The 57,671-nt window shown below is 32.6% G+C and carries 61 protein-coding genes (2 of these 61 running past the window's edge); 25 read left to right on the top strand and 36 right to left on the bottom strand.

The window, feature by feature from the left end; translation table 11 throughout:
- The 4 genes from BM246_RS16250 to BM246_RS16235 all read left to right on the top strand — a co-directional run.
- Positions 1-1,559 carry the 3' portion of a bifunctional aldolase/short-chain dehydrogenase gene (locus tag BM246_RS16250; RefSeq protein WP_074939335.1) on the top strand. It extends 547 nt beyond the left edge of the window, so only the last 1,559 of its 2,106 coding nucleotides appear in the window; its start codon lies off the left edge, out of view; it ends in the stop codon at positions 1,557-1,559.
- A 158-nt stretch (positions 1,560-1,717) separates the two neighbouring features.
- Positions 1,718-2,998, top strand: a complete 1,281-nt coding sequence (locus tag BM246_RS16245; RefSeq protein WP_074939332.1) for a sugar isomerase — start codon at positions 1,718-1,720, stop codon at positions 2,996-2,998.
- An 11-nt stretch (positions 2,999-3,009) separates the two neighbouring features.
- Positions 3,010-4,380, top strand: a complete 1,371-nt coding sequence (locus tag BM246_RS16240) for an FGGY-family carbohydrate kinase (RefSeq protein WP_074939329.1) — start codon at positions 3,010-3,012, stop codon at positions 4,378-4,380.
- Between the two features lie 50 nt (positions 4,381-4,430).
- Entirely contained in the window at positions 4,431-5,846 is a 1,416-nt protein-coding gene (locus BM246_RS16235) for a purine-cytosine permease family protein (RefSeq protein WP_074939327.1), read from the top strand.
- Between the two features lie 86 nt (positions 5,847-5,932).
- On the opposite strand, the gene BM246_RS16230 is transcribed toward BM246_RS16235, so the two are convergent.
- The 4 genes from BM246_RS16230 to pdxH all read right to left on the bottom strand — a co-directional run bounded on the left by BM246_RS16230 (position 5,933) and on the right by pdxH (position 9,667).
- Positions 5,933-6,448 carry a hypothetical protein gene (locus BM246_RS16230; protein ID WP_074939325.1) on the bottom strand — a complete coding sequence of 172 codons (516 nt, stop codon included), beginning with the start codon at positions 6,446-6,448 and terminating at the stop codon, positions 5,933-5,935.
- A gap of 165 nt (positions 6,449-6,613) precedes the next feature.
- Positions 6,614-7,849: a glycoside hydrolase family 88 protein gene (locus BM246_RS16225; protein ID WP_074939323.1), complete on the bottom strand. Its 1,236-nt coding sequence runs from the start codon at positions 7,847-7,849 to the stop codon at positions 6,614-6,616.
- Between the two features lie 501 nt (positions 7,850-8,350).
- Complete coding sequence (locus BM246_RS16220; RefSeq protein WP_042498346.1) at positions 8,351-8,845, bottom strand: CAP domain-containing protein; 495 nt, start codon at positions 8,843-8,845, stop codon at positions 8,351-8,353.
- 174 nt (positions 8,846-9,019) lie between these two features.
- Positions 9,020-9,667 carry a pyridoxamine 5'-phosphate oxidase gene (pdxH, locus tag BM246_RS16215; RefSeq protein ID WP_074939320.1) on the bottom strand — a complete coding sequence of 216 codons (648 nt, stop codon included), beginning with the start codon at positions 9,665-9,667 and terminating at the stop codon, positions 9,020-9,022.
- An 85-nt stretch (positions 9,668-9,752) separates the two neighbouring features.
- Between pdxH and BM246_RS16210 the strand changes: the two genes are divergently transcribed.
- The gene (locus BM246_RS16210; RefSeq protein ID WP_042502787.1) at positions 9,753-10,169 is read left to right on the top strand and encodes a hypothetical protein; all 417 of its coding nucleotides are present in this window, start codon (positions 9,753-9,755) and stop codon (positions 10,167-10,169) included.
- 18 nt (positions 10,170-10,187) lie between these two features.
- Here BM246_RS16210 and BM246_RS16205 read toward each other — a convergent pair whose 3' ends face one another.
- From BM246_RS16205 to BM246_RS16175, 7 genes are all read right to left on the bottom strand, one after another.
- On the bottom strand, positions 10,188-11,096 hold the full coding sequence (locus BM246_RS16205; RefSeq protein ID WP_074939307.1) for a ribonuclease Z: 909 nt from the start codon (positions 11,094-11,096) through the stop codon (positions 10,188-10,190).
- A 5-nt stretch (positions 11,097-11,101) separates the two neighbouring features.
- Positions 11,102-11,572 (bottom strand): DUF3291 domain-containing protein, encoded by a 471-nt coding sequence (locus BM246_RS16200; RefSeq protein ID WP_074939306.1) that lies wholly within the window; start codon positions 11,570-11,572, stop codon positions 11,102-11,104.
- Between the two features lies 1 nt (position 11,573).
- Positions 11,574-11,906 carry a hypothetical protein gene (locus tag BM246_RS16195; RefSeq protein WP_042498338.1) on the bottom strand — a complete coding sequence of 111 codons (333 nt, stop codon included), beginning with the start codon at positions 11,904-11,906 and terminating at the stop codon, positions 11,574-11,576.
- A gap of 2 nt (positions 11,907-11,908) precedes the next feature.
- Positions 11,909-12,838, bottom strand: coding sequence for an aspartate carbamoyltransferase catalytic subunit (locus tag BM246_RS16190; RefSeq protein WP_042502793.1), 930 nt, complete (start codon positions 12,836-12,838; stop codon positions 11,909-11,911).
- Positions 12,839-12,917: 79 nt separating this feature from the next.
- Positions 12,918-13,457 carry a bifunctional pyr operon transcriptional regulator/uracil phosphoribosyltransferase PyrR gene (gene pyrR / locus BM246_RS16185; RefSeq protein WP_042498335.1) on the bottom strand — a complete coding sequence of 180 codons (540 nt, stop codon included), beginning with the start codon at positions 13,455-13,457 and terminating at the stop codon, positions 12,918-12,920.
- Between the two features lie 243 nt (positions 13,458-13,700).
- Positions 13,701-14,237: a hypothetical protein gene (locus BM246_RS16180; RefSeq protein WP_074939304.1), complete on the bottom strand. Its 537-nt coding sequence runs from the start codon at positions 14,235-14,237 to the stop codon at positions 13,701-13,703.
- A 156-nt stretch (positions 14,238-14,393) separates the two neighbouring features.
- The gene (locus tag BM246_RS16175; RefSeq protein ID WP_074939302.1) at positions 14,394-15,278 is read right to left on the bottom strand and encodes a chromosome partitioning protein ParA; all 885 of its coding nucleotides are present in this window, start codon (positions 15,276-15,278) and stop codon (positions 14,394-14,396) included.
- A gap of 157 nt (positions 15,279-15,435) precedes the next feature.
- Between BM246_RS16175 and BM246_RS16170 the strand changes: the two genes are divergently transcribed.
- Together BM246_RS16170 and BM246_RS16165 are read left to right on the top strand one after the other, a co-directional pair.
- Positions 15,436-15,900 carry a GNAT family N-acetyltransferase gene (locus tag BM246_RS16170; protein WP_042498330.1) on the top strand — a complete coding sequence of 155 codons (465 nt, stop codon included), beginning with the start codon at positions 15,436-15,438 and terminating at the stop codon, positions 15,898-15,900.
- Between the two features lie 54 nt (positions 15,901-15,954).
- The gene (locus BM246_RS16165; protein WP_074939300.1) at positions 15,955-16,479 is read left to right on the top strand and encodes a thioredoxin family protein; all 525 of its coding nucleotides are present in this window, start codon (positions 15,955-15,957) and stop codon (positions 16,477-16,479) included.
- Between the two features lie 85 nt (positions 16,480-16,564).
- Here the strand turns inward: BM246_RS16165 and BM246_RS16160 are convergent, their stop codons facing one another.
- Together BM246_RS16160 and BM246_RS16155 are read right to left on the bottom strand one after the other, a co-directional pair.
- Positions 16,565-16,942, bottom strand: coding sequence for a hypothetical protein (locus tag BM246_RS16160; RefSeq protein WP_042498326.1), 378 nt, complete (start codon positions 16,940-16,942; stop codon positions 16,565-16,567).
- A gap of 383 nt (positions 16,943-17,325) precedes the next feature.
- On the bottom strand, positions 17,326-19,221 hold the full coding sequence (locus tag BM246_RS16155; RefSeq protein ID WP_074939298.1) for a M61 family metallopeptidase: 1,896 nt from the start codon (positions 19,219-19,221) through the stop codon (positions 17,326-17,328).
- Between the two features lie 192 nt (positions 19,222-19,413).
- On the opposite strand from BM246_RS16155, the gene BM246_RS16150 reads away from it, so the two are divergent.
- The 6 genes from BM246_RS16150 to BM246_RS16125 all read left to right on the top strand — a co-directional run bounded on the left by BM246_RS16150 (position 19,414) and on the right by BM246_RS16125 (position 25,717).
- Positions 19,414-20,433, top strand: a complete 1,020-nt coding sequence (locus BM246_RS16150) for a glycosyltransferase family 2 protein (protein ID WP_074939296.1) — start codon at positions 19,414-19,416, stop codon at positions 20,431-20,433.
- 90 nt (positions 20,434-20,523) lie between these two features.
- Positions 20,524-22,449 carry a BatA domain-containing protein gene (locus BM246_RS16145; RefSeq protein WP_074939294.1) on the top strand — a complete coding sequence of 642 codons (1,926 nt, stop codon included), beginning with the start codon at positions 20,524-20,526 and terminating at the stop codon, positions 22,447-22,449.
- A complete protein-coding gene (locus BM246_RS16140; protein ID WP_074939292.1) occupies positions 22,446-23,702 on the top strand; it encodes a dihydroorotase in 1,257 nt (418 codons plus the stop codon). Before BM246_RS16145 ends, BM246_RS16140 begins: the two co-directional genes overlap by 4 nt.
- A gap of 5 nt (positions 23,703-23,707) precedes the next feature.
- Complete coding sequence (locus BM246_RS16135; protein WP_042498314.1) at positions 23,708-24,040, top strand: hypothetical protein; 333 nt, start codon at positions 23,708-23,710, stop codon at positions 24,038-24,040.
- 82 nt (positions 24,041-24,122) lie between these two features.
- Complete coding sequence (locus BM246_RS16130) at positions 24,123-24,776, top strand: alpha/beta hydrolase (RefSeq protein ID WP_074939290.1); 654 nt, start codon at positions 24,123-24,125, stop codon at positions 24,774-24,776.
- Between the two features lie 272 nt (positions 24,777-25,048).
- A complete protein-coding gene (locus BM246_RS16125; protein ID WP_139221909.1) occupies positions 25,049-25,717 on the top strand; it encodes a hypothetical protein in 669 nt (222 codons plus the stop codon).
- 229 nt (positions 25,718-25,946) lie between these two features.
- Here BM246_RS16125 and BM246_RS16120 read toward each other — a convergent pair whose 3' ends face one another.
- The 13 genes from BM246_RS16120 to BM246_RS16060 all read right to left on the bottom strand — a co-directional run bounded on the left by BM246_RS16120 (position 25,947) and on the right by BM246_RS16060 (position 38,482).
- On the bottom strand, positions 25,947-26,651 hold the full coding sequence (locus BM246_RS16120) for a response regulator transcription factor (RefSeq protein WP_042502810.1): 705 nt from the start codon (positions 26,649-26,651) through the stop codon (positions 25,947-25,949).
- A 3-nt stretch (positions 26,652-26,654) separates the two neighbouring features.
- Complete coding sequence (locus BM246_RS16115; RefSeq protein WP_083415833.1) at positions 26,655-28,184, bottom strand: sensor histidine kinase; 1,530 nt, start codon at positions 28,182-28,184, stop codon at positions 26,655-26,657.
- A 106-nt stretch (positions 28,185-28,290) separates the two neighbouring features.
- The gene (coaE, locus tag BM246_RS16110; RefSeq protein WP_042502814.1) at positions 28,291-28,884 is read right to left on the bottom strand and encodes a dephospho-CoA kinase; all 594 of its coding nucleotides are present in this window, start codon (positions 28,882-28,884) and stop codon (positions 28,291-28,293) included.
- Complete coding sequence (locus BM246_RS16105) at positions 28,881-29,837, bottom strand: CdaR family protein (protein WP_227805916.1); 957 nt, start codon at positions 29,835-29,837, stop codon at positions 28,881-28,883. Before BM246_RS16105 ends, coaE begins: the two co-directional genes overlap by 4 nt.
- Positions 29,834-30,841 carry a glycosyltransferase family 2 protein gene (locus BM246_RS16100; RefSeq protein WP_074939284.1) on the bottom strand — a complete coding sequence of 336 codons (1,008 nt, stop codon included), beginning with the start codon at positions 30,839-30,841 and terminating at the stop codon, positions 29,834-29,836. The genes BM246_RS16105 and BM246_RS16100 overlap by 4 nt, the downstream gene beginning before the upstream one ends.
- Before the next feature lie 65 nt (positions 30,842-30,906).
- Positions 30,907-31,728: an enoyl-ACP reductase FabI gene (locus BM246_RS16095; protein ID WP_074939282.1), complete on the bottom strand. Its 822-nt coding sequence runs from the start codon at positions 31,726-31,728 to the stop codon at positions 30,907-30,909.
- A gap of 167 nt (positions 31,729-31,895) precedes the next feature.
- Positions 31,896-33,548: a DNA repair protein RecN gene (recN, locus tag BM246_RS16090; RefSeq protein ID WP_074939280.1), complete on the bottom strand. Its 1,653-nt coding sequence runs from the start codon at positions 33,546-33,548 to the stop codon at positions 31,896-31,898.
- A 57-nt stretch (positions 33,549-33,605) separates the two neighbouring features.
- Positions 33,606-34,493 (bottom strand): type IX secretion system protein PorD, encoded by an 888-nt coding sequence (gene porD, locus BM246_RS16085; RefSeq protein WP_042502820.1) that lies wholly within the window; start codon positions 34,491-34,493, stop codon positions 33,606-33,608.
- Positions 34,486-35,697, bottom strand: a complete 1,212-nt coding sequence (gene coaBC / locus BM246_RS16080) for a bifunctional phosphopantothenoylcysteine decarboxylase/phosphopantothenate--cysteine ligase CoaBC (RefSeq protein WP_074939278.1) — start codon at positions 35,695-35,697, stop codon at positions 34,486-34,488. The genes porD and coaBC overlap by 8 nt, the downstream gene beginning before the upstream one ends.
- Positions 35,698-35,801: 104 nt before the next feature.
- Positions 35,802-36,131 carry a DNA-directed RNA polymerase subunit omega gene (locus BM246_RS16075; RefSeq protein ID WP_042498299.1) on the bottom strand — a complete coding sequence of 110 codons (330 nt, stop codon included), beginning with the start codon at positions 36,129-36,131 and terminating at the stop codon, positions 35,802-35,804.
- Between the two features lie 14 nt (positions 36,132-36,145).
- The gene (locus BM246_RS16070) at positions 36,146-36,946 is read right to left on the bottom strand and encodes an outer membrane protein assembly factor BamD (RefSeq protein ID WP_074939276.1); all 801 of its coding nucleotides are present in this window, start codon (positions 36,944-36,946) and stop codon (positions 36,146-36,148) included.
- 137 nt (positions 36,947-37,083) lie between these two features.
- Positions 37,084-37,962: a 4-hydroxy-tetrahydrodipicolinate synthase gene (gene dapA, locus BM246_RS16065; RefSeq protein ID WP_074939274.1), complete on the bottom strand. Its 879-nt coding sequence runs from the start codon at positions 37,960-37,962 to the stop codon at positions 37,084-37,086.
- A gap of 1 nt (position 37,963) precedes the next feature.
- Positions 37,964-38,482 (bottom strand): DUF6913 domain-containing protein, encoded by a 519-nt coding sequence (locus BM246_RS16060; protein ID WP_042498293.1) that lies wholly within the window; start codon positions 38,480-38,482, stop codon positions 37,964-37,966.
- A 58-nt stretch (positions 38,483-38,540) separates the two neighbouring features.
- Here BM246_RS16060 and BM246_RS16055 point away from each other — a divergent pair, with 58 nt between their 5' ends.
- From BM246_RS16055 to BM246_RS16045, 3 genes are read left to right on the top strand one after another with little or no spacing between them, the layout of a single operon-like run.
- Positions 38,541-39,299 carry a 5'-nucleotidase C-terminal domain-containing protein gene (locus tag BM246_RS16055; RefSeq protein ID WP_042502822.1) on the top strand — a complete coding sequence of 253 codons (759 nt, stop codon included), beginning with the start codon at positions 38,541-38,543 and terminating at the stop codon, positions 39,297-39,299.
- 1 nt (position 39,300) lies between these two features.
- Positions 39,301-40,218 carry a bifunctional metallophosphatase/5'-nucleotidase gene (locus BM246_RS16050; protein WP_074939272.1) on the top strand — a complete coding sequence of 306 codons (918 nt, stop codon included), beginning with the start codon at positions 39,301-39,303 and terminating at the stop codon, positions 40,216-40,218.
- Positions 40,219-40,271: 53 nt separating this feature from the next.
- Positions 40,272-41,015, top strand: coding sequence for a YoaK family protein (locus tag BM246_RS16045; protein ID WP_074939270.1), 744 nt, complete (start codon positions 40,272-40,274; stop codon positions 41,013-41,015).
- Here the strand turns inward: BM246_RS16045 and BM246_RS16040 are convergent.
- The 4 genes from BM246_RS16040 to BM246_RS16025 form a co-directional block, all read right to left on the bottom strand.
- Entirely contained in the window at positions 41,012-41,755 is a 744-nt protein-coding gene (locus BM246_RS16040; RefSeq protein WP_139221908.1) for a hypothetical protein, read from the bottom strand. The two genes, BM246_RS16045 and BM246_RS16040, sit on opposite strands and share 4 nt — an antisense overlap.
- Positions 41,756-41,832: 77 nt before the next feature.
- Positions 41,833-43,836 carry an NAD-dependent DNA ligase LigA gene (gene ligA, locus BM246_RS16035; protein WP_042502831.1) on the bottom strand — a complete coding sequence of 668 codons (2,004 nt, stop codon included), beginning with the start codon at positions 43,834-43,836 and terminating at the stop codon, positions 41,833-41,835.
- A gap of 160 nt (positions 43,837-43,996) precedes the next feature.
- Positions 43,997-44,866: a peptide chain release factor N(5)-glutamine methyltransferase gene (prmC, locus tag BM246_RS16030; RefSeq protein WP_074939265.1), complete on the bottom strand. Its 870-nt coding sequence runs from the start codon at positions 44,864-44,866 to the stop codon at positions 43,997-43,999.
- A gap of 63 nt (positions 44,867-44,929) precedes the next feature.
- Entirely contained in the window at positions 44,930-45,421 is a 492-nt protein-coding gene (locus tag BM246_RS16025) for a GNAT family N-acetyltransferase (protein WP_074939263.1), read from the bottom strand.
- 54 nt (positions 45,422-45,475) lie between these two features.
- Here BM246_RS16025 and BM246_RS16020 point away from each other — a divergent pair, with 54 nt between their 5' ends.
- Genes BM246_RS16020 through BM246_RS16005 form a run of 4 tightly spaced genes read left to right on the top strand, consistent with a single transcriptional unit; the run spans position 45,476 to position 48,179 of the window.
- On the top strand, positions 45,476-45,931 hold the full coding sequence (locus tag BM246_RS16020) for an LEA type 2 family protein (protein WP_074939261.1): 456 nt from the start codon (positions 45,476-45,478) through the stop codon (positions 45,929-45,931).
- Between the two features lie 2 nt (positions 45,932-45,933).
- Entirely contained in the window at positions 45,934-46,965 is a 1,032-nt protein-coding gene (gene ribD, locus BM246_RS16015) for a bifunctional diaminohydroxyphosphoribosylaminopyrimidine deaminase/5-amino-6-(5-phosphoribosylamino)uracil reductase RibD (protein ID WP_074939259.1), read from the top strand.
- On the top strand, positions 46,958-47,569 hold the full coding sequence (locus BM246_RS16010) for an HAD family hydrolase (RefSeq protein WP_042498269.1): 612 nt from the start codon (positions 46,958-46,960) through the stop codon (positions 47,567-47,569). The genes ribD and BM246_RS16010 overlap by 8 nt, the downstream gene beginning before the upstream one ends.
- Position 47,570: 1 nt before the next feature.
- Positions 47,571-48,179 carry an IMPACT family protein gene (locus BM246_RS16005; RefSeq protein ID WP_074939257.1) on the top strand — a complete coding sequence of 203 codons (609 nt, stop codon included), beginning with the start codon at positions 47,571-47,573 and terminating at the stop codon, positions 48,177-48,179.
- Between the two features lie 26 nt (positions 48,180-48,205).
- On the opposite strand, the gene BM246_RS16000 is transcribed toward BM246_RS16005, so the two are convergent.
- The gene (locus tag BM246_RS16000) at positions 48,206-48,610 is read right to left on the bottom strand and encodes an acyl-CoA thioesterase (protein ID WP_042498266.1); all 405 of its coding nucleotides are present in this window, start codon (positions 48,608-48,610) and stop codon (positions 48,206-48,208) included.
- A gap of 181 nt (positions 48,611-48,791) precedes the next feature.
- Between BM246_RS16000 and dnaA the strand changes: the two genes are divergently transcribed.
- From dnaA to BM246_RS15985, 3 genes are read left to right on the top strand one after another with little or no spacing between them, the layout of a single operon-like run.
- Positions 48,792-50,219, top strand: coding sequence for a chromosomal replication initiator protein DnaA (dnaA, locus tag BM246_RS15995; RefSeq protein ID WP_042502842.1), 1,428 nt, complete (start codon positions 48,792-48,794; stop codon positions 50,217-50,219).
- Positions 50,220-50,231: 12 nt separating this feature from the next.
- The gene (locus tag BM246_RS15990; protein ID WP_074939255.1) at positions 50,232-50,687 is read left to right on the top strand and encodes a low molecular weight protein-tyrosine-phosphatase; all 456 of its coding nucleotides are present in this window, start codon (positions 50,232-50,234) and stop codon (positions 50,685-50,687) included.
- Between the two features lies 1 nt (position 50,688).
- On the top strand, positions 50,689-51,405 hold the full coding sequence (locus BM246_RS15985; RefSeq protein ID WP_074939253.1) for an SAM-dependent methyltransferase: 717 nt from the start codon (positions 50,689-50,691) through the stop codon (positions 51,403-51,405).
- A gap of 12 nt (positions 51,406-51,417) precedes the next feature.
- Here the strand turns inward: BM246_RS15985 and BM246_RS15980 are convergent, their stop codons facing one another.
- The 5 genes from BM246_RS15980 to dapF form a co-directional block, all read right to left on the bottom strand.
- On the bottom strand, positions 51,418-52,080 hold the full coding sequence (locus BM246_RS15980) for a hypothetical protein (protein ID WP_042502847.1): 663 nt from the start codon (positions 52,078-52,080) through the stop codon (positions 51,418-51,420).
- 110 nt (positions 52,081-52,190) lie between these two features.
- Positions 52,191-53,099, bottom strand: coding sequence for a DUF2279 domain-containing protein (locus BM246_RS15975; protein ID WP_074939251.1), 909 nt, complete (start codon positions 53,097-53,099; stop codon positions 52,191-52,193).
- A gap of 2 nt (positions 53,100-53,101) precedes the next feature.
- Positions 53,102-54,145 (bottom strand): endolytic transglycosylase MltG, encoded by a 1,044-nt coding sequence (gene mltG / locus BM246_RS15970; protein WP_074939248.1) that lies wholly within the window; start codon positions 54,143-54,145, stop codon positions 53,102-53,104.
- A complete protein-coding gene (locus BM246_RS15965; RefSeq protein ID WP_074939246.1) occupies positions 54,146-54,670 on the bottom strand; it encodes a GNAT family N-acetyltransferase in 525 nt (174 codons plus the stop codon).
- Entirely contained in the window at positions 54,667-55,440 is a 774-nt protein-coding gene (gene dapF / locus BM246_RS15960; protein ID WP_074939244.1) for a diaminopimelate epimerase, read from the bottom strand. The genes BM246_RS15965 and dapF overlap by 4 nt, the downstream gene beginning before the upstream one ends.
- Positions 55,441-55,761: 321 nt before the next feature.
- Between dapF and BM246_RS15955 the strand changes: the two genes are divergently transcribed.
- A complete protein-coding gene (locus tag BM246_RS15955; protein ID WP_074939241.1) occupies positions 55,762-57,171 on the top strand; it encodes a trypsin-like peptidase domain-containing protein in 1,410 nt (469 codons plus the stop codon).
- Positions 57,172-57,377: 206 nt separating this feature from the next.
- Positions 57,378-57,671: the beginning of a glyceraldehyde-3-phosphate dehydrogenase gene (locus BM246_RS15950; protein WP_074939239.1), read on the top strand. It continues 1,155 nt past the right edge of the window; 294 of the gene's 1,449 nt are visible here — the first part of the coding sequence; its start codon is at positions 57,378-57,380; its stop codon lies off the right edge, out of view.

Genomic DNA, 57,671 nt, shown 5'->3' with positions numbered 1-57,671 from the left:
TAGGGTTACAGTTAGAAAAATGCTTGGCCGATAATCCTGGAATTAGAGGTATTGTTTTAGGTTCTCATGGTTTATTTACTTGGGGCGACACATCATACGAATCTTACATCAATAGTTTAGAAGTGATTGAAATGGCTTCGGAATATATTGAAAAGAAAATGGAAGAAAAAGGTTCTGTTTTTGGAGGTCAAAAAGTAGAAAGCTTACCAAAAGAAGAACGTTTTGAAAAAGCAGTGCAAATCATGCCTTTATTAAGAGGTTTATGCGCTTCGGAAAATAGAATGATTGGTCATTTCTCTGATAACGATGTGGTTATGGAGTACATAAACAGTAACGATTTGGAACGCTTGGCGCCTATGGGAACCTCTTGTCCAGATCACTTTTTAAGAACCAAAATTCAACCTTTAGTATTAACATTAGATAAAAATGAAGATTTATCTGATGCTGATGCCATTTTAAAGAAATTAGAACCTGCTTTTGAAGCTTACAGACAAGAATATGCAGATTACTATAATACTTGTAAAAAAGATAATAGCCCTGCCATTCGTGATGCAAACCCAGTAATTATCATCTATCCTGGTGTTGGTATGTTTAGTTTTGCAAAAAATAAGCAAACTACACGAGTTGCTAGTGAGTTTTATATAAACGCCATTAACGTAATGCGTGGTGCAGAAGCTATTACAGCTTATACATCTTTACCAAGGCAAGAAGCTTTCGATATTGAATATTGGTTGCTAGAAGAAGCCAAATTACAACGTATGCCAAAAGAGCAACCTTTATCTAGAAAAGTAGCTTTAATTACTGGTGCTGGTGGTGGTATTGGAAAAGCTATTGCAGATAAATTAGCTGCAGAAGGAGCCAATGTTGTACTTACAGATATTAACGAAGAAAGCTTAATTACAGCGCATGCTACTTACAAAAGAGATGTATCTACTTATGCTATTTGCGATGTAACAAATACAGAATCTATTGCATCTGCTTACAAAAAAGCAGTTATTGAATTTGGTGGTGTAGATATCGTGGTGCATAGTGCTGGTTTAGCAATTTCTAAAGCTTTAGAAGATACAACAGATAAAGACTGGAACATTCTACAAAGCATTTTGGTAAAAGGTCAATTCGATTTAGCTAAACAAGCTACCGCAATAATGCGTAAACAAGCCCTTGGTGGAGATTACATTGCTATTGCAAGTAAAAACGGTTTAGTGGCTGGCCCAAATAATGTCGCTTATGGCACTGCTAAAGCCGCACAACAACATATGGTGCGTTTATTAGCTGCCGAATTAGGAAAAGATAAAATTAGAGTAAACACAGTAAACCCAGATGGTGTTATTGTGGGTAGTAAAATTTGGGAAGGTGCTTGGGCCGCTGGTCGTGCTAAAGCTAACGGTATAACCGTAGAAGAGCTTCCTGCTTTTTATGCAAAAAGAAATTTATTAAATGAAATAATAACTCCTGCAGATATTGCTAATGGTGTGTTCTCTTTAGTTGCCATACTCGATAAATCTACAGGAAATATTATTAATGTTGATGGTGGTATGGCCAATGCCTTTGTGAGATAAAAACTACGTGAGTTAGTTTTAGTGTAAGCTTCCATAGCATATTAAATTATATATGGAAGTTTTTTTTAACAGAACACGTTTAAACGTTACGTTATTCTTTTGCTAACCAAATAATTAATGCTTCAAATACCTTCAACTAAACTAAACAAATAAGAATTATGAAAATAGAACAAAATCATATTCAAGACACCAATAAAAAAGACTTAACATCGCACCAAGAGCATTTCGATTTTTTATCGAATAGCTTAACAAAAAAAGGTGTAGATGTCAATAAAATTATATCAAAACTACAAGACTTTCAGGTTGCTATTCCTAGTTGGGCATTAGGAGCTGGAGGAACTCGTTTCGGACGTTTTTCATTCTATGGAGAACCTTCTAGCTTAGAACAAAAAATTCAAGATGTAGGTGTTTTACATGCACTTACACAAACTGCTGGAGCGGTATCATTACATATTCCTTGGGATATTCCTCAAGATTATAATGCGATAAAAGAAATAGCTTCAGGATTAGATATTAAATTCGATGCTGTTAATTCTAATACCTTTCAAGATCAAGCAAACGCCAAAGAAAGTTACAAATACGGCTCTCTAAGTAACGTTAGCCAAGCTGTAAGGCAACAAGCTATTCAACATAACTTAGATGTTATAAATATAGGAAATAAATTAGGCTCAAAAAGTTTAACCGTATGGTTGGCGGACGGCTCTTGCTTTCCAGGACAAACCAACTTTCAAACAGCGCTTCAAAATACAGAAAGCAGTTTAAAAGAAATTTACAAAGGCCTTCCTACAGATTGGAGTATGCTTATTGAATATAAGCCTTACGAACCTAACTTTTACAGTACGGTAATTCAGGATTGGGGAACCTCATTCATGCTTGCTAATGCCTGTGGAGAAAAAGCCTTTTCACTTGTCGATTTAGGCCATCACCTACCTAACAGTAATATCGAGCAAATTGTATCGATCTTAATGTCGAAAGCAAAACTAGGTGGTTTCCATTTTAATGACAGCAAATATGGAGATGATGATTTAACCGTTGGAAGCATTAAACCTTATGCCCTATTCTTAATTTTTAATGAATTGGTTTATGGTATGGAAAACAATCCTGCAAATCCAGATTTAGCTTGGATGATTGATGCTAGCCACAATGTAAAAGACCCGTTAGAAGATTTAATTCAATCTCTAGAAGCTATACAAGAGGCTTACGCCAAAGCGCTTTTAATAGATCAAAATAAATTAAAACAAGCACAACTAAATCACGATGTGGTAAAATGCCAAGAAATTCTACAAAACGCTTATAGAACAGATGTTCGTCCGTTACTAGAAAAAGCTAGACTAGAACGTGGCGGAGCATTAAGCCCTATAAATACTTACCGTGCTTTAGATGTTAGAAATGAACTTATAAAAGAACGTGGTAGAAATACAGTTGCTACAGGACTATAATTTATTTTAAAATGATAAATGTAACTGCCGTATTCGACATAGGAAAAACCAATAAAAAATTCTTTCTTTTTGATAGTGATTACAAAGAAGTTTATAAGGAATACATAAGCTTTGATGAAATTCAAGATGAAGATGGACATCCTACCGAGAACCTAAAAGCGCTTCAAGAATGGCTGAAAAAAGTGTTTCAAAACATTCTTGAAGCTTCAGAATATAATATTCAAGCTATAAATTTTTCAACTTATGGTGCCAGCTTTGTACACTTAGATGAAAACGGAGAAGTACTTACGCCTCTGTATAATTACACCAAGCAAATTGACAAATGTATTGTTAACGAATTTGTTGAAAAATATGGTCCTAGAGAAGATTTTTTAAAAACAACTGGTTGTTTTGATCTAAGTCTTTTAAATTCTGGTTTACAGCTATATTGGATAAAACATACCAAACCCGAAATATTCAAAAAAATAAAATACTCGCTGCATTTACCGCAGTATCTCAGTTTTATTTTTACAGGAATAGCCTTAAGCGAATATACTAGTATTGGCTGCCACACTGGGCTTTGGGATTACACAAAAAAAGATTATCACAGTTGGGTTTACAAAGAAGAACTTCATAAAATTTTACCAACTATTGTTTCTACAGAAACGAGTATTAACATGAACTACAACGGGAAACGCATTAAAATTGGTGTGGGTATTCACGATAGTTCGTCGGCTTTATTGCCTTATGTGCGTAGTGTAAAAAAGAAGTTTGTATTAGTATCGACAGGAACTTGGAGCATTACTTTAAACCCATTTACAGATCATCCTATTGTTGAAGATAGCGATGCTGAAGACTCTATTAATTATATGAGAATTAATGGAAAACCTGTAAAAGCGACACGTTTATTTTTAGGTAACGAGTATAAAATTCAAATAGATAAACTAAGTAAACTCTTTGATGTGGATGAAGATTATCATCGTCATGTAAAGTTTGATTATGATATCTATTCTGAAATATTACACGATTTTAAACACATGTTTACATGGGAAGGGTTAATTGATCAAGATATGCAAAAAGAAACTCATATAAGCTATGATAATTTTGAATATGCCTATCATCAATTAATGACGGAACTTGTTCTTCTTCAAATAAAAAGTATAAAAGATGTTATTGGTGACGATGATGTTAAACGCCTTTATATTGATGGAGGTTTTAGTGATAACGACCTTTTTGTAAAATTACTATCACATTATTGTAGAAACATGAAATTACGTACTACCGATTCTTCATTAGGATCAGCATTGGGTGCGGCCATTTCTATTTCAGATAAAAAATTAAACTCTAAATTTTTGCGTAAAAATTACTCACTAAAAAAACACGTCCCCTTTATAATCAAATAACACATACTAAATTACTAGACAGAACTAACCATTCCATAAAACTAAACTAAATGAGCCAAGTAAGTATAGAACAAGATGTAATTGAAGATATTGCAGGAGGAGAATTTGAAAGAACCCCAGTACCAAAATCCAAATTAAAAGGATGGAAGAGTTTTATTGGCATGTATGCCGGAGAACATGCTGCAGGAACTGAGTTTATGATTGGCCCCTTGTTTTTAACAGCTGGTGTAAGTGCTTTCGATTTAATTATTGGTTTATTAATAGGAAATCTATTGGCCGTTTTAAGTTGGAGATTTTTAACTGCAGAAATAGCTATTAAAAACAGATTGACTTTATATTTTCAGTTAGAAAAAATATGTGGAAAAAAACTAGTTACAGGTTATAACTTAGCTAACGGTATTTTATTTTGCTTTTTAGCAGGGTCTATGATAACTGTTTCTGCAACAGCGGTAGGCATACCATTTAATATGCCTATGCCAAAGCTAACGGATACCATGCCTAACGGTGCAACTTGGATAATCATAGTTATTCTTATTGGAGCTGTTATATCTATAATTGCAGCACGTGGTTACGATATGGTTACCAAAGCTGCTAACCTAATGTCGCCAATAATTGTAATCGCTTTTTTAGCTTGTGGTATAGTAGCTCTTAACCAATTGGGTGTAACTAGTTTTAGTGATTTTTGGAATATTTGGGGAGAAGGTTCAGAGCCCTTTCCTGGCCAAATAAAATTCACGTTTTGGCATGTTGTAATTTGGTCTTGGTTTGCTAATGGTGCCATGCATATTGGTATGTCGGATTTATCAGTTTTTAGATTTGCAAAAAAAGCCAAAGCAGGCTGGGCAACAGCGGCAGGTATGTACGTAGGTCATTATATGGCATGGATTGCGGCTGCATTATTATATGCCGTTTACTTAAAATCTCCTGAAGCTTTAACTTTTTTAAGCAATGGTGATGCACCTCCCGTAGCACCAGGACCTCTAGCTTATAATGCTATAGGTGTTTTTGGTATTATAGCAGTTGTTTTAGCAGGTTGGACCACTGCAAATCCAACAATTTACAGAGCTGGTTTAGCTTTTCAAGCTATTTTACCAAAACTATCTACAGCAAAGGTTACCCTTTTAGCGGGAGCTATAGCAACTTTAGCAGGACTTTTTCCTGCTTTTGCAATGAAACTTTTAGGTTTTGTTGCGCTTTACGGCTTTATTTTAGCGCCTTTTGGAGCCATTATTGTATTTGAACACTTTTTCCATAAAAAAGTCGGCATCATAAAAAACTATGCTGAAGCGGCTAACTTATCGTTTAATAAATCGGTGTTTTGGGCTTGGGCTATTAGCTTTGGTGTTTTCTACTTTATTTCGGTACAGTTTGATGTATTTTTATCTTTTGTAACACTACCCGCTTGGATTTTATGCGGCGTACTCTTTTTAGTTTTTAGTAAAAAATTCCAAAAGCAGACGAAATAATTAATTATAAAAACATAAAAAAACGGGTTGAAAAGTTTATTACTTTTCAACCCGTTTTTATTTATAAATGATAATAAATACTAAGTTTATTCTATGTGTATTATTCTAATACCATTAAAACAATCGTCTGTACAATTATCCTGAGTATAACCACAAACTGATATTAATCCGTTATTCCCTGTTTCAAAGTAAGTTTTAGCGTTTTTTCTTTTAACCAACCATTCATTTTCAGCTTTATTGTAGATAGCATCTAAGGTTAAAGCTTGAGCTCCTGAGGTATGACTTCCAACTTCTACTTCATTTTCTATCCACTCTAGTTCCTCTTCAGATAAATTAACATCTAAACCTTCTGGTATAAAATATTTAAAATGTCTTTGAGTAACCTCTCCATTAAGTACTGTTATTGTCGTTTCATTAGACCATCCCACCCAAGATCCATTTTGCACAGTATATATGTATGAGTTATTAGTCTCTATTTTGAAAGTCTCTAAAGCTTCAAGACTATTTTCAAAACTACTTTGATAAGATATGTCGTCCGATTCGCAAGACAGACATAAACTTCCAATAAAAACGAAGGCAATAAGGTAAATTTTGTATTTCATAATCTTGAGCTTTTCCCGAAGATGCAACTATTAGCAATTGGTTGCGTTATATCGAAGGTAGTATTTTCAATAATGAAAAAAGAAAAGCCTTTTGTTTCAAGAAAATAATTGAAGAAATACAAAAGAGGTTATCATTTCTTATAAAATAATAACCTCTTTTGTAATTTATATTTTGTGCAAAGCTGCTAAAACAGGAATACCTTCGTTCAGTTTTTTAAGTCTTAATAAGGCTTCAACGTAATAGTAATCGGCATAAACAATTGAATAATCGATCTCTGACCCTGCCGGTGCATGACCTGTAGAATGCAATAAACATGCGGTATTTATATCTTTACTTTGGTAATTTTTAGAAAGTTCTACTAACATACCTTCACCTTTGTTTCTATATTCTTTAGCTAAATTTTCATCTTTAGTAAGTGTTGATAGTTCTAGCAACGCAGAAGCTACTACAGCAGCCGCAGAAGCGTCTCTAGTGGTGTTTGGAATATCTGGAGCATCAAAGTCCCAATACGGTATTAAATCTTCTGGTAAACGATCTAAATATACCTGAGTTACTTTTTGTGCAAAATCTAAATATTTTGGATCTTTAGTTTCTCTATAAACCATGGTATAACCATAAATAGCCCACGATTGTCCACGTGCCCACATACTACTATCACTATACCCTTGGTGTGTTACACCTTTAATTTTCTCTCCTGTATCTTTATCATATATAACAACGTGGTATGATGTATAATCCGGTCTAAAATGATTTTCCATAGTAACATCGGCATGGCTAACAGCCACATCATACAATGCTTTATTATCCCCATTTTTAGATGCCCAAAACAACAACTCTAAATTGATCATGTTGTCCATAATAGTGTTATGCTGTGGCCATTCCATGTTTGGCACATCTCTAGGCCAAGATAAAATAGTACCAACATTAGGATTAAATAATGTAGCTAAAGTATCGGCTGTTTTTAAAATAACATCTTTATAATCTGGATTTTTAGTTAAGCGGTAACCATTTCCAAAACTATTGTAGACCTGAAAACCTAAATCGTGATCTAAAGCAGGTGTTACAGACAATGGTCTAAGATATTCTGTAAATTTATCAGCAGATACTTCCCATTCTTTTTCATTATTAAACTCATATAAATACCAAAGTTCACCTGGCCAAAATCCGCTAGTCCAATCTTTATAATCTACATAACGCCATTCTTTGCTGTCTGGAGCTATATTTCTAGGTATATTTCCTTCGGCTGGTACTAGTTTTAAAGCCTTAGAAGTTTGCTCAACGCAATACGCTAATTGTGCATCAACATCAAAACTTGCTTCTACTGCAACTTCACTTTTCTTTTTACCACAGTTTACCATTAGGAGTGTTACAAAAAATGCGCCTAAAATTTGTAATTTCATATGCCTCATATTTAATATCTATAATCTTTTCTTATTCTATTTCTTAGGTTTGAGCAATTGAATTATGAGTATAAATTCATAATTACAAATCGCTCTCTTATTGAATTCAATATTAGTAAGAATTAAGATTTAACATCATAAATTATAGCGCAATTAGTATAAATTATAGTCATATTTTGACCGAAAGTGCCGTAAAGCCTACAAATTTTAAAATATTCATTAAAAAAACTATTATTTTTTAGCACCCCTTGTTAAGTCGCAATTAAAAAAAATAGAATGAATAGACTGGAAGGTTTTAGAGCTGTAAATTCATGAAGACATATTCAATTTTAATAGGCATAGTTTGAATTTTATATACAAAAAAATCCTCTGATTTTCATCAGAGGATTTTTATACTTTAAACTAGATAACAACACTTCAAATTGTTATTAACTTACCTGTTTAACTCATTATGGCTATTAATTAGTAAATAAATAGGTATGCTCTAGTAACGTAGTTACTTTATTTTTTAATAAAGATATTAGTGTAATACCATCTACCTTCTGCATTTTGTTCTGCCGAGATATCAAAGTTTGTAAAATCACCTTCAATATTTTTACGGTGTCCCTCACTTGCTAACCAAGCTTTCACTAAAGTTTGAGCAGAGCTATAACCATATGCTACATTTTCTGAAACTCTTGCAGCTCCCGTATGAGATTTTAAATACTCACTTCTCTTAAAAAAGTTATCGTGAGAGATTTCATTATTTTCTAGCATGTAATCTGTATGGCTATAAGCTACAGACTTTACAATATTCATATCACCTAAAGCATTTAAACCTTGAGATACCCTATAATCGTTAATTAATTCTAAAGTTTCTACCTCAATACTTTTGGCTTGAATAGTAGTTTCTTCGATTTGGATTTGTTCTCCACTATCATCCATACTTTCTGTGGAACAAGAAAAAGAAAACATAGCTATGAGAGCTATTAACGGAAATTTTAGAAGTGATTTCATAAGTAGGAATTTTTTGAATTATTGCTTTGGGTTTAACAAAGATATTCGCCTACTTAAAAGAAAGTGTTAAAGAAATGTTAAAATCGACAAACAACGTGTATTTCATCGATTTTATTTGCTTTTAATCGTTGAAATACATGTTTTTCAAACTAGAAAATGTATTTCAACGTTATTTTATGAAGATAAACGGTTTATTAACCAACTGTAATCTTCCTGAAGTTGATATCTAATTCTATCATGTAATCTATTAGGACGACCTTGCCAAAACTCGATTTCTACCGGCTTTACAATATAGCCTCCCCAATATTTTGGTCTTAAAATAGGTTTAGCCTCATATTCTTTTTCTAATTCCGAAAGTTTAGTCTCAAGATAAGCACGATTTGGAATCACCTCACTTTGGTTAGAAACTAATGCACCCAACTGACTACCAACAGGTCGTGACTCAAAATAACCATCACTCATATTCTCAGCAATTTTTTCTGCTCGTCCTTTTATAATAATTTGTCGTTCTGCACCATGCCAAAAAAATGATAAGCAAACATTAGGGTTCGCTGCTATAGCTTTTCCTTTTTCACTCTCATAATTAGTATAAAAAATAAATCCTTCGTAAGTGTAGCGCTTTAAAAGTACCACTCTGTTTTTTGGAAAACCATCTAAGCCTAAAGTTGAAACCGTCATCGCATTTGTTTCATCTTCAGCAAAGTGTAAATCTACCTCGTGAAACCATTTTTGAAATAATTCTAACGGATTTTCTGGTACTTCTTCTAAAAGCAATTCACCTTTATCGTAAGATTTTCTGTAGTTACTTAAGTCCTTTTCCATAGATACAAATTAACGAAAAAAAAAGATTCTTTAAATTTTTATTGTGTGAGAATTTTCATATTTTTAAAGAGTTAAATTTGGAAATATGCAATTTAAAAAAACAAAATACTTTAATAGCATGACACATAAGGAAATAGAACTTCCCTTCGGAACATACTATTTCTGCAACAATATTGTAATTTCAGAATTGAATGAAGGCGTACATTTTGATTGGGATAAATGCTCCATGATGATTAATAAAATTTTAGAATTTTATGGTGAAGATTGTAAAATTGGTTTTATCTCCAACAGAATTAACAATTATTCCGTAGATCCAAATAATTGGGTAAGAGCTCATAGCGAATATAACTTTATGATTGCAAGTGCAATAATAATTTACCAAAACTCTAGCTATAAAGTAGCTACCCTAGAAAAATACTTTTCACAAAAAAAATTAAAACGCTGCTTATCCTTAGAAGAAGGTATTACTTGGCTACAAAAATTTAAAAAGCTAAAAGTATAGCCTTAAAAATAACCTCTCTTAACTAAAATCGAACACCTTACCATCTCCACTTAGCTTTACATTATCAAAAACCTCCTCGGCTTCCGTTTTAAAGCCATCCAAACCACCATAGCGTGTAGAAAAATGCCCCAACACTAAAGTGCCCACATTGGCTTGCTTAGCAATGCTAGCAGCTTCTTTAGCTGTGGAATGTTTAGTTTTTGGTCCTAAATGTGCATGTTTTTCTAAAAATGTCGATTCATGGTATAATACATCTACATCTTTTATAATGGGTACAATATCTTCCTTATAGACGGTATCACTGCAAAATGCGTAACTTTTAGGTTTTTCAGCATCACTTGTAACGCTTTCATTTCTTATTAAAACGCCATCTTCGTTCTCAACATCAAAACCTTGTTTTAACTTTCTGTAGTAAGCTACATTTATATTAGCTTCTTCTGCTAAATCTACATTTAATTTACGTTCACCTTCTTTTTCTTTAAATAAATAGCCGTTAGTGTATATACGATGTTCTAACGGAATGGTGTGTACCTCAACCACATCGTCTTGGTAAACTAATTGAGATTCTTTGGAAGATAACTCATGGAAATACAAGTTGTAATTTGTCCAAGAATCGGCCAATTTCATTTGTAGTGTTACAATTTCTTTGATGCCTTTTGGACCATAAACATGCAAATCAGCTTCTCTTTTCAATAATCTAAAGGTTGAAATTAAACCTACTAACCCAAAAAAGTGATCGCCATGCAAATGTGAAATAAACACGTGCTTAATTCTATTGAATTTAATTTTATGTTTACGTAAATGTACCTGTGTACCCTCACCACAATCTATTAGAAACATATGGTTATTAATTTCTAAAACCTGAGATGTAGTATTGGTTAAAGCTCTTGGAGTTGCGCTGTAACAGCCTAAAATAGTGAGCTTCATAAATTTTAATTTAAAGTTTTATATTGCAAGGCATCGGCTGCCGTAAACTTGCTTTTAAAAGAAAAAGCATAAGGCGTTTCGCCGTGTGCATTTAAATAATCTAATCTATCTTTAGCATCCTGAAACGTTGGTATATAGCCTTCTGGCACGTACCAAAACGCGAGATGCATCATTTTAATTTTGCTAAACCATTCTTTTTTACGCTTAAAAACTTCAATATGGTCGGAGTTGTAAGTGTAATTAAAAAGGGCTTCTCTGCTTTCCCAAACCGATATGTTAATAATTAAAGTATCATCTTTAAAAACTAAAACAGCAGCATCTTTATCCTCATCTTTTAAACGCCAAACAAACCCCTCACTACTATCAGCAATGGCATTCATTTTATCCACATTATTTATAAAACCTTGCATAATGGGATCGCTAAGTGGCGCCAAACATTTGGCAATATTTACTTGGGCTAAATAGAATTTACTCATTTTACAAACCTAAGTCGCGTTCCATAACCTCCATTTCAATAAGGTCGTGAGCTTCTTGTAAGGTAGGTACAATAGCTAAATCTTCTGGAGCTTCGTCTAAATCTATTTTACTAGATACAATAACGAAAGAATGCTTAGCAGCACGATGTGTTTTAGAAATTTGTAAAAACTCTGCAACCTCATCCGTACTTATAGCCTCTAAAGATGTTAAAGCAACAATAATATTATTGTTTTTAAACTTAGGATATAAGGCCTGTATTTTTTTTATCAATTCTATACTCGTAGCTTTCTCTTGAGTAATAATAGATGTATTTTCTTTTTGATCAATAATCATAACTATTGTTTTATTTTAGATGCCAATAAATAAATTACCGCCATACGTACGGCAACCCCATTCTGCACCTGATCTAGAATTATAGCCTGATCAGAATCGGCAACATCGCTCGTAATCTCAACGCCACGGTTTATTGGTCCGGGATGCATAATGGTAATTTCTTTATCTAGCGAATTTAGCAAATCTTTTGTAACTCCAAATTGTTGCGTATATTCTCGTGTTGATGGAAAATAACTAATATCCATACGTTCGTTTTGTACACGTAGCATATTAGCAACATCACACCAATTTAAAGCTTTCCTTAAATCGGTTTCTACCTTTACCCCTAATTTATCAATATATTTTGGCAATAAAGTTTTTGGTCCGCAAACCATAACCTCAGCACCTTGTAATTGCAATGCAAATATGTTAGACAGTGCTACTCTACTATGCAGAATATCGCCAACAATAACCACTTTTTTCCCTTTAACACCGCCTAATTTTTCTCTAATAGAATACGAATCTAACAAGGCTTGCGTAGGGTGTTCATGCGCGCCATCTCCAGCATTAATAATACTTGCGTTTACATGCTTAGATAAAAACACACCAGCACCAGGGTTTGGATGACGCATTACAACCATATCCACTTTCATGGATAAAATATTGTTTACCGTATCAATTAAAGTTTCCCCTTTTTTAACAGACGATTGTGCTGAAGAAAAATTTAACACATCGGCAGACAAACGTTTCTCTGCCAACTCGAACGATAATTTTGTTCTTGTAGAGTTTTCAAAAAATAAATTGGCAATGGTAATATCACGTAGCGAAGGCACCTTTTTAATCGGTCGGTTTATAACCTCTTTAAAATGATCGGCCGTTTCAAAAATAAGTTGAATATCCTGTTTGTTCAGGTATTTAATACCTAATAAGTGGTTTACACTTAATTCGCTCATGATTTTAATATTCAGTTGGCCCCAATAGTTGCCAGTTGTTCAAATTGTATATTACCTAGCTTCTTTTAAAACTAAAAAACTATTTTTCAATTAAATAAACCGCGTCTTCACCATCTTGCTCCGTCCAGTTTACTTTCACTTTTTCGTTGTTAATTACATCTACCTGGCGGCCACGGTAATCGGGCTGTATCGGTAAATGTCTACTAAAACGTCTATCAATAAGTGTTAAAAGTTCAATTTCTTTCGGTCGCCCAAAAGATTGTATAGCCGTTAAAGCCGAACGAATACTTCGCCCAGTGTATAACACATCGTCCACAAAAACGACATTTTTTTCTTCAACCAAAAAATTAATTTTAGTAGCATTGGCTTCCAACGGTTTATCGCTACGTCTAAAATCGTCACGATAAAAAGTAATATCCAATTGCCCTAATTTAATATCTTTAATTTTATAATCTTCGGTTAAAATTTTGGCCAATCGGCTCGCTAAAAACACACCACGTGGTTGCAAACCAATTAAAACGGTATTCGAAAAATCGTGATGTCGTTCAATAAGCTGGCAAGCCAATCTGTGAAGAATGATATTTATGGCTTTAGCGTTAAGTAAAACTTTTTGACTCATATGGTGTTCCAAACGTATTTGGTAAACAAAGGTAATGCAAAAAAAGATAAGTAGAAACCCTAGTCAATAACTTTATTTTGGGCGCAACCCTATCGGGTCGGGCTATACGTTGCAAGTCCTCGTAAGCCCGATTCTCATCGGACTTACTGTGGGCTTTACACTGCTATCCCTTGCGCATAGCTCGCAGCGGTAGTTCTATAAAGCAAAGTGCCATTTAAACCACTACAACTACTTGTAATAATATTATAATCCAAATATTTTAGCATCTACATAAAATGTAGAATTCACATCAATATTATGGTCTTCAGAAATTAACTCATCTGTTACAGCTTCTACTCTAAGTGTATAAGCATCACTTTTAATATACACCTTTAAATCTTCGCTAGTTGTTTCCAGCATAAGGCTCTTTTCTGCATTTTCCGGTACCTCTTCCATCCAAGCAATTAACATTTCCTCTTCATCTTCCGCAGAAATATAAATATTAATAGAATTCAAAAAATTAAAATTGCCCTCTTCTGGTGAGATCAACTTCAATTCCATATCGGTAAGATTAATAGACTCTATTAAATCTTTCTTGGTATTGTTATTCTCAAAAGTAGATTCCGAGTTTGTAGTAACTTCTGGTGTTTCCATGAAAAAAGGCACATCTACCACAGTGGTCGATTGTATAACAACAGATTCGGTGTAATTAATTTCAAATTTGGTTAATTCATCTAGCGCATCGCAACCAACAATTAAGGTTAATAGAAATGCGCTTACAATTAATTTAATAGTTTTCATAGGTTATTTTTTGGGGTTTATTTTTAATTTAAGTTTTCAAATATAAGATAAAACGACCAATAAATCGGTTTAAACGCAAAAACAGTCGTTTTTTAAATAAAAAAAACTCAAGTTTAAAAAACTTGAGTTTCAGCTATTAAGTGTTAATTAATGAGTCTATTTAAGCCTAAACTCAGAGCTTGATACTAAATCTTTATCGTTATAAACATTAACCACGTAACGTCCTTTTTCAAACTTCTCTTTCCCTTCAGATGCAACAAACTCGCACACATTAAGACTTATGTTTTCATAGTTAAATTTACTAATCATACTATAGTTTACAATAGTTTCATCGAACTGTACTTGCTCGTTTAAGCCTAACGTACGGTTTAATGGGTCTACAACTTGTACATACAATTCTTGATCTCCACTTTGTACTAACGCATTTTTAGGAACCGTAAAGCAAACTCTAATTTTATCTGTACGGCTAGCACGTTCTGTTGGAATTAATTTTCCAGAAGCACGCTCTATAACGCCAAAACCTTTTAAACCTACAGCACCTAAAACAGAGGCATTGTTAACTACTTCGGCTAATGCCGTATTTTGTATCAATAAAGAATCTGTAAAAATAGTACGCTCTTCTAAACGCACTCTTGTGCTATCTAAAGATGTTGCTAAATACGAGTTCTCTACGCGTAAAGAATCATTTTGTGCTAATAACACATCCATTTCTTTTTGTAACGATGCGTATTTTTGTTTGTATCTCCACAAACTTTTTACGTTAGTTTCAGAAATTTGTAAAGAATCTATTAATCCTTGAATTCTACCTCGAGCATCAATTAAATTTTTGTTCGAAATTTGATTTTCACTAATTGCCTCATCATATTGTTTAGCCATTGTGTTAAGATCGTTCATTACCAAACGTTTTTGTTCGGTTAACTCCTGCTCTACCTCGTTACTTTTCTTATTAAGGTTCATGGCGTAAAAACCAGTTGCCAAAAATAAAACCAATGCAATCCCTAAAGCCACTTTTAGCCCTGTACTGTTGTTAGAATTTTCCATATATTTTATAAATTTAAATTTTAGTTTTAATACTAAATGTACTGTCGACATTTGTTCTATATACGCACCACTTATTATTTTGGATCGAATACCCTTGTTAAAAATAAATATAACGTAATTTAGTTCTCTCTTTTTTAAAAAGAACTAACAAACAATTATGACGGTAGAAATAATACCTTTCGAGCAAAAATACACAACAGATTTTTATAACCTAAATATAGAGTGGTTAAAATCGCTTTTTTATGTAGAACCTTACGATGAAATGATACTTAAAAATTGTGAAACCCATATTATAGACCAAGGTGGCCATATATTTTTCGCAAAATTGAATAATGATATTGTTGGCACCGTAGCTTTAATGAAAATGGAAGGCACTAATAATTTTGAATTAACCAAAATGGCAGTTTCTCCGGCTCATCGCGGATTTAAAATTGGGCAAAAACTTATGCATAATGTTATTCACTTTGCTAAAACCAAACAGATCCCTAAACTTATTATTTATTCTAACCGGAAATTAGAAAACGCCATTTACGTCTATAAAAAGTATGGTTTTGTTGAAATCCCTTTGGAAGAAAACAACCATTACGAACGCGCCGATATTAAAATGGAATTAGCCTTTTAATAGAAGTAACTCTAATTATTTTTTTACATTTGATAATACCTTAAAAACTTATTCATGAAAATTAAAATTTTAATCCTTTTTGTTACCAGTTTACTTGCTTTTAACAACTCTATTTTGGCTCAAGAAAGCACCTCTAGCTTATTAGATAAAGCGCAGACCGAAGCTAAAAAAGAAGGCAAAGCTATATTTATAAAGTTTGAAGCTTCTTGGTGTGGTTGGTGCAAAAAAATGACAAAAGACATGAAAGCCGATGAAACTAAAGCCTTTTTTGAAGCAAACTATGTTACGGTGCCTATTGTTGTAAAAGAATCTAAAGGAAAGGAACATTTAGAGAATCCGGGATCTAACGATTTACTAAAAAAATATAACGGCGAAAAAGCAGGTTTACCGTTTTGGGTAATTCTAGATGCCGATTTAAATGTAATTACAAATGCTTACAATGCTAAAGGCCAGAATTTAGGCGCTCCAGGAACTAAAGAAGAGGCAGATGTTTTTATTGAAAAAATAAAGAAATCGGCTAAAAAAATAACAGAAGAAGATATTGCGAGTATTAAAAAGCAGTTTGTACTAAAAAGTTAGATTACATATTATAAAAACAAAAAAAGCTCAAGATTTCGGTCTTGAGCTTTTTTGTTTTGTATAAACTAGTAAACACCACAGTTATTTATGATTCTAATGGTACATCTGGTAATTTATTTTTAAAACTTGGCGCATTCTCTCTGTACGATACCTTTTTCTTTTTAGAAACAACAAGTAATAAATCTTCCTTTAAGGTAAACAAGGTTCCGCCTCTAAACGAATTGGTTAGTAATTCTTCTATTTCGGCAATAGCCTCGGGCAAAGAAAATTGCTTGTACACCTCCTCTTCTGTGTGGCGGTATTTAAATTGAAAGATTGTTTTTCCCTCAACTACAAACAAACGCATATATACATTTACTAAACCTTCGCTTTTTCTTAAAGGTCTGCTTAAGGTTAGTTTTACAAACTCATCATCGATTACACTTTGTTGTAATCTTTCAAAAAAATCTTTAAATTCACTCATGCTGCAAAGATAGAAAATGCCTCTATAAAGCCATAGTTTTTAATACAATTATACAGGTGTGTTTTTGGCCTTCTATTTTAAGTAAATAATTCTAAAACTTAAATTTATTACAAAATGAAACTTGTGTTTAGGTTTTAGCACATTCTCCATAAACAGACCCGCGTTAGGGATTGATGCGGCATCCTTTTTACAAATTGGCTAAGCCTATAAACTAAGGATGAAACAAGTTTTAATTGAAGTGCTATTACAAACAGAACACTCCAAACCTTTGTAAAAAGATACAGCGGAAAGCCCGACCCTTTTCGGGTAACGCCATAAAAAAAAACGATTGACAAACTTTACAGTTCATCAATCGTTTTAATTTAGTTTTTATGTAATTACGTTTAGCCTTTTAACCAAGCTTCGCGTAATGTTTTTTGAGCTTCGGTAACATCTTTCTTTTCGAATACTCCGTTACCCATAGTGTACGATTTTGTGGTTTTGGTATTGATTTCAATATCTTTTCCTTCGCGGTTTAGGGTTACGTTTATATCGGTTCCTGGAGTCCAAGCAAACATTTTTTGTAACAAATCGTTTGCATTTTGCATTGTAAACGGCTCGCCAGATACGGCTTTTAAAACATCGTTTGGTTGCACACCTTGCTCGTTCCAGAAGCTGTTTTTAGATACTTCTTCCGTAAAGAAAACTTCTCCTTTTTCTGGATTTGCTCCAAATAATAAGGTTCCTGCATTGTGTACGTAGCCTGTTTCTACTTTACCTTCGGTAATTTCTAAACCTACTTTACCTAAAAATTGGTTGTAGTTAATTGGAATATCGCCAATAACATGGTTATCGAAAAAATCGCGTAGTGACGGATACGTCATGGCTACAATTTCGTCAATAAGTTTATCATCTTCAAACGGTTTGTTTTTTCCGTATTTATTAGATAGTTCTTTCATTAAAGATAAAATACCACGTTGACCGTTACTTTCTTCGCGTAGCATAATATCAATACACATACCTATTAAGGCTCCTTTTTGGTACACGTTTGTATATTGATCTTTGTAAGGTGCTTTTAGTACATTTTCACTCATTATGGTAAAGCTCATAGCATCGTTCATGTTTTGAGATTCTTGTACTTTTTCCATGATTTTATTAAAAAACTCATCTTCTGACACTAAATCTTCACTTACCTGAAAAAGGGTTGCAAAGTACTCGGTTACACCTTCGTACATCCATAAATGCTTAGAGAATGTTGGGTTGTTGTAATCGAAATAGTGAACATCTTCTGAGTGCACGCTTAATGGCGTTACAATATGGAAAAACTCATGAGATACTACATCTGTCATGCTGCTAGCTAGCGTAGCTTCGTCCATATCTTCTGGTAAAACGACTACCGTAGATGTGTGGTGCTCTAGTGCGCCAAAACCTTTTGGAGACTCTTCTGTCCCTTCAGACAAATACAAATAAATATCGTATCGAGGTGTTGAGTTAATATCGCCTAAAAATACTTTTTGAGCTTGCATCATTTTAAAAACAACATCTTTTAGAGAGGCTGCAGAATGCACGTTGTTTGGCGAGTAAACGCTTAATACAATTTTAATATCGCCAACCATAAACTCTTCTACATCGAGTTTACCATACATCATTGGGTTATCGGTAATATCGAAATAACGGGTTGCAAAATAACTTGTAGTTACACTTTTACCGTCTTCACTAGTTTTAGAATTTACAGTTTGTAATGCTGATGTACGAACAAAATCGGCTGAACCTGTAACATCTAATTTATATTGGTTGTTTTTTAAAGTATCGAAATACCCAATAAAACCATGTAAGTTAAGCACATAGTTTTCTGGCTCAATATTAGTTCCCGATGGGGAAAATGGCTCTTCGCCACCAATACCTCCTTTGGTTTCAATATCGAAAGTATCATTTACTAAATAAGTTATTTTATCTAGTTCCTTTGCATTGGCAATCGTCCATGTGTTTTCGTCTACCTTTACTACTGGCATACTTTCACCTTTGTAGTTAATGGCTTTAAAATCGTCTACATACTTACCAAAATCGCTAACAGAATACGTTCCTTGTACCACTCTTGGTAATCTATAAGTTACGCTAGATACTGTAAAACGCCCTGGATTGATAACTACAGGAGCTTTATCATCGGTAACGTTATCTAAATTAATAGATGTTTCTATTGGTGTACTTACAGCTAAATCGTTTTTTGCGTTTTTTGTTGAATTACAACTTGCTAATAAAAGCCCCATCATGACAGATGCGGAAAGGAACTTGGTATTCATATTTTACTTTTAATTTAATTACGGCTGTGCATGAATTTGGTCTGGCACAACCTAGATTTATAATCACTCTATTTTAACTAAACGCATAGAATTTTTAGCAGATTCATGCAGACTACTTAGATATAAATAATTGACATCGAAATTACCATTCTGTTACATATTATTCTCCTAAGGTTTTGTTAAATTCGCAACATGCAAAAACCATTAGTCAGTATTCTCATTCCGTTTAAAAACACCGGAGCGTATTTAAAACCGTGCCTAACATCTATTATAAATCAAAGTTATTCCAACTGGGAATTACTTATTATAGACGACGGTTCTACTGACGATAGTTTTGATATTGTAAACTCTTTCGCGCTTAAAGATGCAAGAATACAACTTTATAAGAATATAGGAAACGGAATTATTGATGCATTGCAACTCGCATTTTCTAAAAGTAGTGGCAAACTTATTACCCGCATGGATAGCGATGATATTATGCTACCCAACAAAATTGAAGTATTAGCACATAACTTAATAACACACGGCACGCAACATGTTGCCGTTGGGTTGGTTAATTATTTTGCTGAAGATGGCATAAAAGATGGCATAAAAGATGGCTATAAAAGCTATGAAGTTTGGTTGAATGGTTTAACTGAAAAAGGAATTAATTTTTCTGAAATTTATAAAGAATGTGTTATTCCATCGCCTTGCTGGATGGTTTACCGCAGCGATTTTATTGCCTGCAATGCCTTTAATCCAAACTTATATCCTGAAGATTACGACTTAGCTTTTCGGTTTTACAAACATGGCTTTAAGTGTATACCTTGTAATGAAGTTTTGCACAATTGGCGCGATTATAATACCCGTACTTCGCGCACACATATCCATTATGCTGAAAATCATTTTATTGATATTAAGCTGAAATATTTTCTAGAACTCGATTACAATCTCGACAAAACCTTAGTGATTTGGGGAGCCGGAAAAAAAGGAAAAACCATTGCTAAAAAATTGATTGAAAAAAAAATACCTTTTGAATGGATTTGCGATAACCCTAACAAAATTGGTCGCGATATCTATGGCGTAATTCTTAAACCCTTTAATTATTTAGCTGAAACTGGCCACGCACAAAGCATTATTACTGTAGCAAATAAAACCGAACAGAAAGATATTTTAGAATATATGAAAGGACTTAACTTAAAACCAATTGAAGATTATGTATTTTTCTGTTAATTGTATTTTTTGAGTTTATTGTTAGAAAAATATTCGTGAATTGATGGCATTATTTTTTTCATTCTCTATATTTGTGTAATTATAAAAACCATGCAGTTTAAACACCCCGAACTTCTTTACGCCTTATTTTTACTGCTTATCCCTATAATTGTTCACTTATTTCAATTACGTAAATTTGAAAAAGTAGATTTTACCAACGTTGCTTTTTTAAAAGAAGCAAAACTACAAGCTCGAAAAAGTTCGCAAATTAAAAAATGGCTTATTCTCTGCATGCGCTTATTATTATTAGCCTGCCTTGTATTAGCCTTTGCTCAACCTTTTACAGCAAAAACTAACGCTTTTAAATCGAAAAAAGAAACGGTAATTTATTTAGATAATTCGTTTAGCATGCAAGCTAAAGGTAACAAAGGCGAGCTTTTAAAAAGAGCCATACAAGATATTATAGCGCATGTTCCTGAAAACGAAAACATAACACTTTTAACCAATAACAACGTCTATAAAAACGTAACTATTAAAAGTATTAAAAACGATTTATTACAACTGGGGTATGCCGCTACTCCACTAACGTCTCAAGCGGCCTATTTAAAAAGTAACACCTTTTTTAGCAACCAAAAAAGTAGCTTAAAAAACTTAATTTACATCTCAGATTTTCAGGATAGTAATCAAGGTTTTTCAATTGATAAAGATTCTTTGAAAACAAATTATTTTGTTCAACTCCAACCTGTAAACAACGAAAACATAGCTATTGATAGTGCTTTTATTTCAAGCAAAACAGCCTCTGAAATTCAATTAAGTGTTCTATTGAAAAACACGGGAAAACCTTTGGAGAATCTACCCGTTTCACTTTTTAATAACGACACTTTAATTGCAAAAACATCGGTAAGTATAGATAAAGAAGCGAGCACGACCTTTACACTACCAACAAATAAAATAATAAACGGTAAAATAAGCATAGATGATGCGAGTTTACAGTTTGATAACAGCTTGTTTTTCAATATTAATAACACCGAAAAAGTTAATGTATTAGCGATAAACGAAGCCAATGATGATTTTTTAAAACGTATTTATACGGTTAGTGAGTTTAACTACACATCATTTGCTTTAAACCAGTTAAACTATAACATTTTAGAAGCACAAAACCTGGTTGTTTTAAATGAAATAAACACTATACCAAATGCTTTAATTGCTGCGCTAAAACAATTTACTAGCCAAGGTGGTTCGCTTGTTGTTATACCTTCTAGCAATATTACTATAGACACTTACAACAATTTGCTACAAATTTTTCAATCTACTTTTATACACTTCAATAAAACCGAAAAACGCATTACGACTATCAATTACTCTCATCCTTTATTTAACAATGGGGTGTTTGAGAAACAGGTTAGTAATTTTCAATATCCAAAAGTTAACGGATTTTATAATATAAATTCAGCAAGTCTGTCGTCAATTCTTAAATATGAAGATGGCGCTCCTTTTTTGTTTCAGAATAAAAACACTTTTGTATTTACTTCGGCCTTGAATAAAGAACATTCCAACTTTAAAAATTCGCCGCTAATTGTACCTACGCTTTACAATATTGGGAAGTATAGTTTTAAAATCCCTGATCTATATTATACCATCGGGAAAAACAATAGCTTTGAAGTCAATACGCAATTGCAACAAGATGCCGTATTAACGCTGAGTAACCAAACGGAAAACATGATTCTGGAACAGCAACTTTTTAATAACAAAGTGCTCATTAAAACTTCCGAAACACCCAATACCGCGAATATTTACAGTATAACAAACAAAACGGACGTTATTAAAAACGTAAGTTATAATTACGATAGAACGGAAAGCAACCTACTTTACTCCAACTTATCTACCACAGAAAACATAAACCTGAACAACTCTGTTGCCCAAGTTTTCGATACCATAAAAAGTGACTCAAAAATTAATGCGCTATGGAAATGGTTTGTTATTTTTGCACTAGCGTTTTTACTTACTGAAATGTGCATATTAAAATATTTTAAATGAACATACTTATAAAATCGGCCACGATAATAGATTCTAAAAGCGAGTTTCATAACAGTACTCAGGATATATTAATTGAAAATGGCGTGATTACTTCCATTGCTAAATCCATTAAAAACACCAACAAATACCAAGAAATTCAACTTGATAATTTACACATTTCTCAAGGTTGGTTTGATAGTAGCGTGAGTTTTGGAGAACCTGGTTTTGAAGAACGTGATACCATAGAAAATGGGTTAAAAACTGCCGCTGCATCTGGTTTTACAGCAGTAGCAATGAATGCGAATAGCAACCCGGTAATAGACTCTAACTCTAATATTACATTTGTAAATGCCAAAGCGCAAAACCATGCCGTAAGTTTATTACCTATAGGCGCTTTAACCGTTGGAAGTAAAGGAGAAGATTTAGCCGAATTATACGATATGAAATCTGCCGGAGCTGTAGCTTTTTACGATTACAAAAAGCCAATTTCTAATCCTAACCTCATGAAAATTGCTTTGCAATACGCCAGTAATTTTGATGGATTAATTTGTGCTTTTCCTCAGGAAAATAAAATTGCAGGTCATGGTGTAATGAATGAAAACATTACAAGTACTACCCTTGGTTTAAAAGGTATTCCTGCTATGGCAGAAGAATTACAAATTGCACGCGATATATTTTTGCTAGAATACACCGGTGGAAAATTACATATTCCAACAATTTCTACTGCCAAATCAGTAGAATTAGTACGCGAAGCCAAACAGAAAAAACTAAATATTACTTGTAGCGTTGCTATACATAACTTATATTTCTCTGATGCAACATTAAGCGATTTTAACACGCATTTTAAAGTATTACCTCCCTTACGCATACAAAGTGATATTGATGCCTTAATTGAAGGTATTAAAGATGGCACCATCGATATGGTAACCAGTGACCACAACCCTATTGATGTGGAACATAAAAAAATTGAATTCGACCATGCTAAAAACGGTACTATTGGTTTAGAATCGGCCTTTGGAGCACTTCAATCCATATTCACTATTAAGAAAACTATTGATCTTTTAACCAAAGGAAAATCTAGATTTGGATTAGAAAACACACCGATAAATATTGGCAACAAAGCAGATTTATCATTATTTAATCCGGATACAAAATACACATTTTCTAAAAATGACATCATATCAAAATCTAAAAACGCCATTTTTGAGGGTGAAGCTTTAAAAGGTAAAGTTTACGGTATTATTTCTAACAATAAAGTTTCTATAAACTCATAATTTAAATGACAGTACAAGATATTGAAATAGGGCGTAAAAACGCTATAATTAGCTATTTAACCATATTTGGAACCATAATAGCATTCTATTTAAACAACGAAAAAAAGAGTGAATTTGCCACCTTCCACATCAGGCAAGCCTTAGGCCTTTGGTTAACCTTTTTTGCATTAGGTTATATTGTTGGTAGTTTTGATAGTTGGTTAGTATCTATGGGATTCTACATATTTTTTGCTGTACTTTTCGTTTTTGGATTTGGAAACGCTGTTGGTAAAAAAGCCCAACCTATACCTTTAGTCGGCGCTTTGTATCAAAGAATGTTTGCTAACCTTGGCAAATAAAAACAAGAGTTTTTAAATTTTAAAAATAAATGTAACTATTAAAAACAGCAAGAAACTTCTTGATGTTTAAACCCATACACAAATGAATAGAGATCTATCTTTAGAACATATAATTCGTAAATCATCTTTAACAGAAAATGCTCCATTATTAATTCTATTACATGGATATGGCAGTGATGAAAACGATTTGTTTTCGTTTGCAAATGAATTACCAAAAGAACTTTTTATTATTTCAGTAAAAGCACCTTACCCAATGCAACCGCATGGAAATGCTTGGTATGCTATTAATTTTGATGCTGAAAAAGGAAAATGGAGTGATAATGAACAAGCTATTTTATCTCGAAATTTAATTGCTAAATTTATAGATGAAGCTATTGAAACCTACCCAGTAAATAAAGATAGTGTGTCACTTTTAGGCTTTAGCCAAGGTTGTATTTTAAGTTATGCTGTAGCCTTAACTTATCCTGAAAAAATAAAAAACATTGTGGCTTTAAGTGGCTATGTAAATCCAGATATTTTCTCGAAACCTATTCAAAAAGAAGATTATGCGCATTTAGATTTCTACTGCTCTCACGGTAGTGTAGATCAGGTTATCCCTGTAGATTGGGCAAGACAAAACGCGCCTTATTTAAGTAAATTAAATATAAAACATAAATATTCTGAATTTCCTGTTGGGCACGGTGTTGCTCCGCAAAACTTCTACGAATTAAAAGAATGGTTATCTGCTCGTATTTAAAAAAGTTCCATAACTCTACTCTCTAAAAACAAAAAACACTTCACTTTGAAGTGTTTTTTTGTTTCCCTAAAACCGACAGTGTAATTGTTAATTTATTGCTTTGTTTTTAAGTAAAAACATAAATTATTGAAGCATATATAATAATGTTTGATTTGCTATAATTTGAAAGAAAAAAACAACTTTAAGAAGAAAAACTTTACACAATAAAAAGTACATTTGTACATCATGTAAAAAGAAAAAAGCAAACACTTAACTCCTTAACCTTAATTGTTATGAAATTTAAATCACGTTTCTTTTCATTGTTTAAAAGTACCATCTTTACACTTTTACTAACTTTTATAGCTATTACTTCTTGTGAAGATGATGATGACACATTAGAAGATTGTTTTAAGCCTAATTTCACTACAGAACACCCCTCTGGAACATCTTATGTGTTTTCTCCTGAATTTGAAATACTAAATGGAACCCAAATTAAAGAAGGTTATAATTTAAAGTTTTTTGTAGATGGCGAATATAAATATCAAGCCTTAGGTGCTGCTTGGGATGATGGTGAATTTAGAACAACTTTAGAGCCTGGAACCCATGAGGTTTGTTTTGAGTTAACCACAAACGACTGTACAGAAACACGAACTAGCTGTGAAACTATAGAAGTCGCCGATTGCTTTATTCCTGATTTTAATATCTCTTTATTTTCTGAAGGATACTACCAAATACAACCCAATTTTGATGTAATAGATGGCACTAGTATTAAAGCTGGTTATGATTTAAAATATTATTTAGATGGGGAATATAAAAATACAGCTTGGGGAGATGGTTTTGATCAAGGAAACTTTTTTATATCCCTAGATCCAGGAACATACGAGGTTTGTTATGGCCTAATTACCGATGCTTGCCCAGAAGAACAATTTAGTTGTAAAACTGTAACGGTACCTGAGTTATAAAGCATCAAGTAAAGGTTATAAGGTATTAGATTAAATCTGTTTTCTAAGTTTAAATAATTTAAAAACACCCTCACTAAATATAATTTTTAGTGAGGGTGTTTCATTTTTAACTTCATGTAAAACTAAATAGAATAGGCATAAATCATCAATTCCCGAATAAATATATCATAAAAAAACCTGTCAGTTTATATAAACTGACAGGTTTTTAAATTTTATTTATGTTGAAATGTTAGCTATTTACAACTAATCTAAATCCTTCACCATGTATATTAAGTATTTCTACTTTTGGATCTAATTTTAAATACTTACGAAGCTTTGCAATGTAAACATCCATACTTCTTGACGTGAAATAATTATCGTCTCTCCATATTTTGGTCAGTGCTAATTCACGAGGCATTAAATCATTTTCATGTAGTGCTAATAAACGTAACAACTCATTTTCTTTTGGCGATAATTTTACAGGCTCTGCACCATTAAAGCTTAAAAAACGAAGTTTAGAATTTAAATCGAAGCCACCAATTTTAAATTCAAATTGCTTACTATCAGAAACTGTTTCCGTTGCTTTTCTTTGAATAATAGCTTTTATCTTCATTAGTAACACCTCACTATCAAACGGCTTGTTTAAATAATCGTCTGCTCCTACTTTATAACCTTTAAGTACATCTTCTTTCATGGTTTTAGCCGTTAGGAAAACAATAGGCACATCAGTGTTTTTTTCACGTATTTCTTTAGCTAAAGTAAAGCCATCTTTATACGGCATCATAACGTCTAAAATACATAAATCGAAATCATCCTTTTTGAATTTTTCAAAACCTTCCATACCATTTTTGGCATGCGTTACGTCATAATCATTCATCATTAAATAATCCTTAAGTACGGTTCCAAAATTTGGATCATCTTCTACTAATAAAATTCTTTTTTTATGCTCTTCCATAATTTACGATATTAACGGAAGCCTTACTGTAAAAGTACTTCCTTTGTCTTTTTCACTTTCTACTGTTATATAACCTTGATGGTCATCTACTATGCGTTTCACGTATGCTAAACCAAGTCCATGGCCTTTAACATTATGTATATTTCCAGTATGTTCTCTGTAAAATTTTTCGAACACACGTTTTACGGCAGCTTTACTCATTCCGCTACCTTGGTCTTTAATTTTCAATATAATATTAGTCCCAACATTTTCTGTATACACATCAATTTTTGGGGCTTCTGGCGAATATTTAATAGCATTATCCAAAATATTTACCACCACATTTGTAAAGTGCGTTTCATTTGCTAAAACCGATGTGCTTTCTGCATCCAAGTGCGTATGTATATAGCCTTGTCTGTCTTCCACAATCAATTCCACATGTGTAATAGCATCTTCTATTAACTCATGAAAATCAACACGTTCTTTACTAATATTTAGCTCATTTTTCTCTAATTTAGAAATACGTAACACATTTTCAACTTGGGCATGCATACGTTTATTCTCTTCTTTAATCATGTTTAGATAACGAATTACCTTTTCACGATCTCCAATAATTTTGGGATTCTTAATAGAATCCAGGGCTAAATTTATAGTCGCAATGGGCGTTTTAAACTCATGCGTCATATTATTGATAAAATCGGTTTTTATTTCCGAAATTTTACGTTGTTTCATTAACTGATAAAGCGCTCCTGTATACGCCATAATAATGATTAACGTAAATACGATAGACAGCAAAATCATGCCAATAATAGTCGATAAAATAAACTTACCATCTTCCGGAAAGTTTACCAATAATTTATACGGACTTCCCGTATTCATATTAGAAAAAATAGGCACAGAATAAGTTGAAGCCTTATCATAATCAAAGGAGTCACTCTGAATTTTTGTTGCCAAATCGTTACTATAAATGGCGAACTCGAAATTAATGTTAATCGAATCTTCTTTTAACTTTCGAGCTAGCATTTCTTCAATCGTTTCTCTCGAAACTCTTTGATGAATTGGTCGTCTTTGTGCAATATCCTTATAAAGGTCTTCAAATAAAATTTTATCGGTTGTAGACATCTTCTCTAAAACCAATAATTTATCATTAGAACTTATGTCTAAATCCGATTCCTTATTACTATACACTCTTGTTTGGCGTTCATTATAAATGCGTTTCACATTTATAGTATCTAAACCCATATCAAAAAGTGGTGAACTTAATTTATAATTTTCTTCTAAAATACCACTGCTGTAAACTACAATTTCTTTTGAATCGGAGTCTTCTTGAATAATATTTAAGTTTCTAATAGCAGCCGTATCTACCGATACACCTTGCAAAACCAAATTCTGAAGTTTGTAAACATACTCTGCCTCTTCCTTAGTTTCAATAGTGTTAGAAACATAGTAAAGTGCCGTTTTTACACTACTCCTAAAACGCTCTTTTTCGTTCTTTACAGAATTGTTAATATAGTAAGCTTGAATAGAAATTATCCCTATCAAAGATAAACTCATTAACAATATTAAAACGAAAATTATACGTTTGCTCATTATTCAAAATTAACATTTTAACATTTACTAAAATAGCTTTTAACCTTACATTAACAAAAATGTTAAAATTCTATGATTTCTGTATTTTTTTAAGAATCTGAGCGTGTACAGAAGCTACTTGTTTTTTAGTTTTTTCGAGGTCAATATTTTCGATAACAAAATGCGAAAGCTTTACTTTTTCGGCATCGCTCCATTGATTATCCATAATCGCTTTTACCTTTTCTTCTGAAGTATTATCACGTTCCAAAACACGCTCTATTTTAGTTGCTTCAGGAGCCGTTACCGCAATAATGTAATCGCAAAGTTTATCGCTTCCATTTTCAAATAAAATAGCAACTTCTTTTATAACATATTCTGACTTTTGTTTGGCTGTCCACTTTTCAAAATGCCTAGCTACTCTTGGGTGGATTATAGCATTCATTTGGTTTAGCATATTTTTATCGTTAAAAATTATACTGGCTATAAATGGCTTATTTAAACTGTTATCCAAATAAGCTTGTTCCCCAAACAACTCAATAAGTTTGCGTTTAATAATTTTAGACTTACTCATCAATTTTTTCGCTTCAACATCGGCAATATATACAGGCACATCTAATGCCTTAAACATTTTTGCTACCGTTGTTTTCCCACTACCAATACCACCTGTAAGCCCTACTACAATCATTTTGTTATAATAAATTCTATTAATTGCTGATTTATTCTTGCGTTTTTAACCTGTTCTGGCATTTTAACTAATTCTGGTGTTAACGTAGAGCCTTTTGTTACTTTGCTATAATCGCAAACCACTTTAAAATCCTTTACTGTAACGCTATTAAAGTTTTTTAAACTTACGTAATAAGATACGTTAATTTCCTTTGGAAAATATTTTATTCTTAAAGAATCTGGCGTATTTATAATATGAACAGGAATTTTTAATTTTCCTTCTGTAAACTTTTCAACTGTAGCCTTTAAAACAGATGTTTTACTCGAAAATTTTAAATCGGCCATATTAGGAAGGTCCAATTCTAAATTCTTAGTAATATCCGTTTTTACATCTATTAAAGTTACTGGCTTAGTTTCAATAAATTTTAATTTTGATACCAAAACATCTGGCCCTATTACAGTTACCGAATCGGGTTGTAATTTATAGTCTCCAGCAACATCATATCCTAACGAGAAACTAACATCCGATTTGAGTTTAACAGGTACTTTTTTCACCAAATTAACACCATACTTAAAGTAAAGTGTATCTGGTAAAATATTTAATAATTCCACATGACTTTCAAATTGCGTATTTGCTAAGTATTTAATCGATTTATGCCAAACATAAGCCGAATCTTTTCTATAAACATCTTTAGCAAAATCAATTTTAACCTTAGGTGTACTCATATAATAATTCAACCATTTAAAACCATGAGTTTTTAAGGTAATGGCCAAAAAATTAGTGCTATCATTCAAAATAACATGCTCTTGAGGCACATGCTCCATCTCAATATTAAACACGAGAGTATTAGTATATTCTTTAGATAGTTTATTAAAAATCAAGATAATAAAAGCCGACACCAGAAAGAGTAGAAAAATATTGATTTTTTTACTTTTTATAGAAGATAATAAATGAGACTTTAATTTTTTTATCATTTTGATTTAAAAAATAATTTAGGAAAGTGAGTTTCAGGATCCTTATTTAAAACGGATACAGCTATTGTTGATTTTAAAAACCCATAACCATAACCAAAAAATTGAATAATTATTGCCGGTATTGCCAAAATAGAAACCACGATATTTTTGGTAGAAATTAAAGCTAATAAAAAGGCAACTCCGAAATACAACGAATAAGCTATTAAGCCAAGATTAATATTAATAAGAAACAATAAAACAGCAAACACAAAGCCTAAGCAAAACAACGTAGGAAACCAATATGTTATTTTTTTAGTTGAAGGGTGCCAGCTATTTAAAATAGGCCTTACCATTCCAAATTTATTAACCTGTTTATAAAAATTACTCCAAGAAATGCGGCGTTTATGATACACAAAAGCTTCAGGAATTAAAGTAGTTTTAAAACCTAAATTCCATAAACGAATAGATAAATCGGGATCTTCACCAGGATGTATACGTCCAAAACCAGAAGAAGCAAGAAAAGCTACTTTTGATAACCCCATATTAAAACTTCGCGGCTGAAAGGTATCCACACTTTTTTTATTCCCTCTGATACCGCCTGTAGTGATAAAAGAAGTCATTGAAAAATTAATAGCTTTCTGTAAATTAGTAAACGATTGGTGTGCCGCATCTGGCCCTCCAAAACAATCCACATAATTAGCTTCTAACCCTTTTTCAACTTCAGATAAATATTGTTGTGGTAAAATACAATCAGAATCTAAAATAATAAAGTAATTCCCCTTAGCTCTTTGCATTCCATAGTTTCTAGAATCTCCTGGTCCTGAATTTTCTTTGAAATAATAAGAAATATCTAACTTATTTTTAAAAGCATCTACTATTGATTTTGATGATAAAGTAGAACCATCTTCAACGATAACAATTTCAAAATTTGTATCCGTTTTTAACCCCACAAAACTCTCTAAAAGTTCTTGGGTTTCGTCTGGTCGATTATAAACCGGAATTATGAATGAAAACTCTAACTGCATAACACAAAAGTAACAAAAAAGCCACCCTTTTACAGGTGGCTTTCATAATATATAATCTTTATTTTCTATTTTTCTTCTGCAGCAACAAATGCAGTCATAACTTCGTCACTAACACCCATATTACTAAAACCACCATCATGGAATAAGTTTTGTAGTGTTACACGCTTAGTTAAATCACTAAACATAGAAACAGTATAGTTTGCACAATCTAAAGCTGTAGCATTACCAAGTGGAGACATTTTATCGGCGTAAGCAATAAAACCATCAAAACCTTTTACACCACTACCTGCAGTAGTTGGTGTTGGCGATTGAGAAATAGTGTTTACACGTACTTTTTTATCTCTTCCGAAGAAATATCCAAAACTACGAGCTACACTCTCTAAATATGCTTTATTATCAGCCATATCGTTATAATCTGGAAACACACGTTGTGCAGCCATGTAAGTTAAAGCTACAATAGAACCCCACTCGTTCATAGCATCTGCTTTGTAAAGCGTTTGCATAACTTTATGAAAAGACATTGCAGAAACATCTGTTCCTTTTTGGGTCCATGCATAATTCTGATCGGTGTAATGCTTTCCTTTACGTACGTTAATAGACATTCCGATAGAGTGTAAAACAAAATCAATTTTACCTCCAAGAATTTCCATAGATTTCTCTACTAAATTCTGTAAATCTTCTTCCGAAGTCGCATCAGCAGGAATAATTTGAGAACCAGTTTTTTCAGCCAATTCATTAATCTGTCCCATTCTCATGGCAACTGGCGCGTTTGTTAAAACAAAAGTTCCGCCTTCTTCATGAACACGTTCTGCAGTTTTCCAAGCAATTGAATTTTCATCTAATGCTCCAAAAATAATTCCTCTTTTTCCTTTTAGTAAATTGTACATATTAATTGGTTTATTTCCCTAGTTCAACAAAACGTTTGTTCTGGTTTGTTTCGTTGTTATCTCCCTTTACAAGGCTATAATACGGGCCGTATTTTTAATTTATTGATTAATTTAACGCCGCAAAAATACTAAACTTTAAACTTTAAAACTTAAAAGCTTTAGTTTTTTTAATTCAGTAATTCCTTAGCATGTGCAATGGCTGACGACGACATTTCTATTCCACCCAACATTTGTGCAATTTCTACAATACGTTCGTCGTGATTTAGCTTTACTAAATTGGTTCGTGTAACATCGTCTACATCTTCCTTATAGACTTTAAAATGCGAATGTCCTTTAGCTGCAACTTGCGGTAAATGTGTAATAGAAAACACTTGCATGGTTTTACTCATGTCCTGCATAATATCTCCCATTTTGTTAGAAATCTCACCAGAAACTCCAGTATCAATTTCATCAAACATAATAGTTGGCAATTGTATATAATTTGATAAAACAGACTTAATAGCAAGCATAATTCGTGATAACTCACCACCAGATGCTGCTTTTTTCAGTTCGTTAAATTGACCTCCTTTATTTGCAGAAAACAAAAACGTTAGCTCGTCTTGGCCATTTGCAAAAAAGGCATCTTTTAATGTCGCTTCAATTTTAAACTGAGCATTTGGCATCCCTAAGCTCGCTAAAATAGTTTCTAATTCCTTTTTTAACTGCGGAATTACAGCAACACGTGTTTTATTTATTTCTTTTGAAATCTTATTAATTTGCTTGGTTTTAGTTAAGATTTCATTTTCTTTTTTCTGAATATTTTCATCTAAACTCTCTGTTGCGGAAACCTTTTCTTCTAATGCATTTTTAATTTGAATAAGCTCTGCAACATCTTCCGCAACGTGCTTTTGCATTAAATTATGAATGGCTTTAAGTTTTGAATCTACAACTTCTAACCTAGCCGGATCGGCATCTAATTCCTCTTGCAAAGTATCTACCTCACTGAAAACATCGTCCATTTCAATAAGACTACTGTTAACGCGGTTAAATAAATCTTCGTACTTAGAGGATATACCTGACAACTTCTGAAATACATTCTTCAAATTCGTTAAACTTCCTAAAACTCCAATTTCTTCTTCTGAAAGTAATTGATGTGCTTCCGATAGTTTTTCCTGTATGCCTTCAATATTATTTAAAGTCTCATACTCCTCCTCTAGCGTTTCCATTTCACCATCAACTAAATTAGCTTCTACCAATTCACTTAATAAAAAGGAGTTGTAATCGTGCTCTTTAATGGCTTCCGCCTGAAAGGTTAAAAGTTCTTTTAAATCCTTCTGAAGTTTTTTATAGCTTTTTAATTCAACCTTATAATCTTGTAAAATAGCATCGTTATTAGCTAAAGCATCTATTATTTGAAACTGAAAACCATTATCGGTTAACTGCATGGTTTGATGCTGAGAATGAATATCGATTAACCGTTCGCCCAAAACCTGTAAACCTTTTAAATTCACCGGAGAATCGTTTACAAAAGCTCGTGATTTACCTGAAGGCAAAATTTCTCGACGGATAATAGTTTGCTCTTCATAATCGAAATCTTCCGCTTCAAATAAGCCTTTCAATTTATAGTTTGAAACATTAAAAACAGCTTCAATGATGCATTTTTTTGAAGTATCTTTTAAATTACTTAAATCGGCACGTTTTCCTAAAATTAAAGATAAACCACCAAGAAGAATAGATTTTCCAGCTCCAGTTTCACCTGTAATTATAGAAAAACCATCGTTAAAATTAACCTGTAAATAATCGATTAATGCGTAATTTTTTATAGAAAGCGATGTTAGCATTTTTTGTAGTCTTTTATGTTAGACTTAATGATTAGTTGTTAGTATAAAAGTGTTATTCTAAAACTTAATGTTACTCCATTTAGAACTGTGCATAGGCGCAATACGTTGCAGTGTTTCTTTCAAACTTGCAATATTTACATTTGGTCCGTCACTAAAAATTTGTTCTAACTCGTCGGCTTTTGCGTCAAAAAACGTTCGTAATAAAAAAGAATTAGGTCTACGGCTATTCATATCTTTAAATGTAGAAAGTGCCGATGCAATCTCTTGTTTACCTTTTTTATTATTTTCTGCCATAACATCCATACCTTCTCTATGGTATGTATACATAACCTCGCGAAACTCCTTAAACGTAGGCGACATTATGTTATCGATAAGTGCAAAACGACTTTGTAAACCATCTTCTAACTTCCAGCCTGCAGAATTGCTTTGCTGAGAATAATTTGTAATAATTTGTGCTTGCTTAAAATAAGGATCTCCACCTTTTTCGGCAAACGAATCGGCATCTAAACCGAGAACCATATATACATGAAACCCTAACACAGAAACTAAATTAGATTCGTATTGCGTTGGGTTAAATATTAGATTTTGAAATTCTAAATATCTAAAATTAAAATCCTTATCGTTAAAATTATAAATTGGAGAGCTATATGATGAGCCGTAAGTTGGTCGAGAAGATTGTACTTGTAACGTTGCACTAAAAGACTCTCCGCTATACTCAACAATATTAATAAACATACTACAATCTACGCGCTCTTGTGGTGCAAACTTCTGGTTAGTCCATTTTGTTTTATTGACAAACTCGGTAAGTTGTTTTTCTAGAGTTTTAAAAATAGGAAAGTTTTCGTTTCCGGTTTGTTGCGCATTAACAATCACTTTACAGTTTAGTTCTTGCGAAATACCCGTGAAACTTAATACTAACAATAAAACAACTAATATGTTACGCATGTATATTTTCAATAATTTTGTTTAACAAATCTATCGCCACATCGGCTTTTGATTTTAGGCTATTTTCGGTAATATTACCAGCATCATCAATAAAAGTAACTTTATTGGTGTCGCCTTTAAAACCAGCGCCTTTATCATTTAACGAATTTAAAACAATTAAATTTAAATTCTTTCTTTTTAATTTTCCTTTTGCATTTTCGAGCTCGTTGTTAGTTTCTAAAGCAAAACCAACTAAGTATTGACTTGTTTTAATATCGCCTAACGAAGCTAAAATATCTTTAGTACGCCCTAACTCTAACGTTAACGTATCACTTTTCTTTTTTATTTTCTGATTAGAAACTTCTTTTGGAGTAAAATCGGCAACTGCTGCAGAAAGCACTGCAACATCAACAGTATTGAAATGCTCATGAACCGCATTATACATATCAGCAGCACTAACAACCGGCACTACGTTTATTAAAGAATGTGATACTTTTTGATGTGTTGGTCCTGAAATTAAAACCACTTCTGCTCCAAGGTTAGCAGATGCTTTTGCTATTTCAAAACCCATTTTTCCACTAGAATGATTACCAATAAAACGCACAGGATCTATGGCTTCGTAAGTTGGTCCAGCAGTAATTAATATTTTTTTTCCACGTAGCGGTAATTTACCTAAGATATCTTGTTCAATAAAAGACACAATATCTTCCGGCTCTGCCATCCGGCCCCCGCCTACTAAACCACTCGCTAATTCTCCGCTTCCAGCAGGAATCATAATATTCCCAAAACTCTGAAGCTTTTCAAAAGATTCTAATGATGCGGGATGCTTATACATATCTAAATCCATGGCTGGTGCAAAATATACTGGGCATTTGGCTGATAAATATGTAGCTAGAAGTAAGTTATCGCTAGCACCGTTCATCATTTTAGATAAGGTATTTGCTGTGGCTGGTGCAACAATAAAAACATCGGCCCAAAGTCCTAAATCTACATGATTATTCCAAATAGCATTATCATCTTCTTCATTTGTAAAAGTAGAATGTACCGGGTTTTTAGAAAGTGTAGATAAGGTTAACGGTGTAACAAACTCTTTAGCCGCAGGCGTCATTACGACTTTTATGTTTGCTCCAGATTTAACAAATAACCTAACTAATGAAGCCGTTTTATAAGCTGCAATACCTCCCGTAACTCCTAACAGTACATTTTTACCGTTTAAAATACTCATAAAATAGATGCTTCAATTTTAATATTTACCTAATAACCTAAGAAACTCCAAGCCTATTATTATAATTGGTTTGGAGTTTAAATATTGTAAAGAAATTTAAGAATTTACTCTTGAGTATCTTCTTCTGTATTTCTAAAATAAATTTTATCTGTTAACCATTCTTGAACAGCTAATGAATGAGGTTTTGGTAATTTTTCGTAAAATTTAGACACCTCAATTTGCTCCTTATTTTCAAAGATCTCTTCAAGACTATCGTTATAAGTAGCAAATTCTTCTAACTTATCGATTAATTCTTTTTTAATCTCCGTATTAATTTGCTCTGCACGTCTTGATATGATTGAAATTGACTCGTAGATGTTCTCTGTTGGCTCATCTATTTGATTTCTATCATACGTAATCGTATTAACGGGAGCATTGGTTTTCTTTAAATCCATTTTGGTCTTGTTATTTAACTTTTTGTGCTATAATTTTCTAAAGCGCCATTTAATTCTACTGCCATATCATCTGCTTGCGAAATGAACTCAGAGTTTACATAAGCCTTTTTAAAGCTTTCGTAAAATTCTTTAGCCTGATTTAAACGTGCTTCTTTTTTTCGTTCTACACTATTCATTGCTAATTTATAGGCAGAATCTAATCTGTAAAACAAAGCTTTTTCTCTTAAAGAAGATCCTGGGAAATCGAAAATAAAATTATTGAATGATTTTATTGACGCCTCATAATCTGAGATTAAGTTATACTGCTTTGCTATACTATATGCTTTATTCTCTAATTTAAAATCTAACTCTTGTACCAAAGTATTTGCATCGGCAACATATTTAGATTCTGGAAACACATTAATAAATGTTTGCAATTTCTCAATAGCTTCAACCGTTTGCTTTTGATCTTTAGTATAAGCTGGTGAAAGCATTGAATAACTTTTTGCACTTAAAAAAGAAGCTTCTTCTTGCTTTTCACTATTTGGATAACTTGATGCAAAACGCTCGAACTGATATCCTGCTACATAATAATCTCCCATTTCATAGAAAGAATTAGAATATAAATACATCAATTTTTCTGCTTGAGGTTTCCCTCTATAATTAGGTACAATTTGAGCAAATAACCTATTGGCTTTAGCAAACTTACCTTCGTTATATAATTCTTCACCCATTTTAAATTTAGTGGCAATATCTTCAGATTTTAAAACCTTTTGATACTCGCTACAACTACTTAAAACAGTGAATACTAATAAAATGTAAAAAAACTTTTTCATAAATATAAAAGAGGATGCAAAATTAGGTTAATAATATGGATATTAAAAATATTATTTTCAATCCAAACTTTTGCTAAAATAGAGGCTTAAACCCAGTAATCATAAGGTTTAAGTTATATTTAACACTGAGAAAATATTTAATAAGCTTCTACAAAATCTTTAATTTTTTGCTTTAAGGCATCTGTTGCGGGCACTAAAGGCAACCTCACAGTATCTTCACATAAGCCTAAAGCTTGAAAAACAGCTTTAATTCCAGATGGGTTATTCTCCTCAAATATATAATCGATAACATTCATTAATTTAAAATGAAGTTTGTAAGCTGCTTTATTATCTCCTTTTAATCCTAAACGAATCATTTCAGAAAAATCTTTAGGAAATGCTTGCCCTATTACAGAGATAACTCCTGCTCCACCGGCTAAAACAATAGATAATGCTAAATCATCATCCCCAGAAATCACTAAAAAGTCTTCTGGTTTATTCTTTAGTAATTGTAAATATTGAGCCACGTTATTTCCTGCTTCTTTTACAGCAATAACATTTTTAAAATCGTTTGCCAACCTTAGCGTTGTACTAACATCCATATTTTTAGATGTTCTTCCTGGCACATTATATAATATAATATCTACAGGCGAAGCTTCTGATATGGCTTTAAAATGTTGATAAATCCCTTCTTGAGTTGGCTTGCTATAATAAGGTGTAACAGATAAAATGGCATCGATAACACTTAAATCTGTTGCTTTAATTTCTTCAATAACCTGCATAGTATTATTACCTCCAATGCCTAAAACTAAAGGTACACGACCATTATTAGCTTTAGCAATAGTGGCAACAATAGCTTTCTTTTCGTCTTTAGTAATTGTTACACTCTCGGCAGTTGTACCGCTAATTACCAAATACTCTGTGCCATTATCAATATTGAAGTTTACAATATTGGTTAATGCTTCATGATTTACTGTTAAATCATCATTAAAAGGCGTTACCAATGCCACTCCAGTTCCAAGAAACTTACTATTCATTCTAAATTTTATTTAATATTTTTAAGTATTTAAAAGTTTCGGTTTTAAATAAATCGAACTCTTTTAAGTTTGTTTTTATAATTAAATCGTTAACCCGCTCGTCACTTTGCAATATTCCAATCTTAAATTTCGCCTTAGATTTTGCAGTAATTAGCTTCAATTCTAAAATATCGGTATCATAATAGCTAACTAAAACATCAAATTTAGTATTTAAAAACCCTTCTAATTCTGGGTTTTTAATTGCACCTCTCCAACCAAAATCTTTAGGATTATAACAATTATCCCAAGTCTTTAAATCTTCTTTCTTACTCTGAGAAAAGGCTATGATTTTCAATTTATTAGACTTTACTTTCAGGGTATTGGCCAACGAATTGAACATCTCAAAATCGTCAATTTCATCTAAATTTAGAATCACCCCTAAACTCTCAACATCACTATCGGTAACCTCCAATTGGCGTTCCAATAATAATTTGTTCAAGTATTTTTTATTAGATTTTTCTTTAAAACCCTTTAAAATCATTTACCTTTATCCTTTGCGCAAAGGTAGCAAAAGTACATTCAAAAAATTAGTTTAATATATGAGGATTACATATTTATTTATTTTGTTAAATATTTTTGTTTTTTCAGGGTGTAAAGATCAAAAATTACATCTCACAAAAATTGAAGGTAAGCAAATTACCATTACAGATTCTTTAGGCGGAAATAGTGAGATTGAAGCTTATATAAAACCTTTTAAAGACAGAATTGAAAAAGATCTTGATAGCGTTTTAGCCTATTCTGCAGATACCTACACTAAAAAAGATGGCGAATACAATACTGCTATTGGTAATTTTATGGCCGATGCCGTTTATAGCGAATCTAACCCTATTTTTAAAAGTAGAACAGGAAAAGATATTGATATGGTTTTACTAAATCATGGTGGTATTCGCTCTATTTTATCTAAAGGAAATGTTTCAAAACGAACCGCTTTTGGCTTAATGCCTTTTGAAAACAGCATTGTTGTTGTGGCGCTAAAAGGCGAACAAGTAGATAGTATAATGCTTTACTTATCTCGAGGAAAACGAGCACATCCGGTTTCTGGAATTAAATTAACATTAGACAAAGATTCTAATATTCTTGAAGCTAAAGTAAATGGTAAAAACATAGAAAAAGATAAAACTTACTATGTTGCAACAAACGATTATCTATACAGTGGAGGCGATAACATGACCTTCTTTAAAACAAACGATAGTCTATATGTTTTAGATTATAAAATAAGAAATGCGCTAATTGATAAGTTTATGAAACTGGACACCATTAACCCGGTTATAGACGATAGATTCACTCAAATTAAATAATATGAAACGTAGAGACTTTATACAACAAGCCACCGCTGGAACTGCATTAGTTACGCTTGGCAGCATGGGACTTCAATCGTTCACTACGCTTGATAAAACATCTAAAATAACAATTTTACATACTAACGATGTACATAGCCACATTGATGCTTTTGGACCTGAAGATGGTCGAAATGCAAACAAGGGTGGTGTTGCACGTAGAGCAAATTTAGTAGATGCTATAAGGAAGGAAAACCCTAACACTTTACTATTAGATGCTGGTGACATTTTTCAAGGCACACCATATTTTAATTATTACGGTGGAGAATTGGAATTTAAACTAATGAGTAAATTAAAATATGATGCCGCAACTATTGGTAATCATGATTTTGATAATAGTATCGATGGTTTATATGCACAATTACCGCATGCTGAGTTTCCTTTTATTACAGCAAACTACGATTTCTCTAACACTATAATGGATACACATACCAAACCTTATAAAACATTTATAAAAGATGGTATTAAAATAGGCGTTTTTGGTTTAGGCATAGAGCTAACTGGCTTGGTAGACAAAAGCATGTTTAAGGAAACAAAGTATTTAGATCCCGTTGAAACAAGCCAAGAAATGACGCGTATTTTAAAAGAAGATGAACACTGCGATTTAATTATCTGTTTATCTCACTTAGGGTATCATTATAAAAACAACCCAGATAAAATAGACGATTTAAAACTTGCTGGAGCAACAAAAGATATCGATTTAATTATTGGTGGCCACACGCATACATTTTTAAAGAAGCCAACTGTTGTAAAAAATATAGATGGTAAAAACACACTTGTTAACCAAGTAGGCTGCTATGGTATTAATCTAGGTAAAATAGATTTCTATTTCGATTCCGATAAAAACAAATCGGCTAACGGAACTTCGATTATTGTCTAATGCTATACTTATCCATGAACTGAAATTAAGAATACCTTTAAAAAGAGTATCACATGTTTAGACATCAAGGCAAAAGCAGAACTTTAAAACATAACCTGCAAATTGCCACTGTTTTGTCTTTAGCTGCTGGAATAATAAATGTTACCGGATTTTTATCATTTAAGCAATTAACCACAAATGTAACAGGGCATTTTGCGCTCTTTATATACGATCTTGCTAATTTTGAATTTTGGAAAGGCACCATCTATTTTCTATATATTTTTTCCTTTCTTCTTGGTTCTTTTGCTTCAAGCTTTTTAATTGAAAAATATAGGGTTAATAAAAAACTCAACGTTTTTGTTATACCTACTTTAATAGAAAGCTTAATTTTAATTTCTATTGCGGTAACAAGCAACTTTATAGAAATAGCTTATCCTAATTTTATAGTCTGTGCAATGCTTTTTGCAATGGGCCTACAAAACTCATTTGTTACTAAAATTTCAAACGCAGTAGTAAGAACAACACACCTCACAGGGCTTTTTACAGATTTAGGTATAGATTTGTCCCATTTATTATTCCCAGAATCTCATCCTGACCGAGCCAAGTTAAAAGAGAATATTAAGTTACGTATATATATAATTTCTTCTTTCTTTATAGGAGGTTTGATAGGCGGATTTTTTTATTCTGAAGTTCATTTAAAATTAAATACCCTAATACTTGCGGCATTAATTTTGCTATCAAGTTTATTTTACGACGACTTTAGATATCAACTCATAAAAACAAAAAGAAAGTACAACCAACGAAAAAACCCTAATTAAGGTTTAAGGTGTGGATAATATTTATCTTCTCTTGGGCTAACATTCGATAATTGAGATTGCTCGTAGAAAAAGTAAAAAGCTCCTAAAACTAATGTTGTAGCCAAAAAGTTTAATAAGCTACTTTGAGAAATATAAATATTAGCAACATCTATTACTTCGGAAAAAACAAGGCATAACACTCCAAAAAACAAGAAAAGTGATTTTTCATTATCGCGGTAAAAATAATTTAGCAGCGATAAAGACAAAACTAATAGAATGATAATATTGTAAGTATTCTCTAAAAAATAGATACTATTTGTTCGAAGGTTAGGCTGCTCGATAGCATATAATACATAAATTAAGTAGACATCTAGCACTATTAAAACAAACAAATGAACCTTCAAGTTTTTAAACACATATTTAAAATTTATAGACTGACACATTTTAAAAAACAGCATAAAATAAGCCAAAACATATAAGCTATTCCCCAGATAATAGGCATATTGATAGTAACTAGAATTTACATCTGGGTAGGCAATTTTATCAAAAATAGCCAACAAATCCGATGCAGCAAAAATCACAAAAAACAGCAAAAACAACTTGTTTTTTGGTTTAACCGAAACCACATAGCGAGCAACCACTAGTGGCACAATAAGTGATTCGAAGTAAAATGCTAAGTCTGGATTTCCGTTAAACTCGAAAACAACATAAAAAACATAAACAGCTGCAATTAATATTATAAAGATTTTTGACTTGTACATATTTGCTTCTAAAACCGAAACAAATATAAACAAATAGCTTAATTTGATAGAACTAAAATGCTTTTAATCGATTATTTTTATTCAAAACCTATCTTTTGCAAGAATTCAGCCTCACTAATCAATTCTACGTTTAACTTCTCTGCTTTCTCTTTTTTACTAGGCCCCATTTTATCTCCAGCAACTATAAAACTTGTTTTAGATGAGATAGAACTACTAACTTTCCCTCCATTATCCTCAATAAGCTTCTTCAATTCATTTCTAGAAACAGTTTCAAAAACTCCAGTAACAACTATAGATTGTCCGGTAAGTAAACTCGTTTTACCAACCAATTCTTCTGCCGACATTTCTAACTGAACACCAAAAGATTTTAATCGGTTTATAATATTATTATTTTCTTCGGAAGCAAAAAACAAACAAACGCTCTCTGCTATTTTAATTCCTATTTCATCAACACTAACAAGAGCTTCTTGTGATGCTTCTCGAACCGCATCAATACTTTTATAATGCCTCGCTAACTTTTTAGCCACCGTTTCACCAACATAGCGAATACCTAAAGCAAAAAGAACACGCTCGAAAGGTATGTTTTTAGATTGTTCTACGCCTTGAATCAATTTTTCGGCACTTTTATCTGCCATACGTTCCAGCGGAATAACTTGCTCCTTAGTCAATTCATATAAATCGGAATAATTAGTAATTAAACCTTCATTAACTAAAAGCGCAACCGTTTCTCCTCCCAAACCATCAATATCCATCGCTTTACGCGAAATATAATGCTGAATTCTTCCAATAATTTGAGGATTACATCCATTATAATTCGGGCAATAATGCTGTGCCTCGCCAACTTTACGCTCTAAAGGTGTATCACATTCCGGACAATTCGTTATATATACGGTAGACGCAGAATTTGCTGGCCTTTCAGCCAAATCCACCCCTAATATTTTAGGAATAATCTCTCCACCTTTTTCAACATAAACCATATCACCAACACGAATATCAAGCTTCTCTATTTGATCTGCATTATGTAAAGACGCACGCTTAACCGTTGTTCCTGCTAATTCTACAGGCTCTAAATTTGCCACAGGTGTAATGGCTCCCGTTCTACCAACTTGGTAAGATATACTGTTTAATCGTGTAGAAACTTGCTCGGCTTTAAATTTATAAGCCATAGCCCAACGTGGTGCTTTGGATGTAAAACCAAGTTCTTCTTGTTGCTGCAAACTATTCACTTTTACAACAACACCATCAGTTTCAAAAGGAAGATCATGACGATGTATATCCCAATAATTTATAAATTCTAAAACTTCGTCTATAGAATTCGCTAATTTAGCAACTTCCGGTACTTTAAAACCCCATTGACGTGCTTTTTCTAAACTCTCAAACTGATTAGAAACACCTAGATTTCCACCTGTTAAATTATACAACAAACACTCCAAAGGGCGCTTAGCAACTTCTGCACTATCTTGCAACTTCAAACTTCCTGACGCTGTATTTCTCGGATTTCTATAAGGCTCTTCCCCTATTTCAATCCGGTCTTCGTTCATTTTATTAAACCCTTCAAAAGGCAATACAATTTCTCCTCGAATATCAAATATTGGAGGAAAATCACCTTTCAATTTTAAAGGTACAGACTTTATAGTTTTTACATTAGCCGTAACATTATCCCCCTGAAAACCATCACCACGAGTTACCGCTTTTTCCAATACACCATTAACATAAGTTAAACTAATAGATGCACCATCATATTTTAACTCACAAGTGTATTGAACATCACCATCTATCATTTTTTTAATTCGCGCTTCCCAATCGAGCAAATCTTCTTTAGAATACGAATTATCTAATGAATACATACGCTGCGCATGCTTAATGGTCTCAAAATTTTTAGTAACGGCACCACCTACACGTTGCGTTGGCGAATTAGCATCTGTAAACTCAGGATGTTTAGCTTCTAATTCTTGAAGTTCTTTTAATTTTATATCGAAATCGTAATCGGAAATAGTCGCATTATCCAACACATAATAATTATGGTTGTGCATACGTAATTCGTCACTTAATTCCTGAATTTGCTTTTTAATGTTGCTCATTGATGTGGGTATACTTTGCTTGAATTTATGTTCTATTGAAATGATTCAGCACTTTTTATTTTACGCTTCAAATTTAGGAAATACTATCTGAATAGAAAACTACTGAAAATCATCAATTTCTTATTTCTTTAAATGAAAATAGAATTATTTATTGATATAATTATAATGTTTCTTGTTCCGTAAAAACACCATTAATCATTCTATCTTTTCTAAACATATCCTGTTTTAAATGGATGTCTTTAAAATGATTTCCTTTTAATAATTGAATCATCTCGTTTCCTAAATATTCATTTATTTCAAAAAACAGAAGCCCGTTTCCCTTTAAATTATGGCTTGCAAATTCGGTAATAGCTTTGTAGAATTCCAACGGATTTTCATCATCAACAAAAAGTGCCAAATGCGGTTCGTTTTCCAACACGTTAGTTTGCATTAACTTTTTCTCTAAATGACGCACGTAAGGCGGATTAGAAACAATGATATCAAATTTAGCATCTTCTAATAATTGCTCACCTTCAACCGATAATATATCTTGATTGATAAAAGTAATAGCTACCTGGTTCAACTCGGCATTTTCTCTAGCAACCTTTAAAGCTTCACCACTAACATCTAATGCAAAAACCTTTGCATTTGGTAAGTTTTTGGCAATAGAAATAGCGATACAACCACTGCCAGTACCTATATCTAAAATATTTATGCTTTTATTTTCTTCTACCGATTTTAACACCCAACTTACCAACTCTTCAGTTTCAGGCCTTGGAATTAAAGTGTTATCGTTTACTTTAAACGTTAATCCGTAAAACTCGGTTTCACCTAAAATATATTGAATAGGTATTTGTTGCTCTAACAACATTAATGCTTCTAAAATAAGCGCCTCGTTTTCGACCTCTAAATCACGATCCATTGCTAATTGTAAACGTGTTACTTTATAATAGGTTTCAATTAAAATATAAAAGAAACTATCGACTTCTTCTAATTGAAAAAATGGCTCTAACTTGTCGTGAAATATTTTCTGAATGTCTTTTAACTTCATTTTTTCAATAATTAGAAATACTTAGTGCATTTACTCTTGTTAATTTTGATTCAAACTAAAAAACTATAAATCTTTTAGCATCCAAACACCACAAGAAAAGTGCCCAGTATCACCCAAAGCCCTGTCTAGATGTTTAAATCCATGAGTTTCATAAATATGAATAGCCGCTTTTAATTGTGTAGACGATTCAATATAACATTGTTTATATCCCAAAGATTTAGCAGCTTCTAAACATTTAGAAAACAAAAGTTTTCCGTACCCTTTACCTCTAATTTTAGATGAAAAATACATTTTCTGAATTTCACAAACCGTAGTTTCAAAACCGCTTAAAGGCTTTAAACCACCGCCTCCTAAAATTTCACCATCTACTTCAATAACAAAATAAACATCATTTGTATTTTGGTAAGCCTGAAAAATTTGTTTGGTTTCTAGATCGGTGTAAGCCGTACCTTCTAAAGGAATATTAAACTCATGAAAACACGCCCTGATAACTTGCTCGATTCCTGCGTTGTCATTAGGCCCAATTTCTCGAATAACTATATTATCTTTGTTCACTATAAAACTTTGCTTTTTGTCTGGTGAAGATACAGTAAATCCGAAAAAAACGTAATGAAGAAACTCATAATTTTATCAACACTACTCATCTCTTTTCTAAGTTGTACTGTAACCGAAAAACCGACTTTTATAGGCGTACAAAACATTAAAATCTTAGAGTCAACATCTAAAAACGTAACGTTTACAGCCGATGCCCTGTTTTTAAACCCTAACGATATTGGAGGCGAATTGCAAACCGATGCCATTAAAATATTTGTTAACGATAATGAAATGGGACATATATCGGCAGAACATTTTGATGTTCCGGCAAAAAAAGAATTTACAATTCCGTTAAAAGCTCAAATTCCAACAGACAGTATTTTTAGCAATAAAAACCTAAGTGGATTATTAGGAAGCTTATTTAGCAAAAAGGTTAAAATTCAATACACAGGAGAAATCAATTATAAAACCTTTGGTTTTTCGCATAGTTATGCTGTTAACGAAACCCAAAACGTTAAAATAAAATTTTAATATTGAATACACACGAAACCTACATAACACGCTGTTTAGAAATTGCCAAAAACGGACTAGGAAGCACACGCCCAAACCCAATGGTTGGTAGTGTAATTGTTTGCAATAACAAAATTATTGGCGAAGGATATACAAGTACATACGGTGGAAATCACGCCGAAGTAAACGCCATGAATTCTGTAAACGATAAAACGCTTTTAAAACAAGCCACCATATATGTTACACTAGAACCTTGCGCACATTATGGAAAAACACCTCCTTGTAGCGACTTAATTATTAAACACCAAATACCCAATGTAGTAATTGGTTGTGTAGACGATTTTGAAAAAGTAGCAGGCTTAGGTATAAAACGACTAAAAGCAGCTGGATGCAACGTAGTTGTTGGTATTTTAGAAAAAAAATGTCGAGCGCACCACAAACGCTTTTTTACATTTCATAATAAAAAAAGACCTTATATTATTTTGAAATGGGCAGAAACTAGCGATGGTTTTATTGCTCCAATAAGTAAAGATGAACAAAAACCAGTTTGGATTACCAACACCTACTCTAGGCAATTGGTGCACAAATGGCGCGCAGAAGAACAAGCCATTTTAGTGGGCACACAAACAGCACTAGCGGATAATCCATCTTTAACAACTCGAGATTTTACAGGAAAAAACCCTATTAGAATTGTTTTAGACAAAACAGAAAGACTCCCTGATAATTTAACTATTTTTAATGATGCCGCTCAAACTATCAGGATTACCGAAAAAAACATCAATAAAAACTCCGAAACCATAGATTGGGAGTCAAAAACCGACATAGCAAAACAGATAAGCATTATACTTTATAATAATAACATAAATTCTGTAATTATTGAAGGTGGCGCACAAACATTACAAACATTTATAGACGAAAATCTTTGGGACGAAGCTCGAGTTTTTACTGGACAGACAACATTTAAAACTGGTGTTAAAGCACCACATATTTCAGGACAATTAGTTCATGAAGAATACATACTTACAGATCTTTTAAAAATATATAAAAATGATTAGAACATTAATTTTCGATTTCGGAAACGTATTTATAAACCTTGATATCGATGGCGCTGCTAAATATGCTTTTGAAACCTTAGAAATTGATTCTTTTTCTGAGGAAATTACGGCGTTTAATAGTTTTTACGAACAAGGCTTAATTTCAACAGAAGAATTTTTAAGTTTTTATAAAGAAAACTTCCCTAAACTTTCGGAAGAAGATTTGATTTACACATGGAATTACATGCTAAAACACTTCCCTAAAGAAAGATTAGAGTTTATAAAAAACCTTAAAGCATCTGGAGAATATAAACTTATTTTGTTGAGTAACACCAACGAACTCCATATAGATTCTATTAAAGAAAGTCTTTCTTTCTACGATGAATTTAAAAACTGTTTCGATGCTTTTTACTTATCTCACGAAATAAATTTAAGAAAACCTAATGCCGATATTTTTGAATTTGTTTTAAACGAAAATAAATTAAATGCTGATGAGTGCTTGTTTATTGATGATAATCAAGATAACATTGAAACTGCAAAAGGATTAAAGTTTGCTACTTGGCACATAAATCCAGAAACCGAAGACGTTTGCACTTTATTTGAAACCAAAAGCGACTTATTTTAATTTGACTGAAAAAGACACTTATAAAACGATTACCAAAGCTATAGAACCTGTTTTGTTTAAAGATAAAAACAGTAAATTCTTTGGCTATGCCTTTCCTATTTTAAATGAAGACGATGTAAAGCTTCATATAGAAGGATTAAAAAAAGAGCATCATTCTGCTAGACATTGGTGTTACGCCTATCAAATAGGTGCCGAAACCATAAGTTACCGCGCAAATGATGATGGCGAACCCAACAACAGCGCTGGGATGCCTATTTACGGACAAATTCAATCTTTTGATGTTACCAACATCTTAATTGTAGTTGTTCGCTATTTTGGAGGCGTTAAACTAGGCGTTGGTGGTTTAATAAACGCATACAAAACCACCGCGCAACTTGCTTTAGAAGCTTCCCAAATTATTGAGAAAACAATTAATATAGATTACCTCATTACTTTCGATTATAAAAACATGAATAAAGTAATGCGTGTTATTAAAGAGCGTAACTTAAATATCACGAATCAAAAACTAGAATTAGACTGTCAGATTACAATTTCCGTTAGAAAAAAAGAATCTGAAGCCGTTTTTGAAAAATTTAACCATCTTTTCGAAATACAAATCAAGCAAATTTAGATCCGTTCAAAAAAAATAAAAAATTTTTATCCCTCAAGAATATCTAAAATATATTGAGGTGCTTTTGTTGGACGCTTCGTTTTCATGTCTACAAACACTAAAATCGTGCTTGCTGTAGACAAAAGCTCACCTTGCTCATTTGTAATTTCGTACTCAAATTCTATTTTGGCAGTGGGTCTTTTTTTGAGTTGTGTTTTTACATTAATTAGGTCATCGTAACCTGCTGGTTTTTTATAATTTACATTTAAAGAAACCACTGGCAACATAATTCCATTTTCTTCCATAGTTTTATATGAAATGCCTAGTTTTCTTAGCCATTCAATACGGCCCATTTCTAAATATAATGCATAATTTCCGTGATAAACGACTCCCATTTGGTCTGTTTCACCGTATCTCACTCTTATTTGTATTTCATCGGATTTCACGACCATATTTGAATAATTTTTTGTAGTTTCGACATGTGCTTAAACTTGAGGAAAAAATTCCAATTATTCAATAGTAATTCATTTTTTTTTTAAGAATTTTGTTCACATCTTTGCCAAGCACAAAATGGAGGGATATGGAAATTCGTTTTTTCATCCATAAAATTAACAAACAACAAGAGTCTTTAAAATGAGTATAACTGCGCAAACGGTATGGAATAATTGTCTAGAATTCATAAAGGATAATATTCAACCGCAAGCTTATAAAACCTGGTTTGAACCAATAATAGCAGTTAAACTAACTGATAATGCTTTAAGCATTCAGGTGCCCAGTAAGTTCTTCTACGAATGGTTAGAAGAGCACTATGTTAAGATTTTAAAAGTATCCCTAACTAAAGAATTAGGTGAAAAAGCCAAGCTAGTTTACATTATTAAAATGGAAAACACATATGGCAACAAACAACCTTTTACAGAAAGAATTCCGAGTTCTAACAGAAGTGGTTTAAAATCACAAGATGTAGACATTCCTTTAAACAATAAAAACCCCGAATTACGTAATCCGTTTGTAATTCCAGGAATTAGAAATGTAAAAATAGAGTCGCAATTAAACCCTAATTACAGTTTCGAAAACTTTTTAGAAGGTGATTCTAACCGTTTAGCTAGAAGTGCAGGATTAGCTGTAGCGGCTAAGCCAGGTGGCACATCTTTTAATCCATTATTAATTTTTGGAGGTGTTGGTCTAGGTAAAACGCATTTGGCGCACGCTATTGGTGTTGATATTAAAGATAAATATCCTGAAAAAACGGTTTTATATATTTCTGCTGAAAAATTTACGCAACAATATATAGATTCTGTTAAGAAAAATAATAGAAACGATTTTATTCATTTCTATCAAATTATAGATGTTTTAATTATTGATGATGTGCAATTCCTAACAGGAAAAACAGGAACACAAGATGTTTTCTTTCACATTTTTAATCATTTACATCAAAATGGAAAACAAGTGATATTAACAAGTGATAAAGCACCTGTTGATATGCAAGATATTGAACAACGCTTATTATCTCGTTTTAAATGGGGACTTTCAGCAGAGTTACAACATCCTGATTTTGAAACACGCGTTTCTATTTTAAAGAATAAATTATATCGCGATGGTGTTGAAATGCCAGAAGACATTATAGATTATGTTGCTAAAAACATAAAAACTAACGTCCGCGAATTAGAAGGCGCTATTATTTCGTTAATAGCACAATCCTCTTTCAACAAAAAAGAAATCACTATTGATTTAGCGAGAACCATTGTTGAGAAGTTTGTGAAAAACACAAAACGCGAAGTTTCTATAGATTACATTCAAAAAGTAGTATCGGATTATTTCCAAATGGATATCGATACACTGCAATCTAAAACTAGAAAACGCCATATTGTACAAGCCAGACAATTAGCTATGTTTTTTGCTAAGAAATTAACAAAAGCATCGTTAGCAAGTATTGGTTCTCAAATAGGAAAACGCGACCACGCAACGGTTTTACACGCATGTAAAACGGTAGACAACTTATCTTCAACAGATAAACAATTTAAAAAATACGTTGAAGATATTTCGAAAAAACTTTCTGTTTAAAACTGTTTTAAAATGACTAAAATTCTGATGGTATGCTTGGGAAACATTTGTCGTTCCCCACTTGCCGAAGGTATTTTAAGAGCAAAACTACCAAAACACTTTATTGTAGATTCTGCAGGAACCGCAAATTACCACACCGGTAATGCACCAGATCCGCGTTCTATTGCTGTAGCTAAAAAGTATGGCATAAATATTTCAAACTTAAGAGGAAGGCAATTTTCGGTTTCCGATTTTGATACCTTCGATCTTATTTATGTTATGGACGACTCTAACTACAACAATGTTATAAAACTAGCGAGAAACAATGAAGACGTTTCTAAAGTAAATTTCATTTTAAACGAAGTTTACCCAGCTCAAGATTTTAATGTACCAGATCCTTATTACGGAGGAACCAATGGATTTGAAAACATTTACAACATGCTAAATGAAGCATGCATATCTATTGCCCATAATTTAACTTCGGAATAAAATGACATCTGCTATAGGCCAACTTTACTTAATACCAACCACTTTAGGAGACAATAATCCACTTGATGTTTTGCCTATAACTGTAAAAAATACTATAGATAAAATTGATGTTTTTATTGTTGAAAATGAAAAAACAGCACGTCGATTTATAAAGAAGATATGTCCGGCAAAATCACAACCCGCTTTACAATTGTTTCTTTTAAACAAACGTACAGAAGCTAGCGAATTACCAGCCTTTTTAAATCCTTGTTTAACAGGTATTAACGTAGGCCTTTTATCTGAAGCAGGTTGCCCTGGTGTAGCAGATCCAGGAGCTGATGTTGTAAAAATAGCTCATGAAAAAAACATAAAGGTAGTACCACTTGTTGGACCATCGTCTATTTTAATGGCTATGATGAGTTCTGGCATGAACGGACAGAGCTTTGCTTTTAACGGCTACTTACCTATTGATAAAGCTGAGCGTAAAGCCGAAATTAAACGCTTAGAACGCTTATCTTTCGAACATAATCAATCTCAATTGTTTATTGAAACTCCTTATAGAAATAACAAAATGCTAGAAGATTTAAGCAGCATTTTAGAGAAAAACACAGATATCTGTGTGGCTTGCGATATTACTTTAGACACGGAGTTTATAAAAACTAAAAATGCCGCAGCTTGGCAAAAAAATAGCGTTGACCTTCATAAAAGACCAACGCTATTCATTATACATAAAAGCTAATTTAAACCCCTTTTAGATGGCTTTTGCTCGTCTATCTGGTTTTACAAACGAAGTGTCGTAACCAGAAAATCGCTTCATGTAATACTGTACTGTGGTTCCAAAACCATCAGCGAAGTTATCTAAACCATAACTCCTTAAATAAGTTTTAACACTGCCAGGACCAGCTAAATGTGCCGCTGCTAGAATACCAGATTCTGTAACTAACACACCGTTAATGCGGCGCCCTACAAAGTTTTTAATGTCACGTCGCAAAATCCATTTGTTTCTTGCAGCGTTGGCAATAAATGCCTTTTCTTGTAATTTAGGACTTTTTAAAAATGCCTCCGGATTATTAATCCCAATCATCTTTAAAGTTTCTGTCCCAAATTGATATTTGCCTAAATAACCAAAAGTATTTACAATAGCGTAATTACCTCTAGATTCTTTAAAGCCTATAGCTTCTTTAAATCCTACAAATGATTTTCCCAAAAATGGAGAAAATTCATTGTCCTCGTCGTTTGACAGTAAAATATCATCTTTGATACCTTCGTCCAGACTTACAGTATAATTTAACTCTAAGCCTGCTGTTGAATATTTACTTAAATCTACGATCGAATCATTTGATGAAAACGACACACTTAACACAATTACTGTAAAAAGTACCAAGACTAAGTAACTTGCAATATTCTTTGTCATAATGTCTAAATTCTTCAGTGAAATTACAATTTAAATTCACCTGAAATTTTGAGCGTGCAAAAGTACGGCTTTTTCTAAAACTAACAAAATTAATCGTTTAACGACACAAATCAAATGTACAATAGATGAAATACACAGCCTTTTTTACCAAATTCGAGAGTTGGAAATGGTAATTTTATCATGTTAAAAACACTAAAAACAGTTTTTAGAAAGGCTGAATTTGTTTTTATATGTTCTAAATCAAGATCAAGGCTTAAAAAGACCTGCCTGTGCCGTAAATCACTAATTAACAAATCATTAACATTACTGCTTACACCAGCCAACATGCCCTCTCCACCGTAACCCACAGCTAGATTGAGCCATTTTGGAATCTTACTGTCCTTAAAGAACGCATGCATGTTAGCACTAAGCCAATAGGTTTGCCCATTATAATCCTTTAACACCTCTTCTAATAGTCCGTTTCCAAGCTTATCTGGGTTTTGTTTAGCATATTTTGTTTGATGAAAACTGTATTTAAGCGCAATTCGTTGCTCTTTCCACAATAATTCTTGCCCAATATACAAACTTGTACCCGATGCATTTGCTAAAATATCACCCCAAGAAAAACCCCATTCATCAGAATAACCATCCAGCATTTCTACAGCTGTAAGAAATCCAAAGCCTAAAGTAGCACCATATAAAATTTGACCTTTTCCACTTACACCACTCCAATTTAAAAGCTGTGCACCATGCTTCCCCATTTGATAAGCTGAAAAGGCATGGCCAAATTTATCCATTTGCAACCACTCATCATTATCATTTAAGGTATGGAATTTTGAACGCTCGTAATCGGCATACCACAGTTGGTTTAACCCAATTAAAGTAATACTTGCAAGTGCAGCTTCACTATAAACCACAACATTACGCCGCGAGGTATTTAAAGAATCACTAGGTATAAAAAAAGAATTAAATTCTTTTTGAGAAAAGGCAACCGACGACACTAAAAGTAAAAATAGCGCGTACTTCACTTTAAAAGCCATCACTATTTATTAATACCTTGAGCAGATAAAAAGCGTTGATATTCTCTAGCGTTTACATTATGCTGCGCTAAAGTTTTAGCAAACTTATGGAAGCCAAACTTTTTAGCATTTGCAGCAAAGTAAAGATATTGATGCTTTTCGTAATTTAAAACCGCATCTATAGCCGAGATATCAGGCATGGCAATTAAACCTGGTGGCAAACCACGATTTTGATATGTATTATAAGGTGAATCTATATCTTTATGCACATTTAAAACACGCTTAATTACTGTGTTTTTATACTTAGGTAATTGATATGCAGCAAATTTTAAAGTAGGATCGGCTTGTAAAGGCATACCAATTCTTAACCTATTCATGTACACACCTGCAATGGTTGGTTGCTCGCTAGCTTGCTTCGATTCCTCGTAAACAATAGAGGCCAATGCAATCACTTCATTAGGCTCTAAACCAATGGCTTCAGCTTTTTTTGTTCTAGTAGCATTCCAAAAGCGCTTATATTCTTTAAGCATTCTATTTCTAAAACCTTCTGCATCGGTGTTCCAAAAAACCTCATAACTATTAGGTAAATACATTCCTAAAGCTGTGGCTTCATTGAATTTATTTTCAGCTAAAAACGTTTTATCCGTCATAGCTTTCAACAAAGACAAACTATCTGCTTCGATTTCTTTAGAAACACGTCCTGCCAGTTTTTCTAAAGTAGATTGATTATTAAAAGATACCTTAATAGCTATATTACCACTTCTAATAGAATTAATAATATCGTTATTAGTCATTCCCTTTTTTATAGCAAACTTCCCTGCTCTAATATTAGAGATGTATTTTTTTTGTTCAGCTAAATCATCAAACGACTCAATATCATCAAGTAAAGGCTCTAACTGACTTCTAACCTCGCTATAAGTTGCATTACTAGATATATAAACATAAGCCGTTTCATTATTAAAAGCCGTATTTGGCCTTAGCATTGCTTTGTAAACAAAGTTTGCAAAAAATGCGGCTACAAGAAGCCCAATAACAGCAATAGCAATAAGTATTTTTTTTATGTACATTTAATTTTTAATAAGCTGAAATAAATATTCGTTTTTATAAGAACCATTAATATAGTTCCAATCTTTTTTTAATCCAATTTGTTCAAAACCCTGATTGGTAAACAGTTTGACACTTGTAGTATTTTCTTCGGAAATATTACAATAAAGCTGATGAAGATCCAAATGAGTGAAACTGTAGTTTATCAATAAAGCCAAAGCTTCCTTACCTGCCCCTTTGCTTCTATTTTCTTCATCTTTAATTAATATTCCAATACCAGCACGTCCATTTTTAAAATCGAAATCGAACAAATCAATTAGGCCAATAGCTTTATCTTCATTTGTAGAAATCACTAAACGGAGTTGCTTTACATCGTAAATATCTCGGTGAGCCTCCTCTAAATATTGCTTAATTAAAAACTTAGAATATGGCGTTTGTGTATTACTAATTTCCCAAACAGCCTCGTCGTTTTCAACAGCATGAATAAATTCTAAATCTTCAGGCTCTAAAGCGCGCAAATAGATATGTTCGCCTTTTAGAGTTATCATATTTCGCCTTTAAATACAAATTTTGCAGGACCAATAAGCCAAACATTTTTGTAAACACCATTGTCAACATCGAAACTTACTTTCAATTTTCCGCCCTGAACATTTAATTTTATCAAAGTTTCTGTAGTTTCATTTATAGCATGCATAGCAATAGCAACGGCCGTTACACCTGTTCCGCAAGATAATGTTTCATCTTCTACACCACGCTCGTAAGTGCGCACTCTAAAAACTTCATCATTTACCTTTTTTACAAAATTCACGTTTGTACCTTCTGTAAAATAAGGTTCACCATTTCTAATTTTAGAACCTTTTTCCTTAATATTAAAATACTCAATAGCATCTTCAAATTGAACATGGTGCGGCGATCCGGTGTTTAAAAACACATAATTATCAAACTTTTCCACAACATCAACATCCAACATTTGTAACTTCACAATATCGCCTTCAATTTCAGCATGATGTAAACCATCGATAGCTTCAAAAACAGCTTTATCTTCAATAACACCCAAATGTTTTGCAAAAGCAACCAAACAGCGACCTCCGTTTCCACACATGGTACTTTCGTTACCATCGGCATTAAAATACACCATTTTAAAATCTAGCGTATCATGATTTTCTAGAAGAATAAGTCCGTCTGCTCCTATCCCAAAACGTCTATCGCACAAAAAAGCAATATTTTTGGCATCTCTTTTATTGAACGCTTGCTGACGGTTATCAACCATCACAAAATCGTTCCCTGTTCCTTGATATTTATAAAAAGTCTGTTGCATAATATGTCAACAAATATATGAATAAAGAATGTAATTTTCTGTTGAGAAAATGAGGAAATAATGCATAAAAACACAAAATAAAAGTAACAAACAGCTTTTAACTTCGTAATACATTTTAACTATAAAAACCTATATTAAAGCATTAATTACAAATATCTTAATAACACAATCCAAGATAATAACGCACTTTACACCTCTGTTAAACAGGCGTTAAAGTGTACGTTAAAAATCGTTAAAAATAAATTTCATGTTCTGTAAATAATTAATTTTAATTGTTCAAAAGATGGAACACGATTTTAAACACTCAAAATTATAGATTATATGAAGAAGATTTTAACCTTAGTAATGGTATCCGTATTAGGAGGTGTTATAACTCTTGGTGCGTACAAAGTTTTTTTAGAAAAAGATAACACCGTAGTTGTTGCAGCAAATAGCGAACAACCTACTTTTTTACCAACAAATAATTTAAACATGGCGCTTAATGCTGCCGAAAATACCGATTTTACTACTGCCGCAGATAATACAGTTCATGCTGTGGTACACGTAAAAAACGTAACTATTAGCTCTGGACAAATGACCTTGCAAGATTTCTTTTCAGGAAGAAGTCCTCAACGCGCGCAAATGGGTACAGGTTCTGGGGTAATTATTAATGCCGATGGATATATTGTTACCAATAACCACGTTATTAAAAACGCCAGCGAACTTTCGGTAACATTAAACAACAATAAAACGTATACTGCTGAAGTTGTTGGGACCGATCCAAAAACGGATATCGCGCTGTTAAAAATTGACGCTGATGAAAATTTACCATATGTTACTTTTGGAGATTCAGATAGCGTGCAAATTGGCGAATGGGTTTTAGCCGTTGGTAACCCGTTCAACTTAACCTCTACGGTAACAGCAGGAATTATAAGTGCAAAATCTAGAGATTTAACAGGGCAAAGTTCTCAATCCTTTTTACAAACCGATGCAGCCGTAAACCCAGGAAACTCTGGTGGAGCACTAGTAAATACTAATGGAGAATTAATTGGAATTAACACGGCAATTTCATCTCAAACTGGTTCTTACGTTGGGTATTCTTTTGCTGTACCAAGTAATATTGCACGTAAAGTTATTGAAGATATTATGGAATTTGGTAACGTACAAAATGGCGTGTTAGGAATTCAAGGCGGAACTTTTAATAGCGCTGTAGCGGAAGAAATGGGTGTAAATTACGCCGAAGGTGTTTACGTTGCCGAAGTAATTAAAAACTCTGGAGCCGAAAAAGCAGGTATTAAAAAAGGAGATGTTATTAAGAAATTAGACAATATCGAGATTTCTAAATTTGAAGATTTAAGCGGGTACATTAAAACAAAGCGCCCGAATGATGTAGTAAATGTAGAATTATACAGAAAGAACGATTTAAAATCGGTGTCGGTAACCTTAACAAAAACTGAAATGTTTACCGTTAATTTCATGAAAATGGACTTACAAGATTTATCAGATTCTTTTAAAGAGAAGTACCAAATAGATTACGGTGTAATTGTTAAGAACACAGAGAATAAATGGTTGTATTCTAACTTAGGAATTTCCGAAGGCTATATTATTACCGGAATTAACGACACTAAAATTGAAAGTATAGATGATATTTCAAAACTAAAGGAAAAATATGGTGAAGATATTTTAGATAACATTAAAAAGCTAGAATATATAAACACACGAAAAGAAAGAAAAGAAGTTCTTTTTAAATAAAACTTGTTTGAATTTGTGTTAGTGAAACCTCTTTAAGGCGTAAAGTTTTAAAGAGGTTTCTTTTTTGCCATACCTTATATATTTAAGTGTAAAAACTAAGGAAATAACTATAAGATTTCAGTAGAAAAAAAAGTCATCAAACAATCTACGAAAACGTTTGAAATATGGTATTTTTGCAAAAAAACTACAACTAAACTTTTTAAATTATGTCCTTTAACAAAACTTATGAAAAGGAATTAGCATTTCAGGCCGACAGACGTCGAGCAACTGTAGAATTCATTAAAATTATTAGTGATCTCTGGTACGATAAATCTATAGAATTGGTTCTTTTTAGAAACCAACTTATAGACCGTAATGTGAGTCAGATTTTAAATCTTCATGAATATGCGGGTAAATTTGTACAAAAGCCAATTTCCGTTTTCGATTCTGTAGAAATTGCACAAGCCATTAAAACGCTCGATGTGCCACCAGCCAAGCTCGACATTGGTAAATTAACTTTC

The sequence above is a fragment of the Algibacter lectus genome, assembly GCF_900112395.1.
GTDB lineage: Bacteria > Bacteroidota > Bacteroidia > Flavobacteriales > Flavobacteriaceae > Algibacter > Algibacter lectus.
This window is presented reverse-complemented; position numbering and strand designations above follow the sequence as displayed.

What these genes read in the sequence shown, in the direction of transcription:
- ligA (WP_042502831.1), bottom strand. Translation starts at nt 43,836, where the DNA reads ATGAGCAACATTAAAAAGCAAATTCAGGAATTAAGTGACGAATTACGT.
- BM246_RS16180 (WP_074939304.1), bottom strand. Translation starts at nt 14,237, where the DNA reads ATGAAAACTATTAAATTAATTGTAAGCGCATTTCTATTAACCTTAATT.
- BM246_RS16050 (WP_074939272.1), top strand. Translation starts at nt 39,301, where the DNA reads ATGAAACGTAGAGACTTTATACAACAAGCCACCGCTGGAACTGCATTA.
- BM246_RS16100 (WP_074939284.1), bottom strand. Translation starts at nt 30,841, where the DNA reads ATGCAGTTAGAGTTTTCATTCATAATTCCGGTTTATAATCGACCAGAC.
- pyrR (WP_042498335.1), bottom strand. Translation starts at nt 13,457, where the DNA reads ATGAGTCAAAAAGTTTTACTTAACGCTAAAGCCATAAATATCATTCTT.
- BM246_RS16140 (WP_074939292.1), top strand. Translation starts at nt 22,446, where the DNA reads ATGAACATACTTATAAAATCGGCCACGATAATAGATTCTAAAAGCGAG.
- BM246_RS16155 (WP_074939298.1), bottom strand. Translation starts at nt 19,221, where the DNA reads ATGAATACCAAGTTCCTTTCCGCATCTGTCATGATGGGGCTTTTATTA.
- BM246_RS15985 (WP_074939253.1), top strand. Translation starts at nt 50,689, where the DNA reads ATGACATCTGCTATAGGCCAACTTTACTTAATACCAACCACTTTAGGA.
- BM246_RS16150 (WP_074939296.1), top strand. Translation starts at nt 19,414, where the DNA reads ATGCAAAAACCATTAGTCAGTATTCTCATTCCGTTTAAAAACACCGGA.
- BM246_RS16195 (WP_042498338.1), bottom strand. Translation starts at nt 11,906, where the DNA reads ATGATTATTGATCAAAAAGAAAATACATCTATTATTACTCAAGAGAAA.
- BM246_RS16130 (WP_074939290.1), top strand. Translation starts at nt 24,123, where the DNA reads ATGAATAGAGATCTATCTTTAGAACATATAATTCGTAAATCATCTTTA.
- BM246_RS16010 (WP_042498269.1), top strand. Translation starts at nt 46,958, where the DNA reads ATGATTAGAACATTAATTTTCGATTTCGGAAACGTATTTATAAACCTT.
- BM246_RS16055 (WP_042502822.1), top strand. Translation starts at nt 38,541, where the DNA reads ATGAGGATTACATATTTATTTATTTTGTTAAATATTTTTGTTTTTTCA.
- BM246_RS16175 (WP_074939302.1), bottom strand. Translation starts at nt 15,278, where the DNA reads ATGGAAAATTCTAACAACAGTACAGGGCTAAAAGTGGCTTTAGGGATT.
- BM246_RS16210 (WP_042502787.1), top strand. Translation starts at nt 9,753, where the DNA reads ATGCAATTTAAAAAAACAAAATACTTTAATAGCATGACACATAAGGAA.
- mltG (WP_074939248.1), bottom strand. Translation starts at nt 54,145, where the DNA reads ATGTACATAAAAAAAATACTTATTGCTATTGCTGTTATTGGGCTTCTT.
- coaBC (WP_074939278.1), bottom strand. Translation starts at nt 35,697, where the DNA reads ATGAGTATTTTAAACGGTAAAAATGTACTGTTAGGAGTTACGGGAGGT.
- pdxH (WP_074939320.1), bottom strand. Translation starts at nt 9,667, where the DNA reads ATGGAAAAGGACTTAAGTAACTACAGAAAATCTTACGATAAAGGTGAA.
- BM246_RS16225 (WP_074939323.1), bottom strand. Translation starts at nt 7,849, where the DNA reads ATGAAATTACAAATTTTAGGCGCATTTTTTGTAACACTCCTAATGGTA.
- BM246_RS16240 (WP_074939329.1), top strand. Translation starts at nt 3,010, where the DNA reads ATGATAAATGTAACTGCCGTATTCGACATAGGAAAAACCAATAAAAAA.
- dapF (WP_074939244.1), bottom strand. Translation starts at nt 55,440, where the DNA reads ATGCAACAGACTTTTTATAAATATCAAGGAACAGGGAACGATTTTGTG.
- BM246_RS16245 (WP_074939332.1), top strand. Translation starts at nt 1,718, where the DNA reads ATGAAAATAGAACAAAATCATATTCAAGACACCAATAAAAAAGACTTA.
- BM246_RS16205 (WP_074939307.1), bottom strand. Translation starts at nt 11,096, where the DNA reads ATGAAGCTCACTATTTTAGGCTGTTACAGCGCAACTCCAAGAGCTTTA.
- BM246_RS15980 (WP_042502847.1), bottom strand. Translation starts at nt 52,080, where the DNA reads ATGACAAAGAATATTGCAAGTTACTTAGTCTTGGTACTTTTTACAGTA.
- BM246_RS16230 (WP_074939325.1), bottom strand. Translation starts at nt 6,448, where the DNA reads ATGAAATACAAAATTTACCTTATTGCCTTCGTTTTTATTGGAAGTTTA.
- porD (WP_042502820.1), bottom strand. Translation starts at nt 34,493, where the DNA reads ATGCGTAACATATTAGTTGTTTTATTGTTAGTATTAAGTTTCACGGGT.
- BM246_RS16145 (WP_074939294.1), top strand. Translation starts at nt 20,524, where the DNA reads ATGCAGTTTAAACACCCCGAACTTCTTTACGCCTTATTTTTACTGCTT.
- dnaA (WP_042502842.1), top strand. Translation starts at nt 48,792, where the DNA reads ATGAGTATAACTGCGCAAACGGTATGGAATAATTGTCTAGAATTCATA.
- BM246_RS16165 (WP_074939300.1), top strand. Translation starts at nt 15,955, where the DNA reads ATGAAAATTAAAATTTTAATCCTTTTTGTTACCAGTTTACTTGCTTTT.
- BM246_RS16190 (WP_042502793.1), bottom strand. Translation starts at nt 12,838, where the DNA reads ATGAGCGAATTAAGTGTAAACCACTTATTAGGTATTAAATACCTGAAC.
- BM246_RS16060 (WP_042498293.1), bottom strand. Translation starts at nt 38,482, where the DNA reads ATGATTTTAAAGGGTTTTAAAGAAAAATCTAATAAAAAATACTTGAAC.
- BM246_RS16120 (WP_042502810.1), bottom strand. Translation starts at nt 26,651, where the DNA reads ATGGAAGAGCATAAAAAAAGAATTTTATTAGTAGAAGATGATCCAAAT.
- coaE (WP_042502814.1), bottom strand. Translation starts at nt 28,884, where the DNA reads ATGATTGTAGTAGGGCTTACAGGTGGTATTGGTAGTGGGAAAACAACG.
- BM246_RS16125 (WP_139221909.1), top strand. Translation starts at nt 25,049, where the DNA reads ATGAAATTTAAATCACGTTTCTTTTCATTGTTTAAAAGTACCATCTTT.
- BM246_RS15975 (WP_074939251.1), bottom strand. Translation starts at nt 53,099, where the DNA reads ATGGCTTTTAAAGTGAAGTACGCGCTATTTTTACTTTTAGTGTCGTCG.
- BM246_RS16235 (WP_074939327.1), top strand. Translation starts at nt 4,431, where the DNA reads ATGAGCCAAGTAAGTATAGAACAAGATGTAATTGAAGATATTGCAGGA.
- BM246_RS15955 (WP_074939241.1), top strand. Translation starts at nt 55,762, where the DNA reads ATGAAGAAGATTTTAACCTTAGTAATGGTATCCGTATTAGGAGGTGTT.
- BM246_RS16000 (WP_042498266.1), bottom strand. Translation starts at nt 48,610, where the DNA reads ATGGTCGTGAAATCCGATGAAATACAAATAAGAGTGAGATACGGTGAA.
- BM246_RS16200 (WP_074939306.1), bottom strand. Translation starts at nt 11,572, where the DNA reads ATGAGTAAATTCTATTTAGCCCAAGTAAATATTGCCAAATGTTTGGCG.
- BM246_RS16020 (WP_074939261.1), top strand. Translation starts at nt 45,476, where the DNA reads ATGAAGAAACTCATAATTTTATCAACACTACTCATCTCTTTTCTAAGT.
- BM246_RS15990 (WP_074939255.1), top strand. Translation starts at nt 50,232, where the DNA reads ATGACTAAAATTCTGATGGTATGCTTGGGAAACATTTGTCGTTCCCCA.
- BM246_RS15965 (WP_074939246.1), bottom strand. Translation starts at nt 54,670, where the DNA reads ATGATAACTCTAAAAGGCGAACATATCTATTTGCGCGCTTTAGAGCCT.
- BM246_RS16070 (WP_074939276.1), bottom strand. Translation starts at nt 36,946, where the DNA reads ATGAAAAAGTTTTTTTACATTTTATTAGTATTCACTGTTTTAAGTAGT.
- BM246_RS16075 (WP_042498299.1), bottom strand. Translation starts at nt 36,131, where the DNA reads ATGGATTTAAAGAAAACCAATGCTCCCGTTAATACGATTACGTATGAT.
- BM246_RS16105 (WP_227805916.1), bottom strand. Translation starts at nt 29,837, where the DNA reads ATGATAAAAAAATTAAAGTCTCATTTATTATCTTCTATAAAAAGTAAA.
- BM246_RS16160 (WP_042498326.1), bottom strand. Translation starts at nt 16,942, where the DNA reads ATGAGTGAATTTAAAGATTTTTTTGAAAGATTACAACAAAGTGTAATC.
- BM246_RS16135 (WP_042498314.1), top strand. Translation starts at nt 23,708, where the DNA reads ATGACAGTACAAGATATTGAAATAGGGCGTAAAAACGCTATAATTAGC.
- dapA (WP_074939274.1), bottom strand. Translation starts at nt 37,962, where the DNA reads ATGAATAGTAAGTTTCTTGGAACTGGAGTGGCATTGGTAACGCCTTTT.
- BM246_RS16170 (WP_042498330.1), top strand. Translation starts at nt 15,436, where the DNA reads ATGACGGTAGAAATAATACCTTTCGAGCAAAAATACACAACAGATTTT.
- prmC (WP_074939265.1), bottom strand. Translation starts at nt 44,866, where the DNA reads ATGAAGTTAAAAGACATTCAGAAAATATTTCACGACAAGTTAGAGCCA.
- BM246_RS16095 (WP_074939282.1), bottom strand. Translation starts at nt 31,728, where the DNA reads ATGTACAATTTACTAAAAGGAAAAAGAGGAATTATTTTTGGAGCATTA.
- BM246_RS16045 (WP_074939270.1), top strand. Translation starts at nt 40,272, where the DNA reads ATGTTTAGACATCAAGGCAAAAGCAGAACTTTAAAACATAACCTGCAA.
- BM246_RS16220 (WP_042498346.1), bottom strand. Translation starts at nt 8,845, where the DNA reads ATGAAATCACTTCTAAAATTTCCGTTAATAGCTCTCATAGCTATGTTT.
- BM246_RS16115 (WP_083415833.1), bottom strand. Translation starts at nt 28,184, where the DNA reads ATGAGTTTATCTTTGATAGGGATAATTTCTATTCAAGCTTACTATATT.
- recN (WP_074939280.1), bottom strand. Translation starts at nt 33,548, where the DNA reads ATGCTAACATCGCTTTCTATAAAAAATTACGCATTAATCGATTATTTA.
- BM246_RS16040 (WP_139221908.1), bottom strand. Translation starts at nt 41,755, where the DNA reads ATGTACAAGTCAAAAATCTTTATAATATTAATTGCAGCTGTTTATGTT.